The sequence below is a fragment of the Lachnoclostridium sp. An169 genome (assembly GCF_002160525.1).
Classification (GTDB): domain Bacteria; phylum Bacillota; class Clostridia; order Lachnospirales; family Lachnospiraceae; genus Mediterraneibacter; species Mediterraneibacter cottocaccae.
On sequence record NZ_NFKT01000014.1, the window covers coordinates 1 to 57,671 of the forward strand.

A 57,671-nucleotide genomic window follows, 5' to 3' on the forward strand; every position below is an offset into this window, starting at 1 on the left:
AGCGTACTCTCTGGCGATCCGCTATTAAAGAAATCAGGGTTGATAAAGAGAAAAATATCACGGGTATTTCTTTCGGGTAATGTTGTACTAATGTGACATTGCCCGTGGGCTCGTCAGCAAGGAGGATGGCGGGTTTGTTGACCAGAGCCCTGGCAATCGCCACCCTCTGCTGCTGTCCGCCGGAAAGCTCACTGGGGTATTTCTTCCGTTTCTCCCAGATGCCCAGTTCCCGCAGAAGCTCCTCGATATATCTGCGGTTCATATGCTTTCCCCGGTCAAATGTGACCGGAAGCGCCACATTGTCATACACATTGAGCACCGGCATCAGACTGTAGTTCTGAAAGACAAAACCAATATTTCTCCTGCGGAAGATGGTCAGCTCTTTTCTCGAAAGCTTTCCCGTCTCCCTGCCCTTGACGAAAATCCTGCCGCCGGTGGGCGTGTCCAGTCCGCCGATGAGATTCAGAAGGGTGGATTTTCCGGAGCCGGAGGTCCCCACAATGGCGATAAACTCTCCCTCCTTTACTTCCAGACTGACGCCGCGCAGGGCACGCACTTTATTTTCCTTTTCCCCGTATATTTTCTCTACATTCTGCAATTCCAGTATATTCATCCGTTCTGCTCCTTTACTGTTAATAGCGCCGGCATTCCCGGCGGATGCAGACCGGGCTTTCCGGTCAGAACCGTCTTTTTCCTGCCGACGCTATCAGTATAACTGTGCCGTCTTTCATTTTCTTTACAAACGGAATATCTATTTCTTACAGTTTTGTAAGAACACGGAAAAGCAGCTTCCCTTCCCGTACTGCGAGCGGACTGTGATGTAGCCGCTTTCTTTTTCCAGAATCAGACTGGAAAGGTACAGACCGATCCCGGAACCTTCCGTCATTTCTGCGTCCTTTCCCCGGTAAAACCGCCGGAATATCTCCGTAGTCTCCTCCGGACGGATTCCCATGCCGCTGTCAATGACCTGGATTTCCGTATAAATCTCATAGGGATGCACGCGGATCGTGACCGTCCCGCCTTTCTCCGTATATTTCACTGCATTCTCCAGAAGATTTGCGAACACTTCTGCCGTCCATTTCCGGTTGTGCCTCAGACAGATATCTTCAAAGGGCTCCAGAGAAAAGCGGATCTCCTTTTTCTCCATTTTCCCGTACACAGTGTCCACCGCGTCAAGAAGCGTCTGGCGAATGGACAGGGCATCTGTCTCAATCCGGTCGATATTCTGCTCCAGCCGCACCATCCTGGAGAGAGAATCGACAATCCATGTCAGCCGCTCAATCTGCCGGTGCATCTTCTCCTCAAACTCCCTGCGGCGCTCCCGGGAAAGATCGTCCCGGCTCAAAAGCTCCGCGCACACCGACAGGCTGGCAAGGGGAGTTTTCAACTGGTGGGACATGTCGGAGACCAGCTGTTTTACCTGTGCTTTCTCCTCATCCGCCCGTTCCACCTGTGCTCCCAGCACATTCTGAATCTGCATGATCTTGCTGACCAGGGCAGAGAATTCCCCTTCCTGCACATCGGACGAGGTGATCATCTCCTGGTTCAGCACACTGTCCAGAAGCCTGTCAATCCTGCGATATGTCTTTCTTCTCTCATAAATCCCGTACCCCACGGAAAGGCACAGAAGTACAAGCAGAAATCCTGCTGCCGCCGTCATCATCTCACTCATCCTTCCAGATATATCCGATCCCGTGAACCGTGCGTATCCGCCTGGGCGCGGACGGGTCGTCCTCAATCTTCGTCCGCAGTCTGCTGATGTTCACAGATATGGTATTCGGGTCCACAAACCGCCCGTCGCTGTCCCAGACCCGGCTTAAAATCTGCTCTTTTGAGAGCACATGGTTCTTATTCTCCATCAGATACACAAGCAGGCGGTATTCCTGGCGGCTGAACGGAATCTCCTCCTGCCCTTTGAACACTTTACAGGTGTTCTGATCCACGGAAATGTCGCCGGATACCAGACGGAATAACTCCCTTTTCCCGCCGTCCGCACCTGCCTGTCCGCCGTTTTCCCGCTTCGCCCGCTCCCGCAGGATCCGATTCATGCGCGCCTTCAGCACTCCCAGGGAAAAAGGCTTGGAAATGTAGTCGTCCACGCCCAGATCCAGCGCCCGTATCTCATCAAGCTCTGTGTTCCGCGCCGTCAGCATGATGATGGGAACCGCGCTTTCCCGCCGGACTTCCCGGCAGAGCTCAAATCCGGTACCGTCGGGCAGGTTGCAGTCCAGAAGCACAATATCGTAAATTCCTCTGCGGATCTCCCTAAGCCCCTCTTCCTTCGTCGCCGCGCCGGCAGCCCGGTCTCCGTCACCGGAAAAGGAAAAGAGAAGCCCATCCCGCAGGTCGTCGTCGTCCTCGATGATCAGTATGTTGTTGTCCATGGGTCGTCCCTCCCGTAAAACATCATTTTTCTTAATCCTTTAAAAGGAACAGACTTCTGCTTTGAAGCATAGCATAAGCCCATTAAAAAAATCAAGTTTATAGTATTCATGTTATAAACTTTAATTTTTAAAAAGTTTGTAACATGGTGTTGATATTTGTCGAAACGTGTCCCTGTCTTCCTGATTTGCCGCTCTGCTGCCCTCCGGCAGGCGTGTCAGGTCCGCCGATAGAGTTCATCAGGGTAAATTTTCCCGCAGCCGGTATTGCGCCGGCGTACAGTGTTCCGTTTTCTTAAATACCGTCTGAAAATAGCTCTGGGATGAAAACGACAGATATTCTGCGATCTCTCCCAGGGACAGTTCCGAAAACAGCAGTAGTTCTTTGGCGGCATCTGTTTTTTCTTTCCGGACGAATGCCGTAATACTCATACCTGTCTCCTTTTTAAACCGGGAACAAAGATAAGAATACGAGATTCCCACCTTCTCTGCTATCCCGTAAATGTCCAGCTTTTCCATTCTGTGGTCGTGAATATACTTCGCCGCTTTCCTGACACCGGGGCTGTGCGCGTGCAGCTTTTTCAGTTCCCGTACTCTTCTGCAGTAATCCCGCATCATTTCCTTCGAAATCTGATATACTTCTGAAGTATTTCCCGCAAGCTCAAAGCGCTGTGTATACCCTTCTGCAAGACGCAGACAGAGCTGTTCGTCCAGACCGCCTGCCTGTGCCGCTTTCCTCACAATATAAACCGATACGATACAGGAATTCTTCTGATGGCGCAGAAGATTCGGTCCCAGTTTTCCGTAGGGGAATTCATGCTCTCCGGTTATGAATTCATCCAGTTTTTCCGTGAGCCCGTTCCGGATCAGGTATTCCAGTTTTTCCACATACCGTTCATTTTCCTCCGAATAAAACACTTCCGGGCTTTCCACCGGTCTTCCGTCTATCTTCTGTCTGTCCGTCATCCCTTCGCTGTCCGCAAATGTCCGTTCCCAGTCCGGAACGCGCTGATTGACTGCCATGTAAAAGAAATCCGAATAATGGATTACCTCTTCTTCTTTTACCGGATATGCCTTCCGAAGATATCCCGCCAGGAGCTTTCGCTCCGTGTCTGACATGCGGAAATACTCCTGTCGGAGATTCTCTGCTTCCAGTTCCCCTTTTTCGCCCCGTTCTCCCTGTTCTCTTTGTTCTCTCTTTTCTCTCGCTTCTGCCGTCAGGAACGGACCGAGCAGAACAGACAGATCCGTATACAAAACCGGGAAATATACCACAATCACCTGCCGCTTTTCCCAGGGAAAACAAAGTATGCCTTCTTCTTGCCCATCCCGGAACTCCGTGCGCATCCACACCGGAAGCCCGCTGTATTCCAGACTGTACCCGCAGGAATAAACAAGCTCAGTGCCGCAAAATACTGCAAGCGGATACTCTTTGAGCATATGAAATTTGTCGCACAGGCGGATCAACATTTCTCTCTTCAACTTCTTCTCCTCTTCGTATTTCCTTTTTTGTGATAAATTTTAAAATATACCATTAAATATTATAATACTTTTTTCTCTTCGTTTGCTATTTTATATGCAAATTTCTTCACAGGAGGTCTGTTACATGGAAGAGAAAAAATTAAGAGTTGTAGTCATCGGTACAGGAAATGTTGCCGGAATTGCCATCCGCTGCCTGCAGGGCAGAAAGGACATGGAACTTGTAGGTGTCTGGGGGCACAAAGAGACCGCGCCCCAGCATATCGGCATGGATTCCGGTCTGCTTGACCTGGATACCCCGAACGGGATCATCATCACAGGGGACGAGGAAGAAATCTTTGCACTGAAGCCGGACTGTGCTGTCATGGCGATCAATATCAGAGATCCCCGCTTTGCCTCAAAGGTCAACGGAGAATGGTACAAGAAATTCCTGTCAAGAGGGATCAATGTCGTATCTCCGTCCGTACCTGATCTGATCTGGCCCAAAGGCGCATTCGACCAGGCATTTGTGGCTGACATCCAGAAAACCGCTGAAGAAGGGAACGCATCCATCTTCATCAACGGGCAGGAGCCGGGATATGCGGAGAATCAGGCAATGCTCCTTGCGACCTGTTCCAACACGATCAAAAGTCTGACGATCAGCGAAATGTACAACTATTCCACCGCGCCGGTGCGGGATGAGATGGCTCCGTCCTACGGATTTGACGAGGATCCCGACTATCAGTGCGCTCTGGAGAACCCGGAGACGCAGATCTATATCTGGGGGCTTACGATCAAAAACATTGCCAACAATCTGGGTTATGAAATAGAAGATTTTAAGACATCCTTTGAAAAACGTGTAGCGGAAAAGCCCATTCCCGTGGGCTGGGGAACCATCCAGCCCGGCAAAGTGGCAGCGGTCAGAGTCCGTACATGCGGTATCATAGAAGGCCGGGAAGCGATTGTCATCGAGCATGTCAACCGGATGACCCAGGACATTGCGACAGACTGGCCTTATACGGACCGTGTAGGACAGATCAGCGTCCGGATCGAAGGGGACCCGAACCTGCAGGTAGATATGAATGTCAGCCTTCCGGAGCACCCGGAGGAGCTTTCCTATGAAGGGTATGTATTTACAGCCATGAGAATTGTGAACGCTATTCCCCATGTATGTGCAGGAAAGCCGGGGATACTTACCATTCATGATTTCCCGATGTCGCTTCCGTCCAATGCGTTCCGAAGCGACGCCACACATATCGATCACAAGATCTGCCGGGCGAAATAAGCTGTGCACAAGACGCCCGGCGAAGTAAATTTGACATAACAAGCTCAGCAAATCAGCCGCTTGCCAAGATTCCTGCAGGAGTGAGAAGATGCGGGAAATCGACGATCTTTGAGATACTCGCGGAAGAGCTGCAAAGAGGCAGTATCCCTTCCGGCCCTATTATTCAGAAACGGTATCCGGATCGTCTTTCTCCCGGATTTTCGCTCTCCGCAGCATGGCCGCCTTATGCTATGCCACCTGGTGCCGCTTAAACCCTCTGCCCGCAAACGGAATCAGAACCGCAGTCAGCACCGCATACACCAGCGCCCGCATGGAAAATGCATCCAGAACCAGCGGACCGAACTGGTAGGACAGATATTTGCCGAATCCCGGTATGAGAGACTGATAGGGCGTCAGGAATATCAGCAGATTATAGACGCCGGCGGTTCCGTTGGGTGCAAGGAACATGGGGATGAACAGCACCGGAACCATCACAATGAGCACAAGATACGGGCTTTTCATCCTGGCGGACAGCAGAAGGGTCAGACCGATCATGGCGCAGAGCACCAGATAGATCACGCCCACATTGATCAGCGCTCCCTCCAGGAATGTCAGGGGATAGGGAACCGTGGTGCCGTTGATCTGCAGAGGAAGGTTCCATCCGTCTGTCCCGAAGGCCGCCAGGGGCAGTGCAAACGCGACAGCGGCATGAAGGGTAAACGCCAGGATTCCAAACAGAAACGCCGCCAGGATTTTCGCTCTGGTCAGGCGGGTTTTCCCGTATTTTGCGGACAGGATGACCGCATCCGTCCCCGCCTGGTATTCTCCGGAAAAGACCGGTGCGATCACGATACATATCGCCAGAACTGCCAGTATAAGGAGCTCAAAAGCGCTGATAATCACTTCCCATCCCTCAAAATAGCCGTACTGAAACGGTTCTTTTACTTTACTGTCCATATTCTGCCAGTAGGCTTTTTCTTCTTCCGAGATCTCTCTGGAGGGATCGCTGAATATCTTGTCAATCTTCTCCTCCCTCGCCTGATAGAAATCCGTTCCCCCGGAGACGTCCAGCTCTGTCAGGGAACTGTATCCCACGCTCACATTCGGCTCTGCATAGTTTGCCGCAATCATATTGAGCAGATCTTCCCGCGGGGCAATTTCTTCCCAGTATGCATCATCAATGAGAAACTGCTCGTTTCCGTCATACCCTACATTGTCGGGATTCTCGAAAAGCTCCTGCACCTCCCGGATCGTTTCTGTGACATACTCATCGGTCAGGGGAACGGAAATATCCGCATACTGCTCTCTTTCATAGCGTATCCCCCCGAGCCCCTTCAGCACACCGTCCTGATTGTAAATCTGGAACTGTATCACCGGAAGGCCGAAGAATACGGCAGTTATAAGAAGGCTTGCCGCCATGATAATCAGAGTCGACTTTTTCCGCAGGATTTTCAGAAGTTCATATTTTACCAGACATTTCATTCTTTTCAGCTCCTTTCACTCTGTCCGTTCCCGCCGAAATGGTAGAGGAACAGATCTTCCAGACTTGGTTCCACGTTCTGTGCGCCCGGTGCAGGAGCGCTGTCTTCCACAATGCGCAGGCGCACCTGTTTTCCCTCGTGATGCAGGTTGACAACACGCATGGTGCGGCTGTACCTGGCAGCTTCACGCTCATCCGCCAGGAACTCCCATACTTTTCCGCGGATACTGTCTGTCACATCCGTCACTGATCCCTGAAGCAGGATCTTCCCGTCCTTCATCATCAGTATGATGTCTGCGATATAAGAAACATCGGAGACAATGTGCGTGGAAAGAATCACGATTTTATCCCTGGCAAAATCAGAGATAAGATTGCGGAAGCGCACCCTCTCTTTCGGGTCAAGCCCCGCTGTGGGCTCATCCAGAATCAGAATATCCGGGTTGTTTAACTCCGCCTGGGCGATTCCCAGCCGCTGTTTCATGCCTCCGGAATACGAACGGATCTTCCGATCCGCCACATCACTTAAGTTCACCAGTTTCAGCAGTTTTGCCGTCCGGACTTTCGCGGTTTTCTGATCCAGCCCCTTTACCGCCGCCATATAGAGCATGAACTCCCGGGCCGTAAAATCCGGATAAAAGCCGAAATCCTGCGGCATATATCCAAGATGGGTATAGTACCGTTCCCCGGATTCCCGGATGGACTTTCCATCCAGACGGATGCTCCCGGAGGTGGGATTCAGGACACCGCAGATCATCCGCATCAGTGTCGTTTTTCCCGCCCCGTTGGCGCCCAACAGTCCGTACACTCCGGGCTGAAAGTCAATGCTCACCTGATCGACAGCCTTCTTTGTTCCGTATTGCTTACATAAATGCTGTAATTGCAGCTTCATACAATCCCTCCCAGTCAGTTTTCGTTCAGATTCATTAAAAAAAGATGGATGATCTATGGTTTTATCATAGTTCACCCATCTTAGGTCTGACTTTCCCGTATCTTAATTTCACCTTAATCTGCAGGAAGATGTATGACAAATTCCGTGCCTTCTCCCACTCTGCTCTTAACCGTAATATCGCCTCCGTGTAAAACGATGATCTGCTTTGCAATCGCAAGCCCAAGCCCGCTGCCTTCCGGCTTTTCCCGGGTGTTCGTTCCCCGGTAATATCTGGTAAAAAGCTCCGCCTGCTCTTCCTCGCTGATGCCCACACCGTTGTCCCGGACAGAAATGCGGATCCCGTCCCTCTCATGTTTCTCCACAGCCACCGTCACTTTCGTGTCCGCAGGATTATGAACCAGAGCATTGACGACAAGATTCCCCACTGCACGGCGGAACAAATCCCTGTCAATGCAGGCAGTAAACTCTGCGCCCTCACTCTCAAACTCAATATCCCTGTCGCCATAAGCGGGATCATTGGCAATATCGATGACCAGCTCTCTCAGGAAGCGCACCATCCGCACCTCCTCCGGGTGGAAGGGAAACGCCCCGGACTCCAACTGATAAGTCAGCTTCAGGTCATTGATCAGCTTTTCCGCATAATCCACGTTTTTCAGAATAATGGCGCCGTATTCCCGAACCGTCCGCTTCTCCGCCGCGAAGCGTTCTGCCAGATCATCCTTCGGACCGGCTGTCGCGTCGCCCATTTTTCCATCTACTGTACCGCCCGTTCCTCCACCTGCCGCGCCATCCGGCATCCTGTCTGCCTGTCCGTCTGCAAGCAGTTCTGCATAGCCCCGGACAGGGGATAAGGGCGTTTTCAGGTCATGGGTAATATTCGTGATCCACTCCCGCCGGGCACGCTCCGTCTCCTCCTTGAGCCGGTCGCTGCGTCGGATCTCTTCATCCATTTTGTTCAGTGCCCTGTATACTCCGGCGAAGATTCCCTTCTCCGCAAGAGGCATATAATCGCGCTGCGAAATATCTTCAATCCCCCGTGTGATCTTCCCCATCTTCCGTATAATCCAGAAGCCGTAAACGAGAAACAGCGCTGCAGCCCCGGCGAAAGCAGAGACAAGTACCAGGCGGAACACCGGGGAAAGCCGACTCACAGTCTCACCGTTATAGTAGAGCATATATTTCCCCACAGCATAGGGAAAACCGATCAGATAATTCCACGTCTCACCGGAGTCCTCAAAACTGCTCACAAAAACCGTATATCCGTCCTCAAAGGCGCCTGTCGCCAGGGCAGCCAGTTCCGACGCCGGGTAACTCTCCGGATAGCTGTCCGGTTTGCTGTGGGCGAAAACCTCCCGTCCGGATTCATCGAGAACCTGGAGCCACAGACCGTACCTGTCCAGTCTGTCCAGACCGATCTCTTCGATTGCAGGAGTGCCGCCGTCATTTTCCATCCACAGAGAAAAATTATCTGTAAAACGCTGCGGCCATGAAGCCTCGCTTAATCCTTCCGGCTCTGGTATGAAAAAAATATAATAATACAGCCCGATTCCCACCGCAGCCACCAACAGCACCAGGGCGGAAAAAATGATAATTATCCAGAAAAACGGATTCAGTTTCCATCTGCTTTTCATGCTACTTTTCATAGTGATGCACCAGCTTATTCCTTCTCCTATGGGTTCATCAGTTTACTGCTTCTCAAATGGATTCACCAGCTTATAGCCCAGCCCCTTCATGGTAACGATATACCGGGGCTTTGCAGGGTCATCCTCCAGCTTTTCCCGCAGATGCCGGATGTGAACCATGATTGTGTTGTCACACCCGAAGCTGTCCTCGCCCCATACCGTCTCATACAGGCGCTCCCGGCTGATCACCCGTCCGATATTCTGTGCCAGATAATATAAAATCTCAAACTCTCTCGCCGTAAGCTCCAGCTCCCTGCCGTTTTTCAGGACGCGGCAGCCCTCCGGGTCGATCCGAAGCTCTCCCACAGCGACCGCGCGGGTCGGCTCCGGACTGTCCCTGTACTCCGCCCGGCGCAGCTGCGCCTTCACCCGGTAAGCCACTTCTTTCGGGCTGAAAGGCTTTGTCACATAATCATCACCGCCTACCGCCAGACCGAGAATCTTGTCCACTTCGTCATTTTTCGAGGACAGGAACAGAACCGGGCAGTGGGAAAACTGCCGGATCTTCCTGCACACCTCGTATCCGTCCATATCCGGCAGCATCACATCCAGGATCACGACATCCGGAGCCTTCTCCCGGCATGCGTTTACTGCATCATTTCCGTTCCCGATCTTGAGGATGCTGCGGAACCCTTCCATCATCAGGGCTTTTTCAAGCAGATCCCGGATGTCAGGTTCATCGTCAACTATCATTATTATGTGTTCATTCATGGTGTTTCTACCTTATCGTGATATATTTCTGATTTTTACTGTTTGGCTTATCTGGTATCGTCATAGATATCCGCCCTTGTTGAAGAAGCGGATATAAATATTTACGCACAGTCTTTTTATCGCGATATCCAAGATATTCCATAATTTCTTGGATATTCTTTGCTTCAGCGCAAAATCTTAGTATACGTTCCTCTATACCTGGTTGTTTAAGTAGAGGATTTTCGCTTCTATCTGGGGGAATTTTTGTTCCAACTGGGGGAATTTCTGTTCCAACTGGGGGAATTTCTGTTCTATCTGGTACATTTTCATCATCAACTGGCGCATACATCTTTGGCTCTAACCGTTCAAAAGGAATTGTCACCACAATACTATTCTCCCTAAGTTCAATACAGTCTTCACCATAAAGTTCCGTTATTTTAGGTACCCCGCGTCCAGAACGTTCACTTATATGAAGCTGAAGAAAAATATCCGACAGTTTCTGGTTGACCGGAACTGATTCCCCGGCAAAAAAACCTTCAACGGTCTGTTTCGGCGGCAGGTGTCCTCGAGACAATATTTCAATTCTGTCCCGAAATCCCGTAAACATCGGTGCATTACCATCTATCCATAAATTATGCACAAATGCATTGATTACCGCCTCTCTATACGCCTCAGCATGGAACAGCGGCACTTCCTTACGTTCAACAATACGGTTTCTTTCATCTGCCTGTGGAATATTCAGCACTTCCCCATAACGAAGCACATCATCCAAAGAATACAACAGACAAGTATTTCCAAACTCTCTGACAGAATACATTGTTGTTGATTTTGACTCTCCTGAAAACAAGGAAAAACGGACTGGAATATGACTATTGTCAGAAAGCAACTGTGCCATCAGATTATATTTTCCATCTTTCGTTAAGAGCCCGAGATTCTTTTTAAATGTACGCTTATTCAGAGTAATACCTTTCGCCTCATAGTATACAAATAATTTATTAAAGGTCAGATCCTGAAACTCCGATTCAGTATTTTCTATTGTCGGGAAACCATTTTTCAGAATATCAAACAGCCTTGATTCCCTCTCCGGATATTCCATCAAATTCACTTTACTGGAACCAATGCGAAGATACCTAACCCGATCAAATGCAGTCGGCACCGTTTTTGCAGCAGGTATCACAAGTACGACAATTCGTTTGCCTTCGAGCTCCATTTCATGGAATTCAAAGCTTATATCCGGTTTGACCATCCGCGCCAGATAATGTTTGAGCGGCTCATTTTTAACATCCTGATGGATATCAAAGGTTGTTCCCTTTATTATGTGAGTATTATTCTCTACTCCCCATACAAAGTACGCATATTCCTCGCCCACCATTGCCGCCGCATTGGACATACCAGAAATATATTCTCCCAACGCATGAGACTCAAACCAGTTTTCTTTAAATTCAAACCATTCCTCCTCATGCTTATGGGAAATAAGGTTTTTTACAATAGATTTAAGTTCATTCATATAATCCGCTCCACAACAAAATTAATTAATAAAACATCTTCAGTCCATTTTTTCGATTTCTTTTATAGTATCACACCTCTCTTCAGAAAGATACCAAAATCAAAAACCTCCCAGAACAAATGTCCTGAGAGGCCATGTAGCGCCTTGCGGCGTTTGTATCGTATAGAATTGTATCCGATTAACGTTTGGAGAACTGCGGAGCTCTACGTGCAGCCTTGAGGCCGTATTTCTTACGCTCTTTCATTCTCGGGTCACGAGTAAGGAATCCTGCGCTCTTGAGTACCGGTCTGTAATCAGCATCTGCCTCAAGCAGTGCTCTTGCGATACCGTGACGGATCGCTCCTGCCTGTCCTGTGTAACCGCCGCCATGAACGTTTACAAGTACATCGAATTTGTCTGTTGTGCCTGTAGCCACGAGAGGCTGACGGACAACAACTTTCAGAGTCTCAAGTCCGAGATACTCGTCAATGTCTCTTTTATTGATAGTAATCTTGCCTGTTCCAGGTACAAGATAAACTCTTGCTACTGATTTTTTTCTTCTTCCTGTTCCGTAATATTTTGCGTTAGCCACTGTTATATCCTCCTTTCAACCTCTACCTAAAATGTAAGAACTTCCGGCTTCTGAGCCTGATGTGCGTGCTCTGGGCCAGCATAAACATGAAGTTTCTTGATCATGTCTCTTCCCATAGGTCCTTTCGGAAGCATTCCTTTAACAGCCAGCTCGATAACCTTCTCCGGTTTCTTAGCCATCATCTCTGCGAGTGTTGTCTCTCTCATACCTCCAACATAATCGGAGTGGCTGTAGTAAACTTTCTGCTGTAATTTCTTTCCAGTAACTTTTACTTTCTCAGCATTTACAATAATTACATAATCACCTGTATCAATGTGCGGTGTGTACTCTGCTTTGTTCTTTCCTCTGAGCACTTTAGCGACCTCAGAAGCAAGACGGCCAAGTGTGCAGCCTTCAGCGTCAACCACATACCATTTTCTTTCAATCTTATCCGGGTTAGCCATATAAGTTTTCATGGGTGTTCCTCCTACCAAAAATCATCAAATAACGTTTCAATTATATATCTGAAATCAACATGCTCCGGGGCTATGGCGCATACTGTTTCTCCCTTTTGTCACGCTGTAATATTATAGACCTGCGAACCACCCATGTCAAGCTTTTTTTCATGTTTCTGCGATTTTCCGCGATTTCTGCGATTTTTACTTTCTCTTTTTCAGTACAATCACCACAACTACTGCCGCGACAGCCGCCACCAGTACTACAATCCAGATGACAAAATTCGCGTTGTCTCCGGTCTGAGGGCTGATATATTCCCCGGAAGTCCCATAACTTCCTGTCAGTGATACACGCCCCGGCAGACTGGTCTTCTGCAGCTGCAGCTTCTCGGTTTTCTGTGTCGGTTCCAGGTAGGACGGCAGATCCGTCTGCATCCCGGAATTATCTTTCTTTTCCGCAACAATAAATGTTCCCACATGGTCCGATTCAAATACCAGATTTCCTTCCGTCACCTGTGCGCTTACCTCTGCAGGCATTCCTGTTCCATCGGTATAATAAACCGCTGCCCTTCCCGGATCATATCCCTCAGGCAGAGGAACAGAGATCAGCACGGCTGCATCCGGCTCTGCCAGGGACATATCCGGCAGGCTCAGAATCCGGATATCAAATACCGCAAACTGATCCGCAATCAGAGAGAAATACTGATTCAGCAATTCCACGGCTTCCCCGCTGTCCACTTTCGTCACATAGAGCATTCCCATGGCGGGCAGTGCCGCAGAATCTCCCTGAACCGTAATACCGGTCTGTGCGTCTGTGAGTACCACCGGCTGTGTCTGTCCTGCGCTGCCCGGCTCACCGGAACCATTTCCGCTGCTGCCGTTTTCATCACCTGTACCTGTCCCCGGTTCAGTACCGGTTCCGCCCTCCGTTCCACCGCCCGGTTCACCGGAACCGGTTTCATCACCTGTGCCGGTCTGCCCTTCTCCACTCCCGTCATTTTCCGCGCCGTTCCCGACCGAGGCGTCCGTCTCGGATTCCGCTTCGGATTCCGTCTCAGCTTCATCTGTTCCCTGCATTTCCGCCGCCAGCGCTCCCGCCGGCGCCATGGACGCCATCAGCATCCCGGCAAGCAAAATAGCGGACATCCGTTTTATAAGTTTCTTTTTCTTCATGATAGGCTCCTCCTTAACTTCTGTCTCCGCATCTCTTCTTGTTTTTCACTATTCTAATGTAAACGAACGGAAATCAAATTTTCCTTTTCCGACAAATATAAAATACAGAGGCTTTACTCCGTCTCCGATCTTCAGTCTGCTCTCCGCCTTCTTCCACCTCAGAGAAGGCGTCACCGGAATCCGCGCCACTTTCTTCATGTCGTCCGTGACAAAGAGCTTCCCTCTCGCCATTCCCCGGATCTCAACGGTGATCTTCTGCGCATTTTCAAACCGGAAATATTTGAACCCCGCACGGCATCCGTTTCCGAAGCAGGAAATATACTGATCCGGCGAATCCTCCCGGTCCTTCCCGCTCTGTTTAAAACACAGTTCAAAGGGATGGAGCCAGCGGAAGCACAGATAAAAGCAATTCCCGTGGCGTTTCTGCAGATTACAGGCGATCCTTGCCTCATAGGTTCCGCGCCCTTCAAGCGGTCCTCCGTTTAACCCGCAGGAAGTCATCTCCGCCTGGCGGAAATTCCCGGTCTTCTCCAGCACCAGTTCCTCTGCGCATGCCTGTCTGGAATACTGGGAACGGTTCGTCTGCCTGTGGTAGAATACATAATATTTTCCGTTCAGCTCCAGTATGGAACCGTGTGTATTTCCCGTAAAATTCGCTGCCGTCCTGGGGCTTACATGACCGTTGAGCCCGATATCGCCGTTGCTCACCAGAGTTCCGCCGAAATGGAAATCCCCGTCCGGTCTGTCGGAAACTGCATAACAGAGCTCGTGTCCCTGATGAGAGGAATAGATAAAGTAATATTTCCCCTGGATCTTCCGCATGGATGAAGCCTCAAAAAACGGATGCCGGGCAAACTCTGTATGCTTCGCCCTCCGAATCCCGGGAACGATCATTCTCGGAGCTTCCCGGATTGTCACCATATCCGGCTCAAGGACCGTCACAGTGGCGCCGTTCTTATTTACATTGGTTCCCCATGAGAGATTGATCTCATAAGCCGCCGGACACCATCCGGTATAGAGATATACCTTTCCGTCTTCCACGAACACGCCCGGATCGAACTGGAACGTATCCCCTTTCCGGTGCCCCAGAAGCTGTCCGTCCGGATAGTGCACATGTCCGTAAAATTCATATTTTCCCGCCGGTTCATCACACACCGCCACGCCGATCAGGGACTTTCTTCCCAGAAAATAATAGAGATAATATCTTCCGTCCGGGCCCTGGATACAGTCCGGAGCCGGAAGGGCCGCCTTTCCGTCCCGGTTCACCGGATCATCCGTCCTCTTCCAGATCACGCCCTCATACCGCCAGTCGCTCAGGTCATCAGCCGGAGCCGACCAGCACACATAGTCATTGAGGCAGAAATTATGTCCGCCGAAACGGTCATGGGAACCGTATACATATACTCTTTCTCCGAACAGCCTGGGTTCCCCGTCCGGGATGTATTCCCAGCTCGGAAGATATGGATTTACCGCCTGTTTTTTCATTAATTTTCACCTTCCGTCAAGCTATAACTCTAGTATATCAGCCCCCGCCCGGCAATGCAATTAACTGTTCTATTTTTATCCCCATTGTGGTATACTGTTGTTAGTGTCAGTACACGGAAAACCTGTATTTCAGATGGATTTTTCCGGTGCGTCTGCAATTCCCACTGACGGCAACTAAATTGAAGGAAGGTATGAAATATGTGGGCTTACAATGAAACTTTTTATCAGATATATCCTATCGGATTCTGCGGGGCTCCGACACATAATGACGGCGTCACCGCGCACCGCATTCTCAAGGTCGGCGAATGGGCGGAATATCTTGAGAAGCTGGGGATCGGTTCGATCATTCTCAATCCGATTTTCGAGTCTGACAATCACGGCTACGACACCCGTGATTTTCTGAAAATCGACTGCCGCCTCGGCACGAACGAGGATTTTAAGGAAGTCTGTCAGACACTCCACAAGCACAATGTAAAGATCATGCTGGACGGAGTATTTAACCATGTAGGAAGAGGATTCTGGGCGTTTAAGGATGTTCAGGAGAAGAAGTGGGATTCCCCGTACAAAGACTGGTTTATCATTAATTTCGACGGAAACAGCGGCTACAACGACGGCTTCTGGTACGAAGGCTGGGAAGGACATTTTGAGTTGGTCAAACTGAATCTTCAGAATCCCGTTGTCGTGGACTATCTGCTGGACTGTGTAAAGACCTGGATTGAAGAATTCGACATTGACGGACTGCGTCTGGACGTGGCGTATTCCCTGGATCACAACTTCATGAAACGCCTGCGCCGTTTCTGCGAAGAAATCAAGCCGGGATTCGCGCTCATCGGCGAAGTTCTGTTCGGCGACTACAATCTGATCGTCAACGACGAGATGCTGCACAGCTGTACCAATTACGAATGCTACAAGGGAATTTATTCCAGTCTCAACAGCATGAACCTGTTCGAGATCGCACATTCGCTGAACCGCCAGTTCGGACCGGAGCAGTGGTGCATTTACCGCGGCAAGCATCTGATGACCTTCGTGGACAACCATGATGTAACCAGGATTGCAAGCATCCTGACAAACAAGAACCATCTGCCGCTGGCATACGGCATCCTTTTCGGCATGCCGGGAATTCCGTGCATTTATTATGGAAGCGAGTGGGGCGAGGAGGGTGTCAAAGCGCCGGACAATGACTATGCGCTGCGTCCCTGCTTCGACGAGCCGAAACCGAACGAGCTGACACGCTTTATCAGCGAGCTGATCGCAGTGCGCCGGGAAAGCGACGCCCTGTGCAGCGGTTCCTACCGCAATGTGGTCATCACCAATCATCAGCTTATCTTCGAGCGTAAAAGCGAAAACGAGCGTGTGCTTGTAGCGATCAACGCTTCTGATGCCGAGTATACCGCATCCAACGGAGAACTCCAGGGAAAATATGTGGATCTTCTGACAGATGGAAGCACACAGGATCCGGAAACGGAGGAGATTACACTTAACGGGCAGCTTACGATGGCGCCTTACAGTGTCCGGTATCTGAAGGCCGTATAATATCTGAAGACTGTACAAATTGCAAAACAGGGCGCACGGAGATGAAAAACATTTCCGTGCGCCCCTTTTTCTTCGTTTCTTCCGGCTTTTTCTTCTATTATTTCAAAATCACTCTGCGGAAGTTCTTCTTGCCTTTTTTAAGGATTATTCCCTCTCCGGCAAATTTTTCCTTTCCGTAGGAAGCTGCAATATCTCCTACCTTCTCTCCTTCAACGGCAACACCGCCCTGCTGAACGGCACGTCTTGCCTCTGATTTTGAAGGTACAAGCCCGCTGCGGACAAGCATTGTGAGAATATCAATCTTTCCGTCTGTGAAATCTTCTTCCACAAGTTCTGCTGTGGGCATCTCAGCGGCATTTCCTTTGCTGAACAGTGCCCGTGCGCTCTCCTGGGCCTTTACCGCTTCCTCCTCGCCGTGAACGAGTTTTGTCAGCTCATATGCAAGAATCTCTTTTGCCGTGTTGAGCTGAGCGCCCTCCCAGGAATCCATCTTGTCAATCTCCTCAAGGGGCAGGAATGTCAGCATCCGGATACATTTGAGAACATCGGCGTCTGCCACATTTCTCCAGTACTGATAGAAATCAAACGGAGATGTCTTCTCCGGGTCAAGCCACACCGCACCGGACTGGGTCTTGCCCATCTTCTTGCCCTCGGAATTGAGGAGCAGCGTAATCGTCATAGCTCCTGCGTCTTTTCCCAGTTTCCGGCGGATCAGCTCGGTTCCCGCGAGCATGTTGCTCCACTGGTCGTCTCCTCCGAACTGCAGGTTACAGCCGTATTTCTGGAACAGTGCGTAGAAATCGTATGCCTGCATGATCATGTAGTTGAACTCGAGGAAACTTAATCCTCTCTCCATTCTCTGCTTGTAGCACTCCGCAGTAAGCATCCTGTTTACCGAGAAATGCGGTCCCACCTCGCGGAGCAGTTCGATGTAATTCAGATCCAACAGCCAGTCCGCATTGTTTACCATCAGAGCCTTTCCATCTGAGAAGTCGATGAATCTGCTCATCTGCTTCTTGAAGCACTCGCAGTTGTGCTGGATTGTCTCCGGCGTCATCATGCTTCTCATGTCGGTCCTTCCGGACGGGTCTCCGATATAGCCGGTTCCTCCTCCAATCAGAGCGATCGGCTTGTTTCCCGCCTCCTGGAGACGCTTCATCAGACACAGCGCCATAAAATGTCCCACATGAAGGCTGTCCGCCGTGGGATCAAAGCCGATGTAAAAGACTGCCTTTCCGTTATTAACCAGATCTCTGATCTCTTCCTCGTCTGTCACCTGGGCGATCAGACCTCTTGCCTGAAGTTCTTCATAAATTCCCATTTCTTTTCTCCTCTCTCTTTTCCGCACATTCAGTTGCCGTGCGCACCTCTGCTCCGCCTCCGGCTCCATCACGGTCGCGGGCTGTCGCTTTCCGCCGGTCGCCGTGCGCACCGTGATTTCGCCTTTGGCTCCATCACGGTCGCGGGCTGTCGCCCTATACCTGGGGACAAAGAAGGAGCCACCGAAAAGCAAGCTTTCCGGTGGCTCCTTCTTTATCCCCAGGTGCACGGCTTGTAGCTTTCGCGCAAAAAGGACGTTTTACCGTGGTACCACCTTTTTTCGCAGGGTGCTCGCGCAGCCTGCCTCTGGGGGTGAATGTTTGTATGAAACTGACACCCGGTGCGGTAACGGGCACGACCCGTCGCAGCCTACTTGCGCTGCACGATAACGGATGTTATGCGCGCTTTCGGTGCGAAGCTCCGGGATGTATTCGTAAATGACCTTCCTGCGCCTCTCATCTTCCGGCTGCTTTCTGTTTTCCGGTTCAGATACTACTTCTTCCCTTCACTGCCTGTAACAGTTTTAAAGTGATATTAGACTATTCCCATACTTTTGTCAAGCCTTAACTTCCTGTTTTTTCCCGCAGACATAGACTGCTTTCACGTTCAGATCCGCATCCAGAAGCACAAAATCCGCGTCTTTTCCCTCTGTGATGCTGCCGCATCTGTCATAGATACCGATCTCTTTTGCCGGGTTTGCAGATGCGCACGCCACCGCGTCTTCAAGGGGGATTCCCATTTTCTTTACCACGGTTCTCAGGCATCCCATAAGGTCAGTTACAGAACCGGCAATTGTGCCGTCAGCCAGAGTTGCCCGGGATCCCTTTACAAACACGTCCTGCCCGCCCAGGGTATACTGTCCGTCCGAAAGCCCTGCCGCACGCATACTGTCGCTGATCAGAATGATCCGGTCCGCGCCGAACATGGCAAATGTCGCGCGCACTACGGATGGATGGATATGGATTCCGTCGCAGATCATCTCCACATGGCATTTTTCGTCATCCCTGGCAGCCCCGATCACTCCCGGTTCCCGGTGATTCAGCGGAGGCATTGCATTATACAGGTGAGTCACATGGCCGGCCCCTCTTCTCAGTGCCTCCGATGCGGTATCATAGTCCGCTACAGTATGGGCGATGGACACCACAACCTTATCTTTCACCGCATCGATAAATTCCATGGCGCCCTCATTTTCCGGAGCGATATCCACCAGGCGGATCAGGCCGCCCGACTCTTCCTGAAGTTTTTCAAAAAGCTGCACATCACACTTCCTGATATGTTCTGCCGCCTGCGCTCCCTTTTTCTTCTCGCTGATGAACGGACCTTCCATGTTGATTCCAACAAGCTTTGCCCCTTCTGTTCCCCGGTATGCCCCGGCAGTCTTCATAATATTGTGGAGTTCCTCCTCCGCCAGCGTCATCGTAGCCGGACAGATGGAAGTCACTCCGACGGACGCCTCATATTTTGCCATATTGGCGACCGCTTCCAGACTGGCGTCGCAGAAATCATCCCCCACGCACCCGTGAAAATGTATATCCACAAGTCCCGGGATCATAAGGCATCCTTCGCCGTCCACCATATCCCCGCCGGCTTCCGAAACAGGAACGAATCTGCCGCCCTCCACTCCGATTTCCCCTTCTGCAAATTTTTTATCCTCGCCGAATATTTTCACATTTTTTATGATCATGCCGCTGATTCCTCTTTTCCATGTATCCTTGCTTTTTCTGTCCATGCCGGATCAGTGGAGTTCTTTTACTTTTGCGAGAGCCGCGCTGTCCGCCACGATCACCACATCCGTATGAAGCTGAAGAATCGATGCGGGAACCTCCGGTGTAATAGGTCCGTAAAATGCTTTTTCCACGATCTCAGCCTTGTCCTCACCGCTCACAACGAGGAGGATTTTCTTTGCCTGCATAATCGTACCGATTCCCATGGTGTACGCCTGTCTCGGCACATCGTCCGCAGATGCGAAAAACCTCTTGTTCGCCTCAATCGTGCTCTCGGTCAGGTTCACACAGTGGGTTGTCTTTGCAAAAGCGGTATCCGGCTCATTGAAACCGATATGCCCGTTATGTCCGAGCCCCAGAAGCTGAATATCCACGCCGCCGAAGGAGCGGATCAGCTCTTCATATCTTGCGCACTCCATATCGGCATCCGGCTCCATTCCGTTCGGAACATGGGTATTCTCCGGTTTGATGTTCACCCGGTCGAAAAGATGCTTGTGCATGAAATAGTAATAGCTCTGGTCATTGTCTCTCGTCAGCCCGCGGTACTCGTCAAGATTCACTGTATGCACCTCTGAAAAATCAAGATCGTGCTTGTTATACCACTCCACTAGCTGGTCATATGTACCGATGGGTGAAGACCCGGTCGCCAGACCCAGCACACAGTCCGGCTTCAGGATGATCTGTGCCGACAGAATATTTGCCGCCTTCCGGCTCATTTCCTGATAATTTTTTGTTTCAAAGATTTTCATGGTTTCCTACCTCCTCATAGTTCGTTTTCGCACGGAATCCGCTCTGTGTCCATCCTCCGGCGCGCTGTAATGCCGTGTAAAAAAGACCAGATTTCCAAAGTATAAAGCAGCACTTTATTTCTTGAAAATCTGGTCGTATCCTTCATAGAGTAACCCCCAGTGCAATAACTATGTTAATACTAGCAACGAACCGCGCAGTTGTCAAGTCCTCACAGAGGCTTTTCCCCTGCCTTTATCGCAGGCAGCTTCATTTTCTCACGGGTACTCGATCCCCACAAGCACAAGCCCCTGAGGAGGCGCTGTAGGACCTGCCGTCTCCCGGTCTTTCGCCTCAATAATCTCCTTCACACGTTCCGCCGGCATAAAACCTCTCCCCACCTGGACCAGGGTGCCGGCGATAATGCGGACCATGTTGTAGAGGAATCCGTTTCCCCGGACCCTCACCGTGAACATGTCCCCCTGCTTTTCCACATCCAGACTGTAGACGGTACGAACCGTATCTTCCACATGGGTATGAATGTTACAGAAACTCTTGAAATCATGCCTTCCCCGGATATACTCCGCTGCCTTCCGCATGGCGTCCAGATCCAGCGGGTATGAGACAAACCAGGAGGTATGTCTTACAAGCGGGTCCGGCATCGTACTGTTATAGATGGAGTATTCATAGGTCTTGACCGAATCACAGTGTCTCGGATGCCAGTCCGGCGCCACCTCCTCCGAGCGTACCACAACCACATCCTCCGGCATGCCGCTGTTCACCGCATAGGCGATGCGCTCCGGCGGGATCGGTGTATCCGTGTCAAACACCGCCACATTTCCGCGGGCATGGACGCCCGCATCCGTCCGGCTTGCACCGATCACTTTGATCTGCTCTCCTGTTATCTTCGAAAGCTGCCGGTTCAGTACTCCCTCCACCGTAATTCCGTTATTCTGCAGCTGCCATCCGCAGTAAGCCGTCCCGTCATACGCGACGGTCAATTTGATTCTTTTCATGAAAACACCTCAGAATATCCACAGTTTAAAGGGGACGAACCTTCCCACTGCAACAATTACAACAAAATAAACCAATGTCAGCAGGTATGCGACTCTGTCCCGGCTCTTATACTTCAGGGGTTTCATCTTCGTCCTTCCCTCGCCGCCGTGATAGCAGCGCGCCTCCATAGCCATGGCAAGATCGCTTGCACGGCGGAAAGCGGAGACGAAAAGCGGCACAAGAATCGGCACCATGGCCTTTGCCCTCTGAATAATATTTCCGCTCTCAAAATCAGCGCCGCGGGCCTGCTGCGCCTTCATAATCTTGTCCGTCTCCTCCAGAAGAATCGGGATGAAACGCAGGGCGATGGACATAATCATCGCCACCTCATGCACCGGCACGTTGATCCTGTTGAGAGGATGAAGCAGCTTTTCGATTCCGTCTGTCAGTCCGTTGGGCGATGTCGTAAAGGTCATAATCGACGAGCCGGTCACCAGATAGATCAGCCGGACCGCCATAAACACGGATGTTCTCAGGCCGTTTTCCGTGATGGTAAAGATCCAGAAATGGACCAGGGTATTCCCGCCCCGAGTAAGGAACAGGTTCATCACAACGGTAAACATCAGAAGGATCACGATCGGCTTGAGCCCCCGCAGAATATATTTCAGCGGCACTTTGGAAAGACGGATGACCGCCCCCAGAAAAAGGGTGGCAACCACGTAGCCGAGGATATTATTCTGTACAAACAGGGACACAAGGAAAACCAGGGTGCAGACAATCTTCACTCTGGGATCCAGTCTGTGTATTCTGCTTTCTGCCGGGTAATACTGTCCTATCGTAATATCTCTAATCATGGAAACTCCTCATTATCTCATCCGCCGCCTCTTCAATGGTCGTCACATCCGGCGACACCGGGAAACCGCGTTCCTTTAATTCATGCATCACATAGGTCACCTGGGGTGCTGCAAGCCCTACCTTTTCCAACTCTTTATAATGGGAAAACACTTCCCTGGGGACGCCGTCGTACATCTTCTCCCCCCGGTTCATCACAATGATGCGGTCCACATATTCTGCAATATCTTCCATACTGTGCGAGACGAGAATCACCGTCATCCCCGTCTGCCTGTGAAGATAATCTATCTGGTCAAGGATCTCATCCCTTCCCTTCGGATCCAGCCCCGCCGTAGGCTCGTCCAGCACGAGTACCTTCGGACGCATGGCCAGAATCCCGGCGATGGCCACACGCCGTTTCTGCCCGCCGGACAGTTCAAAAGGCGACTGTCTGTAATATTTTTCCGGGAATCCCACCAACTCCAGAGCTTCTCTCGCCCTCTTCTCACACTCTTCCGGCGAAAGTCCCTGATTCTTCGGTCCGAAGCAGACGTCAGTGATCACGTCCACCTCGAAGAGCTGATATTCCGGATACTGGAACACGAGCCCCACCTGGCTGCGCAGTTTCCGCATATCGTAGCCTTCCTCATAGATATTCTGTCCCTCATAGAGAATCTTTCCGGAGGTCGCCCTGATCAGCCCGTTCAGATGCTGGATCAGCGTGGACTTTCCGGAGCCTGTGTGCCCGATAATCCCCACGAACTGCCCCTGGGGAATCTCCAGGCTCACGTCCTTCAATGCCTGTTTCTCATAGGCAGTACCGGGACTGTATACATAATTCACATGTTCTAACGCAATCGACATAAGGCTTCCACCAACTCTTCCCTTCTCAAGATCCCCCGCGGCAGGTCCAGGCCGCGTTTCCTAAGTTCCTCTGCAAGCATCGTCACCTGGGGCACATCCATACGGTAGGATTTCAGCGTATCCACCTGGCTGAATATCTCCCGCGGAGTCCCGTGCATGACAATGTGTCCGTCATCCATGACGAAGACCTGGTCCGCGTCAACGACTTCTTCCATATAGTGTGTGATCAGAATCGCGGTCACATGCTTTTCTTTCCTCAGCTTCTGCACCGCACGGATCACTTCTTTTCTTCCATTCGGATCCAGCATGGCAGTGGGTTCGTCCAGTACAATGCACTTTGGTTCCATGGCAATAACTCCTGCAATAGCAACCCGCTGCTTCTGCCCGCCGGACAGTTTGTTTGGCGACGCCTTGCGGTACTCCAGCATACCCACGGAGCGCAGACTGTCCTCCACACGTTTCCAGATCTCATCAGTGGGCACGCCCAGGTTCTCCGGCCCGAATCCGACGTCCTCCTCGACCACCGTACCGATGATCTGGTTGTCCGGATTCTGGAACACCATCCCCGCGCTCTGCCGGATGTTCCACAGTTCATCCGGATCCCGGGTATCCTTTCCGTCCACCCACATGGTTCCGCCAGTAGGAACAAGAATGGCGTTCATATGTTTTGCCAGTGTAGATTTTCCGGAACCATTGTGTCCGAGGATCGCCACAAATGACCCCTGGGGCACATCGATATCGATCCCGTCTATGGCGCGCTCCGATCCGATAATATTTCCTTCTTCATCCCTTTTATCATATTCATATACAAGCTGTTCGGCGTGTATCATTTCCTTTGGCACTGCTTTTGCCTCCATCTTAAAATCCTGCATGCTTCCGTCTGTCGCACCTGCCGCGGGCTCGCAGATCCCATCTGCCCGCGCCGCCGTGCGGCTTACTGCTTCCGTCTGTTTCTGCCGCCGTGCGACTCATGCCCTATATTTTACGACATCACAAACTATTTTGCAAGACTGTCCTGTCCCGCTGTCCTGCCGCCCGTCTTCATCCCGCAGTTTCCTCCTTCACCTTCATACAAAAGTCCGGCAGGTCCGATGTCAGTGTACTCCTGATATCAGATCCTGCCGGATGCTTCTTTCCTCTTTTTCCGGTTCTTACCGGATATCCGCTCTTGCCGCCGCGTCCTTATAATATTTGAAATCTGTAAAAATCTCGTTCCTGTACGGATTTCTCTTCTTCTTCACCGATGCATAGATAATATATGCCAGAGCTGCAATATTTACGATCAGCGCCAGAGCGCTAACAATTGTCATCATGGTCGGGTCGGCGTTGGCGTTTCCGCCCTCCACGATTCCATTCAGCGTTCCGTCCGCATACAGCTTCGGCAGCGTTGCCCATGGGAAGATCCGGGTTCCGTCCGAGAGCGTCTCCTGAAAGAGCGGGAATACCTGGGCAAACATGCACCAGATACAGAGCGTGTTGGCACGGTTCATGATCCAGCCGCCTTTGTTCCAAAGGAGAGCCGCAATGGTCGGTGCCAGAAGGAGGGCGATGCCGCAGAACCATGCATGTGTAGGCAGACAGTTGTATGTGTAAGCAAAATTCCAGATATCATAAACGATAATATATACCCAGATCATATCCGGCCATATCATATCCTTTTTATCTTTTGAGGAATAGACTGCCCACCATCCGGTCATGCAGAAAATATTGATAATTCCCGCCAACCCGTTGAACACATTATGCCATCCGCCGTAAAGCCACACATCTTCGGAGGACAGCCACCAGGAATACCACCCGTTGATGGCAGATTCAAAATCACTGGCCACTGCTATCAGAATATTGATAGCTACGATGACGAATGGATATGCCTTGAACCAGTGGGTTTTCCCGATTCCCCATCCGTATTTGATCATCATAAATCCGATACAGCCCGCAAGGGATGCATAGAGCTTCGCATAGTGGAACCACCCGTTCATATAGACATAGGTCTGATTTTCCAGAGCCCACTGTGCTCCCATCCCCGCGCCCACGGCGATGGCGATGAAATATACGGTCAGCGCGGCGGGAATTACAAAGAACATGATAATTCCTCCGGCCTTTGTTCTCCTGGCAAATTCATTGAGCAGGATCAGAGCCGCAAGCACTCCGAGCATGGCGATCCACTGCGGTACCGCATCCGCTCCGTAAACATGAAATAACATATGAAATTACCCCCTTTTCTCTCATTGAGCCTCGATTTCCCTGATATTACATTCATTTCCGCAGACAAGATATGTCTCCGGACTTTTGCACCAGGGGCACTGCCTGCCGTATTCCACCGTGGGATAGGTCTTTCCGCATGCCTCACAGTATGTGACGGCGGGCAGCGTCTCGATCTTCATCTCCGCATTTTCAATCAGCGGAAACTTCTTCCTGTAATACTGCCAGCAGTCGGTCAGGTAGTCATGCACGACGCCGCTGACCTCCCCGATCTCCAGGGTGACAGACGCGATCTCACTTAAGTTGTTCTCCTCTGCGACGCTCCGGAGCGTCTTTGTGATATGTACGATGATTCCAAGTTCATGCATTTTCCCGCACCTCCTGCTGTCTGTCCTTTCCACACAGCGCTTTTCTTCCTGACACGCTGATTCACGGTCTGATTGTACCGGGCTGTCTGTGCCGGCGTGCAGCCCGGATTTGCCGTCTACGGTTTCTTCTTTAATTTAATTTTAACCGCCCGCTTCAGCGCATAGGGAAGGATTCCTTTTAATTTATCCTCTGCCGTGCGCATCCTGCTCGCCTCCGGAAGATCACGGCTTAAGTGGATGGCGTCGAACTCGCAGCGGGTCGTACACAGACCGCATCCCACGCACTTGTTCTCATCCACGATCGTGGCGCCGCATCCGAGGCACCGGGCCGCCTCTGCCTTCACCTGTTCCTCGGTAAACGTGGAGCGCAGGTCACGGAAGGTATCCGCCGCGGTTCCCGCTTTCTTTCCCGGAATCTGCCGTTTTGCATTGTCAAATTCTTCGATCACCACATCTGATTTGTCCAGTTCGATGAAGTGGCGCAGATCCCGCCCCAGAGTGAGGGAGTGTCCCTCGTGGACAAAACGGTGAATCGATTCGCAGCCCTGTTTTCCCGCAGCAATGGCGTCGATGGCAAACTTCGGACCTGTGCATACGTCGCCGCCCACAAAGATATCCGGCTCTCCGGTCTGATAGGTGATCCCATCCGCCTCAGCAGTCTGGTTCGGTCTGAGTTTCACATCTGTCCCTTTGAGCAGATCTCCCCACACCACGGACTGACCGATGGAGAGAATGACATTTTCACATGGCACTGTGATACATTCTTCCTCGCTGTAAACAGGGGCGAACTTTCCTGCAGCGTCAAAGACAGAGACACATTTCTTCAGCACGATCCCGCATACCTTTCCGTCTTCCGTGAGGATCTCTTTCGGTCCCCAGCCGTTTCCGATGGCGATGCCTTCCTCTTTTGCCTCCTCAACCTCGTCGGCAGCCGCCGGCATCTCTTTCTCCGACTCCAGGCAGTACATGGATACAGAGCCGTCTCCGGCGCGAAGGGCAGTTCTTGCCACATCCACCGCCACGTTTCCGCCGCCGATCACCACGGTATCTCCATGCAGCTTCACCTCTGTTTTTTCCTGCGCCATGCCTTTTTCCGCCAGGTTCACGGTCCGAAGGAAATCCACTCCGGTGAGAACTCCCCCGGCATCTTCCCCGGGCACTCCTGCTTTTCTTCCGCCCTGGGCTCCAATGGCGATATAGAACGCCCGGTATCCCTGGTCTCTCAGCTCCTGGATGGTCACATCTTTTCCCACTTCCACACCGCAGCAGAACTCCACGTTCATCTGCCGCAGCACATCAATTTCCGCCTCGATCACAGACTTTTCCAGGCGGAAGGATGGGATGCCGTTGAGCAGCATGCCCCCGGGACGCGCCTCTTTTTCAAACACCGTCACCGGATAACCTTTCGTCCGCAAATAGTAAGCTGCAGACATCCCGGCCGGTCCCGCGCCGATCACGGCAATCTTCTGCTCAAACTGTTTTCCCTCATGATTTTCGCATTTTGGGATATAGCGGTGTTCCGCATGGAGCTCTTTCTCCGCAATGAACTTTTTGATTTCATCGATGGCAACCGCCTGATCCACCGTTCCTCTTGTGCAGGCATCCTCGCATCGGCGGTTGCAGACGGCTCCGCACACTGCCGGGAAAGGATTGTCGTGCTTGATCAGCTTCAGGGCGTCCATATACCTTCCCTCTGCCGCCATCTTTATGTAGCCCTGCACCGGAAGATGAGCCGGACAGGCAGTCTTGCAGGGAGACGTTCCCGTCTCATAGCAGTTGATTTTTGCGTGGTTCCTGTAGTCGGGATCCCATTTGTCCCTGCCCCATTTTTCCGTGTCCGGAAGAAGCGCTTTCGGATACCGGATCTCCCCATGCTTTGTGCAGAGCTTCTGTCCCAGTTTTGCCGCCCCCACCGGACAGACTTCCACGCACTGTCCGCAGGCCACGCATTTTGACGCTTCCACATGTGCGCGGTAAGCCGAACGCGACATATTCGGAGTATTGAAAAGCTGGGAGGTCCTCAGACCGTTGCACACGCCCGGGGCGCAGTTGCAGATGGCAAAGATCTTCTCCTCCCCGTCAATGTTGGTAATCTGATGGACAAATCCATTTTCCTCCGCCCGTTCCAGGATCTCTATCACCTCATCATAATCGATATAGCGCCCTTTTCCCGTCTCAACCAGATAGTCCGCCATATCTCCCACACCGATGCACAGGTCCCCCTCGATCTCTCCGCATCCCTCTCCGCGCATCCTCTGCTGTCTCCTGCAGGAGCAGGCTCCCACAGCGTACTTATCCTGATATTTCTTCAGCCAGTGGGAAATGTGTTCCACGCTGGCGGACTGCTGCTGCGCGGGAATCGCCTTCTCCACAGGAATGACATGCATGCCGATCCCCGATCCTCCCGGCGGCACCATGGGCGTCACCTTTTCAAGCGGGAGCCGGGACATATTTTCAAAAAAATCCGCGAGAATCGGATGCTCCCGGGTCTGCTTCTCATTCATCATCATAAACTCCGCGCAGCCCGGCACGAACATGGGAAGGACATACTGCTTATGCCGGTCTTCGTTCTCCCAGTTGTACTCAATCATCCCGATGACCGCCATCTCGTCCAGGAGCTGCTGCACACGTTCCTTATCTTTCCCCGACTTCCGGGCAATCTCCTCCAGAGTCATGGGCTTTCTTACTTTCATGGAGAGACAGACCTCAGCCATCTCATCTGTCAGCACTTCTGCCAGCCCCCAGTATTCCGGATCATCCACCGTCACTTTGTGACCGATCCGGTCCGTGATCATCTGTCCTAATTTCAGGATCAGTGTTCTCTCTTCCTTCATTCACCTTCCTCCTCTTCTTCTATTTTTCTTTCCATTCCCTTACCTGTTCCCGGAGCCAGGACACCCACTCGTCGATCCCTTCCCCGGTCCGCGCTGAAATCGGGATGATCTTCATATCCGGATTGAGTTTCAGCGCCCTTGATCTGCACGCCTCCAGATCAAAGTCGAAATACGGGAGCACATCGATCTTATTGATCAGAAGGCACTGGCACACCTGGAACATGAGCGGATATTTCAGCGGCTTGTCGTCGCCCTCAGGCACACTGAGAATCATTGCATTCTTCACCGCCCCTGTATCAAACTCCGCCGGGCAGACCAGGTTGCCCACATTTTCCAGAACAGCAAGGTCTATGCCGCCGGTTCCCAGCTGCTCCAGTCCCTGATGGGTCATATCCGCATCCAGATGACACATGCCGCCTGTGTGGAGCTGAATCACTTTTACTCCGGTTCTGCTGATGGCATCCGCATCCACCGCACTGTCGATGTCCGCTTCCATCACTCCGATGCGCATCTCATCTTTCAGCATTTCAATGGTCCGGGTCAGCATGGTCGTCTTTCCCGCGCCCGGGGAGGACATAAGGTTCAGAAGGAAGGTTCCTCCTGTTTTCAGCTCCTCCCTCACCCTGTCTGCCTCCCTGTCGTTATCCGCAAATACTCTCTGCTTGATCTCATATACTTTGTACATAGCTTTCTCCTCACTTTTCCTGTTCCTGCGCTTCCGACGGTCCGCCCGCACTCCGGGTCTTAAGTCCGCCTACAAGAAGATCCCGGGTAATCCGTACCTGAAGTCCCAGTCCAACCCGGGCGTCAAGACTTAACATACTGCCGTTCCATGCCAGTTTTTTCATCAGACTGAACATGGTATGTGCCAGGGAATAACAGACCTCCTCCGGCGACCACAGGAAGGAAAGAGTTCCGTCGTCCAGCCCCTTCTGCAGTGCGTCCGTAACTCTGGGTTTCAGACTCATAATACAGTCCTCATATTCTTTGAGCCGTTCCACCTCAATCCCGTTCCTGCGGACAAACACATCGAACTCCTGGAGAAATTTCAGCGAGGGAATCTCTTCCTCAAAAATCTTCACCAGAACATCCATGATGCATTCGATCTGTCCCAACCCTGTCATCTCCGCGTATTTCCTTCCGGACAGGGCTTTCAGGTACCGTGTCTCGATTTTCTTCCAGCATGCCACCCCGGTGCGGACTGCAAGTTCCGCTTTCGTCTCAAAATAACGGTAGATCGTGGCGCTGCCGACGCCTGCATCTGCCGCCACATCATCGATGGACGTATCCTCGATTCCCTTCTCGCAGAACAGTTCCAGAGCTGCATTCACAATCTTCTCCGAACGCAGTCTCGCTTTCCTGATTACTGCTGCTGATTCCTTCATCCGACGCTCACCTCTCCTGCTTCCGCCTCCCTCGTTTTTCCGCCGCCTCTTCACACTGGCTTTGCTTGATAGTTATACTATCATATTTATGCACTTCTCACAACTAATTTCTGTTATATTTTTAACTATTAGGCATTTTATCATAAGATTATTGAAGTTTTTTGTGCATTATGATATTGTAAATTCATAATCAAATGCACGGAGGTAGCACTATGACAAAATATATTATGGCATTGGATTCCGGCACCACGAGCAACCGCTGCATCCTTTTTGATAGAGAAGGAAATGTATGCAGCATGGCGCAGCGGGAATTCACACAGTATTTTCCCCGGCCGGGATGGGTGGAACACGATGCAGATGAGATCTGGGCAGCACAGCTCGGCGTCGCGGTGGAGGCAATGAACAAGATCGGCGCAGCCGCACAGGATATCGCGGCAATCGGCATTACCAACCAGCGGGAGACCGTAGTCGTCTGGGACAAGACAACGGGTGAGCCCGTATACCGGGCAATCGTCTGGCAGTGCCGCCGTACTTCCGAATACTGTGATTCCCTGAAAGAGAAGGGACTGACGGAATCCTTCCGCCGGAAAACCGGACTCGTCATCGACGCATATTTTTCCGCCACCAAAATAAAATGGATTCTGGATCATGTTCCCGGCGCCCGGGAAAGGGCGGTCCGCGGGGAGCTCCTCTTCGGCACGATAGAAACCTGGCTGATCTGGAAGCTCACAAAGGGGAAGGTTCATGTTACAGATTATTCCAATGCTTCCCGCACTATGCTTTTCAACATCCGCACCCTTTCCTGGGACGAAGAGATCTTAAGAGAACTGGATATCCCTGCCTGCATGCTTCCGGCACCGGTTCCTTCCAGCCAGGTCTACGGATACGCAGATCCTTCGTTTCTGGGCGGTTCTATTCCCATCGCCGGGGCGGCAGGGGATCAGCAGTCTGCGCTGTTCGGGCAGGCCTGCTTCCATCCCGGAGAGGCGAAGAATACATACGGCACCGGCTGTTTCCTGCTTATGAATACAGGCAAGACGCCAGTATTTTCCGAAAACGGACTTGTGACGACCATCGCCTGGGGGCTGGAGGGGAAAGTGACCTATGCCCTGGAAGGCTCTATCTTTGTAGGCGGAGCGGCTGTCCAGTGGCTCCGGGACGAGATGCGCCTGATCGACTCTGCCGCTGATTCGGAGTACATGGCTTCCAAAGTACCGGATACAAACGGCTGCTATGTGGTGCCCGCATTTACCGGGCTGGGCGCCCCCTACTGGGATCAGTATGCCCGGGGTACCATCGTGGGTATTACCCGGGGCGTGAACAAATACCATATTATCCGCGCCACTCTGGAATCCATCGCCTACCAGGTCAATGCGGTGCTCCGCGCCATGGAAGCCGATGCCGGAATCCGGCTCTCCGCCCTGAAGGTGGACGGCGGCGCAAGCGCCAATAACTTTCTCATGCAGACACAGGCTGATTTAAGCGGTGCTCCGGTAAACCGTCCGGTCTGCGTGGAGACCACCGCCATGGGAGCCGCCTTTCTGGCAGGCCTGGCAGTGGGGTACTGGAAAGATACGGACGCCATCGCCGTAAACCGCACCACAGACCGGATCTTCACCCCCGCCATCAGCGGTGAGAAACGCGCGGAAATGATCCGCGGCTGGGACCGGGCTGTCCGCTGCTCCTACGGGTGGGCGAAGGAGGACTGAATCTATGTATGACATTGTAATTATCGGGGCAGGCGTATCCGGCGCGGCCACAGCCCGGGAACTTTCCCGCTTCCGCGCGCGGATCTGCGTGATCGAGCGGGGAGAGGACGTCTGCTGCGGCACATCAAAGGCGAACAGCGGCATCGTCCATGCCGGTTTCGATGCCCCGGAAGGCTCTCTCATGGCAAGGCTGAATGTACGCGGGAACCAGATGATGGAGGTTCTGTCCCGGGAACTGGATTTTCCTTTCCGGAGGAACGGCGCACTTGTGGTCTGCCGGGATGAGCAGATGCTCCCCGCCCTGGAGACACTCCGCCAGAGGGGCGTGCAAAACGGCGTCACCGGTCTTTGCATTCTGAACCGGGAGGAAGTCCACAGCATGGAGCCCGCGCTGGCCGACGACGTCTGCGGCGCCCTCTTCGCCCCTGCAAGCGGAATCGTATGCCCTTTTGAGCTGAATATCGCCATGGCGGAGAATGCCGCCGTAAACGGCGTGGAATTTCATATGAACACGGAAGCGGAGGACATCCGCCGGACAGAGGACGGATACGAGGTTCTCACCAACAGGGGACCCCTGCGGACGAAGTGCGTTGTGAATGCGGCCGGAGTCTATGCCGACCGCTTCCACAACATGGTCAGCGAAACACCCCTGCACATCACGCCCAGACGCGGGGAGTACTGTCTGCTCGACAAAACAACAGGCTCTCTTGTGTCGCACACGATTTTTCCTCTTCCGGACAGAGATGGAAAGGGGATCCTCGTAACACCCACCGTACACGGCAATCTTCTCACCGGTCCTACCGCGGAAGATATCCCTGACAAAGAGGGAGTCTGCACCACTGCCGAAGGGCTCTCCCGGGTTATGGAGCGCGCCGCTCTCCATGTGAAAGGAATTCCCTTCCGGGAAGTCATCACCTCTTTTGCAGGACTGCGCGCCTGTGAAGACGGACATGATTTCGTCATCGGAGAGCCTGCGGATGCGCCGGGATTCGTGGACTGTGCCGGGATTGCCTCCCCCGGGCTGTCCGCCTCTCCCGCCATCGGGGAAATGATCTCAGAACTTCTCAGGAAACGGCTGAATCTGGAACCGAATCCGGAATTTATTCCTTACAGGAAGGGGAGCCCCCGTCTGTCCTCCCTCCCATTTGAAGAGCGGAACCGGCTGATCCGCGGCAATCCGGCATACGGAAACATCATCTGCCGGTGCGAGGAGGTCTCCGAGGGAGAGATCATCGACGCCATCCGCCGTCCTCTGGGCGCCCGTTCCCTGGACGGCGTCAAGCGGCGCGTGCGCGCCGGGATGGGACGCTGCCAGGGGGGATTCTGTTCCCCGAAAGTAATGGAGATCCTTGCCCGGGAGCTGAGAACCGGTATGGATGAAATCACAAAAGCAGGTCCCGGCTCCGCGGTTCTGAAAGGAAGAAACATGGAGTGGCTTTAAAAACCCCGGCTTATCGCCCTGAGAAAGGAGATTCACTTATGCAGACATATGACATCGTTATTATCGGAGGCGGCCCGGCCGGTCTTGCCGCCGCCATCGCTGCAAAAGAATCCGGTATTGACAGGATTCTGATCCTGGAGCGCTCGGAAAGAGCCGGCGGGATACTCAACCAGTGTATCCACAACGGATTCGGGCTGCATACGTTTCACGAGGAGCTCACCGGTCCGGAATATGCCGACCGCTTTATCCGACAGGCGGAATCTCTCGGGATTGAGTGCCGGCTTCGGACGATGGCAGTGGATATCGCAGCAGGTGAGGCAGCGCCTGTCCACACGGTAACCGCTGTCAGTTCCACGGACGGGCTTGTACAGATCTGTGCCCGCTCAGTCATTCTGGCAATGGGCTGCCGGGAGCGTCCCCGCGGCGCCTTAAATATCCCCGGCTTCCGTCCTGCCGGAATCTTCTCCGCAGGGACGGCGCAGAGACTGGTCAACATGGACGGTTATATGCCCGGGCGGGAGGTGGTGATCCTGGGATCAGGAGATATCGGTCTGATCATGGCAAGGCGCATGACGCTGGAAGGTGCGAAAGTCCACGCTGTGGCGGAGATCATGCCCTACAGCGGCGGGCTGAAGCGAAACATCGTCCAGTGCCTGGACGACTACGGGATTCCGCTCCTGCTCAGCCACACTGTCACATGGATTCACGGGAAGGACAGGGTGGAGGGCGTCACCCTATCTCAGGTAGATGAAAACCGCCGTCCCATCCCGGGTACCGAACAGTTCTATCCCTGCGACACCCTGCTCCTCTCTGTGGGGCTGATCCCTGAAAATGAGCTTTCCCGCGGCATGGGCGTAACGCTCAGCCCTGCCACTTCCGGTCCCCTGGTAAACGAGAGCCTTGAGACAGACATCCCCGGAGTCTTTGCCTGCGGCAACGTGCTCCATGTCCATGATCTTGTGGATTATGTCTCCGAGGAAGCCTCTGCTGCCGGAAGGCACGCCGCAGACTATGTAAAACACCTGGGAGATAAATCCGCAGGGACTCCTTTCCCCATGATTTCCCCTGCATCAAAGCGCAGGATTCCCTCCTCATCGGAGCGCGGGATTCCTCTTACAGCAGAGCACGGAATCCGCTACACGGTTCCCGCCTTTATACGCCCTGAGAGAATGCCTTCGAAGCTGACGATCCGTTTCCGGGTCACAGATGTGTACAGAAACTGCCGGGTCTGCGTCTGTTTCGATGATATTCCGGTGAAGAAAAAAGCGCGCAGAATCGTGGCTCCCGGTGAAATGGAAGAGATCCGTCTCGAGAGGGAACTCTTTGAACGGCATCCCGTCCCCAAGACGATCCGCTTCTCTCTGGAAACTCAGAACGATGAAGATACTCAGGATTTCAAAGAAGGAAGATGACAGATATGTTTCAGAATGATCAGAAAAATATTCCCTCAGCCGGCAAGACAGACACTATTCACCTGACCTGCATCCGCTGCCCGCTGGGATGTGCGATCTCCGTCAGACTGGAGAATCTCCGGGCTCCGGAGAACTGCGGGATTCCAAAGGAGCGCCGGCTCCCCGGAGATTGCGGGATCCTGGAAGTCTCCGGGAACGGCTGCCCCCGCGGGGAAGAATACGCCAGAAAAGAAATTACCGATCCGGTCCGGACTGTGACCACCACCATCCCGGTAACAAATGGCGATGTAAAGCGGATTCCCGTAAAAACCCGGGAGGAAATTCCCAAAGGCAGAATCTTTGCCTGCGTTAAGGCTCTGAAAGGGCTCACCGTAGAGGCACCGGTACAGATCGGCGATGTTATTCTGCCCGATGTGGCAGGGACAGGTATTCCGGTTGTCGCAGCCGGGAACGCCGCCGTGAAACAGCTAGCCGGGAATGCGGTCCGGGAACAGCATTCCTGAAAAGAAGAGACAGAATCCCCGTGCTCCACAGAGCACTAAGGTTTCTGCCCCTTCTTTTTCTTTTCTCCGAACCCCTCGCCGAACACTTCGCTGGTCTCCGTGAACATCAGAAATGCCGTCTCATCCACCTCATGGACAATATTTTTCAGGCGGTAAGCCTCCGACTTCGTGCAGGCACAGAGCAGCACATCCCGATCCAGCTCCGTGTAGCCTCCTGTGGCTTTCAGGAGGGTCACGCCGCGCTGAGCCGAGGCTCCGATCCGGGCCGCCATCTTCCTCCCCTGCCCCGTGATAATAATGGCAAGGCTTCCCGCACCGATTCCATAGAGGATTTTATCGATTACAATGGTGGAAACCGCCGTGGATGCCACCCCGTAGAGCACGGCGTCCACATCGCCGAAAGCCGGCCATCCCAGGGCAATAATCCCGATATCGATCACCATGGTGATCCCGCCGAGAGAAAAGTATGGCCGTTTCTTTTTCACTACCATGGCGATAAAGTCGATCCCGCCGGAAGAAGAGCCGCGCATATAGAAAAGCGCCATGCCCGCTCCCAGGAACACCCCGGAGTACAGCGCCGCCATGATGCGCTGTCCCTGATATGCCGGGAACATGGGAAATATCACGTCAAGAAATATCGTTGACACCGCCATGCTCCGGGCAGTCCGGATCAGGAACTCCCTGCCCACGATCCGGTAACTGATCACAGCCAGAGGCACGTTGAGTGCCAGATTGGTTATTCCCACCGGGAGGCCGAACAGATGGTTCAGGATTAAAGCCAGGCCGGAGAGACCTCCCGGCGCAAACTGCGCGTCCCTGGCAAATGTGTAGATGCCGGCGGCATACAGAATACTGCCGGCAATGTCATAGATCAGATCCGCCATAATCTGTCCTGCTTTTTTCCTGACACTTCTGCTGTACACGTCCGTTCCTCCATCCTCCGTTTTTCACAGCATGTGCAAAAAAGGCAGGAATTATACATTTCTCATAAAGAGCGCCTCTTTTACAGTTCCCGGATCACACACTTTCCCTTTCCGGAGAGTTTGATCTCGTAGAGCACTTCGTCCGCTCTCTTATATAATTCTGAAAATGACCGGTACTTTTCCCCGAAAATTCCTCCCACTGAAACTGACGTATGACTCAGCGGACATCTTTTCTCCGCCTCATCCATATAGTCTCTGCTGATCTGTTCCACTTTTACCCGGATGATATCCGAACTGCTGCACGGATAGGCGAATACGGCAAATTCATCTCCGCCAAGCCGGAGTACGATGTCGCTCAGACGGAACGCCGTCTGCAGCCTGCCTGCAATATACTGAAGCATCCGGTCTCCTTCCCCGTGTCCGTACAGATCATTTACTTTCTTGAAATTATCCAGATCTATCATCAGGAATACATAGGGACCGCCTCTTTCCAGACACCGGCGGATCAGTTTTTCCCCACCTTCCCGGTTGTATACTCCTGTCAGATAATCTCTCTCCCGGTACCGGTAGATCTCGGATATATGCATGGAAGAGATCAGGAGTCCGTCTCCTTCCGCTGTCATTCCCGCACTGAACCGCAGGATCTCCATGAACTGTTCTCCATCCCTCGTCTCCCCTGTGCTCTCAATCAGCCCGAAACATTCCATATATCCCGGTCCGATCTCTTTGGTGCTGTAATTGCTGATTTTATAGTATAATGTCCTGCCCTTCTGCTCCATCTCCTGCTGCAGCCGGTTTCCGAGCTGTTCTTTATTTACCGCAGATTCCCAGTCTCCCCGGAGAAGCCCGTAGATATCATCTTTCATCAGGTCCAGCGCCCCCGGAATATCTTTTTTCAAAAGGCATGCATCCAGGAACACTATGAGCGTTCTGTATGCCAATGCGCTCTGCGAACCCGTCACTATCTCCATTTCCTTTTCGCTGTACTGTCTGTTCTGCATCTCCATTCTTCCTTTGCCAAACCAATTCCTGCTGTATCCTGCCGGCCCTTCCTGTATCAAATCGATCCTTCCTGTACATCCCGGTCTTTCCTGTGTCAAAGCAGGTCTTTTGTGTACTTAATACTATCACAAAGAGCCCCGCTCAGCTCATCCGGACAGCAGAATTGACCGGAGACTGATTTTTCCGGCTCCTTTTTCCCCTCTCATCCGCAGATCAGTGGTATAATAATCAATATGAAAATATTTTTCAGGGAGGACTCTATGTATAAGATTCTCTTTATTGATGATGATCTGGATTTTCTGGAATCAAACCGGATTTATTTTACCCGGAAAGGATTTGAAGTGCTTTGCTGTGAAGACGCCGGACAGGCAGTGGGAAAGATCCTTCCCTCCACAAGACTGGATTGTGTGATTCTGGATATCGATATGCCCGGCATGGACGGATTTGAGATCTGCAAACGTTTCCGGGAGCTCAGCAGCACCCCCGTCATCTTCCTCTCAGGGCTGACGGATCTGGACAACCGCCTGCAGAGTTTCCGTTCCGGAGGAGACGATTTTCTCGCCAAGCCCTATGACATCACAGAACTGGAATACCGTATCCGGGCAAGAATACGGAAAAATGAAAATGTGTTTTTCAGCGGGACGCTGACATATGGCGCCCTGGCGATTGACACCGACCGGAGGATAATTTCATATGAAGGAAGGGCGGGAGATTTTTCCGCCCTCCAGTTTGACATTCTCGCATTTATGGCGCGAAATCCGAACAAAGTTTTTTCCTACGAACAGCTTTATGACCAGGTGTGGAAGACTCCCATCATCCGAAGCCGCCACAATATCCAGGTCGCTGTGGCCACGATCCGCCAGAAGCTTTCCCGGCTCTGCAACGGAAAGCAGTATATCCGGACCGTGTCCAGGAAAGGGTATTGTTTCTCCCCTGACGGGGAATGATTATTTTCGGAAGAAACGCACGGCAGCAGCCACTGCGCCTGCCAGCACGACAGCGACCACGAGGAGACCGGCAGCGATCTGTGCCGCCCCGTTTCCCTGCAGATGTTCTGACGAACCAGATGGAACATCAGACAGCTTATCTGATGAAACATCGGAGGAATCGTCTGGCGGAACATAGAACGAATCGCCTGACGGTGCATAGGACGAATCGTCTGTCAGTGCATAGGACGGATCGTCTGACGCCCGGGTATCGGCTTCGGTGCCCTGCCCGGAAAGGGTATTGCTCTGAAGCTGTTCCTCGCTGTCTCCGGCACTGCCGGCTGTTCCGGTTCCGTTCGCATCTCCAGCACCGTCATTCGTTCCGGTTTCGTTCGCATCTCCGGTTTCACCGGCGCCGGGGAAAAGATTTTCCCCTTCCACGGGACTTGTCTCGCCGCCCCGCCCGCCGTCGATATCTGCTGCTGCAAACACGGAGTTTTCCGTAAACTCCAGAATATCCGAATACAGAATTTCTCCTCCCTGGTCCCGTGAGACTGCATAATAATGGAAAGGCTGCTCCCCGTCAAGATAAGAGATCAGCCAGGAAACTTCCCCTGTTTCCAGCTGTTCCCCGCTTTTCTCAATCCTGGTCCAGTCTTCTCCGTTATCAGAACCACAGAGCCAGTACTCTCCCTCTCCGGGAAGCACGGCGTAAAAGACGAGGGTTGTGGAACCGCCGTACTCACTGGCATAGCAATGAAGGAAATAGGGTCTGCTTTCAGAGGCAGTGACAACCAGACATAGAGGATTTCCGGACCGGTAAGCTTCATAGGTTTCCCCGAAGCGTCCCGTAACCTCCCCTCTGCTTCCGCGCTCCGGAAGTTCCGCTGTGTTCCAGGTGACAGGAAGTTCCGTCAGGACCTCCTCCCCGTTTTCCCATACATAGGCAGTAACATATTCCGGCAGCATCCGGGGCGTACAGGCAGTCCCCTCCGGGACAGTCACCACCGGGATCTTCTCATAGCTGTAGGCAGATACCGCGGAAACCGTGATTTTTTCCGCGGACACAATCTTACCGACGCAGGAAAACTCCGGAAGCCCCAGAGCGGTATCCTCCCCATATTTCAGGACAGCCCCGTTTTCCTGTAAAACCGCAGTATTTTCTTCCGATCCCGTATCGATCGAAATAGAAGTCAGAAGGAGCGTTCCCCCGGATCGCACACAGAAAACGCCTTCCTCTCCTCCCGCCCCATGGACGGAGAGATAGGGCCACAGTTCCAGGGTTCCCTCCACATAAATTGTATAGCCCTCCGGACGGATAATGATCTCTTTCCTGTAAATGGCATTGAGATAGGTATAACTTTCATCCTCAGGGACCGTAATATTATCCGTAAGGGTAACAATCCCTCCTGTAGTGATATGTTCATCTATCCACTGGCACAGTTCCTCAAAAGAAGAGACACGCCCGGTTTCTTCTCCCCGGACGGCTGTAGGAAATAATCCTCCCAGAGCCAGCACAAACAGGATGGATCCGGCGATTATGTACCTGAATATTTTGGAATGGCAACGGGAAAGCATACTTGTCTCCTTTCGCAGAAATAAGATATACTTAAAAAACGAGGTAAACGTATGGACACAAAAAGATTCTTCAGACTTTTTCTATTAATTGCAGCCGCTGTTCTCGCATCTGCAGGACTGTTTTTCTTTCTGTACCGCTTCGACAACAAGTATACCACTTCCAGATTCTCTCCTCAAGAACATCTCAGTTTTGATGAAGAGATTTCCGATTTTTCTTCCGTGGTATGGCTTACAGGTGGATGGGAATTTTACCCGGGTATGACTGCCCAACCGGAAGAACTTTCCGACTGCACTCCCGAATCCGTCTATATCGGACAGTATTTCAGTTTTGCCGATTTCAACGAGGATGCTTCGCCCTACGGCACAAGCACTTACCGGCTGACACTGGATGCAGATGCGGGCACTTATGCCCTCTATCTTCCGGAGATCTTCTCCGCATGCAGAGTATATGTCAACGGAGAACTTGTCGGAACCGCCGGTTCCTTTGCCCCCCATCAGCCCGGCATTAAAGATCTCATCCTCCCAGTGGATACTGACGGCAGAATCGAACTTGTCATACAGGTCATGAACTACAGCCATTATTACAGCGGAATCACCTATCCGCCCGCCCTCGGAACCGTGGAAGGCATCAGCCATCTGATCACAGCGCGCATGCTCTTTTACGGATTTCTGTGCTTTACCTCTCTTGCTCTGGCAGTTTTTTCCTCCGCCGTCTGGTTTGGCTTAAAAAAAGAACGCCAGATGCCCCAGGACCTCTGGCTGGGTATTCTTGCGCTGTCATTTTCCGTGCGTATATGCTATCCTTTTTTCCATATATTCGGAATTTCCTGGTCCAGACTACAGTACACTCTGGAGGACGTCATGTCTGCCCTGGGTATTCTCTGCATTGTCCGCATCACCTGTATTCTGTGCTGTAGAAAGGACAGCACCTTTGCCCGCGTCCTTACAGGGCTGGCATCTGGATTTGTTCTCCTTGGTCTGATGAACAACCTGTTGTTCCTGACGTATATTCCGCGTTTTGTCCCGGTCTACGGTGTGCTTCTCTTCTGGTACAAACTGGGGGGTTCCCTTCTTCTTCTGGGAATGATCGTCCGCAGTATTGTTCTCAGCCCGGAAAAGATCCTCCGAACCGGTTCCTCCGCCTTCTCCGGAGACTCTTTTCCGAGTGGTTCCTCCTTTCTTCCGGGCGGTCTCGCCGCCTACACAGTCTCCCTTGCCGCCCACGCCATCTGCCTGGGACGGTTTGAGCCTGCGCGGTTCGGATGGTTCGATGAATGGGGTACTTATATTCTGATTCTCTGTTTTTCCATGCAGATGGTCATACGAAGCACAGCAACCGTGCGGGAAAACCACTATCTGAACCGACATCTCCAGGAGGAAGTAAACCGCAAGACCGCCTCTCTGGAAAAACTGCTCAGCCAGCGCCGTCAGCTCCTTTCGGCATTTGCCCATGACATTAAGACTCCTATGACTTCCATCACCACTTTTACCCGGCTGGTGGAACTGGATAATGCCGATCTGGATGCTGAGTCCAGACAGTATCTTGATACAATCCGCGAGAAGACCGGTGAGATGCAGGATCGTCTGGAAGCTCTGCAGGATTATTTCCGTCAGGACACTGGCGCCTCCTGTTTCACCACGGTAGATCTCTGCCGGCTGATCGACGATTTCTGCCGCGCAAATGCACCGGATATGGATGTCATGGGAATACATCTGGAATCGGAACTCCCCATACTCCGTCCGGTTCTTGTACAGGGGAACAGGGACAGACTGATGAGCGTGCTGCAGAATCTTGTATATAATGCCGCAAGTTTTATCGAAAAAGAAGGGAATATCCGGCTCACACTTACCCGTGACAACAGGAACGGAGCTGCCATACTACACGTGAAAGATAATGGCCGGGGTATCGCCGCAGAGCATCTCTCCCACATCTTTGACCGCTTCTTCACCCGCCGCGACGATAACAGCGGAAGCGGTCTGGGACTTTTTATCGTCCGCGCTGCCGTGGAAGAACATGGAGGAGAAATCTCTGTGAAATCAGAGATCGGGAAAGGGACATGCTTTGAAATCCGGCTGCCGCTCATGAAAATGCCCTGATGCAGGAATAAACCCCAGAAACCGAAGTTTCTGGGGTTATATTTGAGTTCAATATTCTATTAACAGATTATGATTACTCGATGATCTTAGCTACTGTACCAGATCCAACTGTACGTCCACCCTCACGGATAGCGAATCTCAGACCTTCCTCCATAGCTACCGGATGAATCAGTTCAACTGTCATCTCTACGTTATCTCCAGGCATGCACATCTCAACGCCTTCCGGCAGTTCGCAAACACCTGTAACGTCTGTTGTTCTGAAGTAGAACTGCGGTCTGTAGTTGTTGAAGAACGGAGTATGACGTCCACCTTCATCTTTTGTCAGAACGTAAACCTGGCATGTAAACTTTGTATGGCATTTTACTGTGCCCGGTTTGATAAGAACCTGTCCTCTTTCGATCTCTGTTCTCTGAACACCACGAAGCAGAGCACCGATGTTATCTCCTGCGCGAGCCTCGTCGAGCAGCTTACGGAACATCTCGATACCTGTTACAACAGTCTTCTTAACATCCTCATGGATACCGATGATCTCAACTTCATCAGATACGTGAAGTGTACCACGCTCTACTCTACCAGTAGCAACTGTACCACGTCCTGTGATAGAGAATACGTCCTCTACAGGCATCAGGAACGGCTTATCTGTGTCACGCTCCGGAGTCGGAATCCACTCGTCAACAGCGTCCATAAGCTCCATGATCTTGTCGCCCCATTCTCCGTCCGGATCCTCAAGAGCTTTCAGAGCGGAACCCTGGATAATCGGAGTGTCATCTCCCGGGAAGTCGTACTCGTTAAGTACTTCACGGATCTCCATCTCTACGAGCTCAAGCAGCTCTTCGTCGTCTACCATATCGCATTTGTTCATGAATACTACGATATACGGAACGTTAACCTGGCGGGACAGAAGGATATGCTCCTTTGTCTGAGCCATAACACCGTCAGTAGCAGCAACAACCAGGATAGCGCCGTCCATCTGAGCAGCTCCTGTGATCATGTTCTTTACATAGTCAGCATGTCCCGGGCAGTCAACGTGTGCGTAGTGACGTTTCTCTGTCTCGTACTCAACGTGTGCTGTAGAAATCGTGATTCCACGCTCTCTCTCTTCCGGAGCCTTATCGATGTTATCGAAAGCAACCTCTGCGTTACCTGCTACTCTGTGGGAAAGCACCTTTGTGATAGCTGCTGTCAGAGTTGTTTTACCATGGTCTACGTGGCCGATTGTACCAATGTTACAATGCGGTTTTGTTCTTTCAAATTTAGCTTTTGCCATTTTGAATGTCCTCCTTAAAATTTCACCTGTTATCAGGCATTTCTAAATGAAATTCGATTTTACCCGGCTAAGTTTGATTATATTTCAAACTTAGCCGTTTTTCAAGCCTTTTTCTAACATTTAGGCATTTTTATTGGATAATACCTTTTCCTGTACAGACTTCGGAACCTGCTCGTATTTCTCAAAGAACATGGAGTAGTTACCACGACCCTGTGTTCTGGAACGGAGGTCTGTGGAATATCCGAACATCTCGGACAGCGGAACGAATGCGCGGACGATCTTTCCACCGCCAAGGTCATCCATTCCCTCGATCCGTCCACGACGGGAGTTCAGGTCACCGATGATATCGCCCATATACTCTTCCGGCATTGTAACCTCAACCTTCATGATAGGCTCAAGAAGTACCGGAGCGCCCTGTTTCATAGCATCCTTGAATGCCAGAGAACCTGCGATATGGAATGCCATCTCGGAAGAATCGACCTCATGGTAAGATCCGTCATACACGTTTGCATAGATACCAACTACCGGGAATCCGCCCAGAATACCGGACTTCATCGCATCCTCGATACCCTCGCCTACAGCCGGGATGTACTCCTTCGGAATCGCACCGCCGACAACAGTAGACTCGAACTTGTATGTCTCTTCGCCGTTTGCATCCATTGGCTCAAATTTAACTTTACAGTGTCCGTACTGTCCACGTCCACCGGACTGTTTTGCATACTTGCTGTCAACGTCAACCGGCTTCGTGATTGTCTCTTTGTAGGCAACCTGCGGAGCTCCGACGTTGGCCTCAACCTTGAATTCACGGAGAAGTCTGTCAACGATGATCTCAAGATGGAGCTCGCCCATACCTGCGATAATTGTCTGTCCTGTCTCCGGATCTGTATGCGCGCGGAATGTCGGGTCTTCCTCTGCAAGTTTTGCAAGGGACTCACCCAGTTTGCCCTGGGAAGCCTTTGTCTTCGGCTCGATAGCAAGCTCGATAACCGGCTCCGGGAATTCCATGGACTCAAGGATAACCGGATGCTGTTCGTCACAGATCGTATCTCCTGTTGTGGAGAACTTGAATCCGATCGCTGCAGCGATATCTCCGGAATATACCTTATCCAGCTCTGCACGGTGGTTTGCATGCATCTGCAGGATACGTCCGACACGCTCTTTCTTATTCTTTGTTGCATTCAGGACATAGGAACCGGAGTTCATTGTTCCTGAATAAACCCTGAAGTAAGCAAGCTTACCTACGAACGGGTCTGTCATGATCTTGAACACGAGAGCGGAGAACGGCTCTTCATCAGAAGAATGTCTCACTACCTCGTTGCCGTCCTCGTCAACACCCTTGATAGCCGGGATGTCTGTCGGGGCAGGCATATACTCAATAATTGCATCCAGAAGTTTCTGAACACCTTTGTTTCTGTATGCGGAACCGCAGCATACCGGAACAGCTGTACACTCACATGTAGCCTTCCTTAAAACTGCTTTCATCGCATCAACGGACGGCTCTTCGCCCTCCAGATATTCCATCATCAGATCGTCGTCAAGCTCGCAGATCTTCTCTACAAGCTCTGTGTGATAAAGCTCAGCCTCATCCTGCATCTCTTCCGGAATATCCGTAACAGAGATATCATCACCCTTCTCATCATTATAGATGTAAGCCTGCATTTCAAACAGGTCGATGATTCCCTTGAACTCGTCTTCCTTTCCGATCGGAAGCTGAAGACAGATAGCATTTTTACCAAGTCTTGTACGGATCTGGTCTACTGCATTGTAGAAATCCGCTCCGAGGATGTCCATCTTGTTGATGAAGGCCATTCTCGGTACATTGTATGTGTCTGCCTGGCGCCATACGTTCTCTGACTGAGGCTCAACACCGCCCTTTGCACAGAAAACACCTACGGCTCCGTCCAGCACACGGAGTGAACGCTCAACCTCTACGGTAAAGTCAACGTGTCCCGGAGTATCGATGATGTTGATACGATGCTCCAGAGCCCCCGGCTTCGTTTTCGTCTTCTCTTCCAGAGTCCAGTGGCACGTCGTAGCGGCTGAAGTAATTGTGATACCTCTCTCCTGCTCCTGCTCCATCCAGTCCATGGTAGCAGTACCCTCGTGAGTATCACCAATCTTGTAGTTAACACCGGTATAGTAGAGAATACGCTCTGTCAGCGTCGTCTTACCTGCATCAATATGCGCCATAATACCGATGTTTCTGGTTCTCTCTAATGGATATTCTCTTCCAGCCAAGGTTATTCCTCCTAATTAGAAACGATAGTGGGCAAATGCCTTGTTTGCCTCTGCCATCTTGTGCATATCCTCTTTTCTCTTCACAGCTCCGCCTGTATTGTTCGCTGCGTCAAGAATCTCGTTTGCCAGCCTTTCCTCCATCGTCTTCTCGCCTCTCTGACGGGAATACGTTGTCAGCCAGCGAAGAGCGAGCGCCTGTCTTCTGTCAGCTCTGACCTCGATCGGCACCTGGTATGTTGCACCACCGATACGTCTTGCCTTAACTTCCAGCACCGGCATCATGTTGTTCATAGCTTCCTCAAACACTTCAATCGCCGGCTTCTCAGCCTTCGCTTCTACTCTTGCAAATGCGCCGTATACAATCTTCTGTGCTACACCTTTCTTACCATCAAGCATGATGTTGTTGATAAGTTTGGTAACAACTTTATTGTTGTATATCGGATCCGCTAATACATCTCTTTTCTGAGTATGTCCTTTACGTGGCACGGTCCTTCCCTCCTTAATCATATTTTCCGGTCTTCCCGGGATTAATTCATCGGTACTCACATGTGTCTCTCTATGGAAATCGCATTTCATGTGCTCGTGGCCGCGAGACCTCTATAAAATAAATCCGCAACCTTTGCTTACCGGACTTCTGCTTTTCTGTCCGATAAGACTACGATAATCATAGTTCTGTTTGTGATACGATTTAACTATCAGTTACTTATTTTTTTGCGTCTTTCGGTCTCTTAGCGCCGTATTTGGAACGCGCCTGACGTCTCTTTGCAACACCTGCTGTATCAAGTGTACCACGGATGATGTGGTATCTTGTACCAGGCAGGTCCTTAACTCTTCCTCCACGGATCATAACAACGCTATGCTCCTGCAGGTTGTGTCCTTCGCCCGGGATATAGCTTGTCACTTCGATTCCGTTGGAAAGACGAACTCTGGCGATCTTTCTCAGAGCTGAGTTAGGCTTCTTCGGTGTAGCTGTCTTAACAGCTGTGCAGACACCTCTCTTCTGCGGAGAAGATACATCTGTTGCACGCTTTTTCAGGGAGTTGTATCCTTTCTGAAGAGCCGGTGCAGTAGATTTCTTCTCAGAAGTCTGACGACCTTTTCTAACTAACTGGTTAAATGTTGGCATTCTTTTCACCTCCTATGAATTATTCGTTACCCTGCCGCTTATGCCGCAGGGGGCTGCGGATAACACTGTTTCATTATCCATTTTTGCGCACAAAAAAATAAAGTGTTTTTATGCACGCTCAATTAGTTTATTACGTTTATCCGCGGATGTCAAGGGATTTTATAGCGATTTGAATAAAAAATTAGTATGCTCTTCCCCAGTAAACCATATGCTTCGCCGGCTTTCCGCAGCAGACGCACACGTCGGAGAGGTGTTCTTCCTCCACCGGAATACATCTTGAAGTCACACCGCCGGTCTGTGCCTTGATCTCATCCTCACATGCCTCTTCTCCGCACCACATTGCCTTGACGAAACCTTTTTTATTCTGAACAGCAGCCTTCATCTCATCCATGGTTACTGCCGTGCTGATATGGTCATCCAGGAATGCCTTTGCCTTTGCATACAGATCTTTCTGGATGGTCTCGAGGATCTCACCCAGCTTTGTGGTGATCTCATCCATCGGAACGACGATCTTCTCTCGCGTGTCACGGCGCACAACCACGACCTGACCGTTCTCGATATCCTTCGGCCCGATCTCGATACGCGCCGGAATTCCAAGCATCTCCTGCTCGGAGAACTTCCATCCCGGACTCTTCTCGGAGTCATCGATCTTCGCACGGTATCCTGCTGCCTTCAGTGCATCGAGCAGTTCATTTGCCTTGTCAAGCACTCCTTCTTTGTGCTGTGCAACCGGGATCACTCTCACCTGAACCGGAGCGATTCTCGGCGGAAGCACAAGACCGCTGTCATCGCCGTGAACCATGATGATGGCTCCGATGATTCTCGTGGAGAGTCCCCAAGATGTCTCGTAAACGCTGTGAAGCTCGTTGTTCTTGTCCGCATACTTGATATTGAACGCATCCGGGAACGCATTGCCGAAGAAATGGCTCGTCGCAGACTGCAGCGCCTGCCCGTCATGCATCAGCGCTTCGATCGTGTACGTGTCCTGGGCGCCTGCAAACTTCTCGCTCTCTGTCTTTCTTCCCGCCACAACCGGGATCGCCAGATCCTGCTCAACAAAATCTTTATATACGTTCCACATCATCTTTGTCCGCTCTTCCGCTTCCTCATATGTGGCGTGAATCGTATGTCCCTCCTGCCAGAGAAATTCTCTGGAGCGCAGGAATGGTCTTGTCGTCTTCTCCCACCGGAGCACAGAGCACCACTGGTTCCACACCTTCGGGAGATCCCTGTAAGACTGCACGGTCTTGCTCCACACATCACAGAACAGCGTCTCGGATGTAGGACGGATGCAGAATCTCTCCTGTAACTGCTCCATACCGCCGTGTGTCACCCAGGCAACTTCCGGGGCAAAGCCCTCGATATGGTCCTTCTCCTTCTGGAGCAGGCTCTCCGGGATCAGTACCGGAAGATATACATTCTCCACACCTGTCTCCTTGAAACGCTTATCCAGATCCGCCTGGATATTCTCCCAGATCGCATAGCCGTTCGGCAGATAGTTCAGGCATCCCTTTACACCTGAATAGTCGCACAGTTTTGCCTCGCGGACCACGTCCGTGTACCACTGCGCAAAGTCTTCGTCTCTGGAAGTGATCGACTGTACCAGTTTCTTTTCCTTTGCCATTTTCTCTTCTCCTTTTTCTTTTTGAAAATAAAAACACCGGGACATTCCGTCCCCGAAAACAAGGGACCGGAATTCCCGGCGGTACCACCCTAATTAACACCATGCGTTACGCACTGTGTTCACTCTTTTTCCTCTAACGCAGGAATTACGCCGCACTTTTCACGCGGGAGCTCCCGGACCGGTTCTATGAGTTCCTGCAAAGGCTCGCACCATCCGCCTTCTCTCTGAAGCATTCTCTTCATATACTAATTCCGTTCATTGCTCATCTGCACAAGTGATTTTAGACGAAAAGGACCGGATTGTCAACAGCCCCACGGCATTTTCACTGGTTTTTCCGCGTCAGGCCAAGTGTATACATAACCGCATCTACAATTCCCGGGCTTTCTTTCCGAATGTACGCCCGTACCGTCTCCTCCATATCCGGCGGACACATATTTCTGACAACTGTCCAGATTCCCTCCTCCGTCACCCGGCTGTCATATGCCCTCGGCACCGTATCGCAGGTTCTCTGATACCAGTCCAGCATCCATTCCCGCAGACGCATCACATGGCAGGAAAACGTTTTCCTGCCAAACAGGTTCGTCTTCTCCCCCGGATCCAGCTCAAGATCATACAGCTCATCGTTCCCGGACATGCGGTGTACATATTTGTATTTTCCATCAAAAATCATCGTTCCTTTCTCATGTGCCTGTGCATCCAGTTGAGCCGTCTTTTTCGGCCAGTACGGGTCTTCTTTTGAGGGACCTTTCCCTTTATTAGACGCATGCCACTCATCGCACTGATTTTCACCGGGCAGCCGGCCTCCTTCGCAGCACACATAGTCCCTTACAGATGCGCTGCGGTCGAGAAGGATGGGACGAAGGCTCCTGCCAAAATGGTCGTGTGCCGGTTCCACCCCCGACAGATCCATCACTGTTGCATAAAAATCCACCAGTTCTGCCAGCCCCATGGAAATTCCCGCATCTACCGGCACTTCCTTATGCGGCTTTATAAGAAGCGGCACCCGGGTCAGGCAGTCTTCAAAAGTATTCTGGGCTTTTTCCGGCAAACCGTAATCCCCGCAGAAATCACCATGATCGGAAAGTATGAATATCGCACTGTCATCATACATTCCCACCTCTTTTAAGGTTTCGCAGACCATTCGGATCATAGCGTCCACTTTGCTGCACTGCGCCAGATACACTGCGCGCATTTCTCGCCACTGTTCTTCCGAATATTTATCCATTCCTGCCAGTTCATGCAACCGGTGTATCATCCGTGATTTTCCTTCTGTCTCCTCATACTTTATTCTCGGCGGAATCATATTCCTGTCGATTGCACTGAAGTAGGGTTCCTCCACCTGATATGGCGGATGGGGATTCAGCCACCCTAGGAAGAGACAGATCGGTTTTTCCGCTTCCGAACATTTTCTGATAAAATTGCACGCCGCTTTTGTATCTCTCCAGTCCTTATCCTCCTTCTCCTCCGTCAGCCCTTCAAAATGAGAATACGGATATGGATTTTCTTCCTTTTCTCTCTTTTTCCTCTGATTTCCCCCGTTCTGCGATTCCGTCCTGTCATAGTAAAAAATCTCATCGGCATGCCGCTTTTCCAGGCCGGGTATCTGTCCTGCAAGCAGGTCATTCCTTGCATTCATCCAGACATAGTACCCCGCATCTTTCAACTCGCTAAACAGCGTCGGTTCATCCTCATGCAGCAGATACTGCATCGTACGGTGCCCCCGCGTGTGCGGATAAAGCCCGGTAAAAAAGCTGCATCGGCTCGGTACGCAGACTGGATTCTGGCAATATGCCCGTCCAAAGGATACCGCCTCCTCCCGCGCCAGATAATCCAGATACGGAGTCTGTGCTGCAGGATTTCCCGAATGCCCCATCGAATCCCAGCGCATTTCATCCGGATTCAGAATAATAATATGTGGTTTTTTCATCATCTTCTCCTCTCCTCTGTCTCCTGATTCCTTTTCTCTTACTCCAAAGTAAACTCTCTCCAACAGATCACCCCATCGCTTTCCAGACGGAAAAACAATGGGAAGACTCCTTCCGGCGCAGAAAATACTCCCTCTGCTTTTATCCACTCTCCGTGTTCTGATCCGTCAAAGGAAATCCCTGCAGCCTTTTTCGTACATTCCTCATCCAGATATACCCCCATCAGGCCTGCTTTCTCTGCCTGTACCGTAATGCGGATCTTCTTCGCCTCTCCCAACCGGAAATACTTGAACCCTGCTCTGGTTCCCTTCTGCATATTCGCTATATAATGGATCCTGCTGCCATCCGCTGTTTTCTCTTCAAAAATGTGCGGCTGCTGATCCCGCACGCATCTGCGTACGGACAGACGTCCGACTCCGTCGAAAGTCAGATTGCAGGCATAGGCGGCACTATACGTTCCCATTCCCCTCAGCGGACCTCCGTTCAGTCCACAGCTTGTCATCTCCGCCTGGTTGAAACTGCCGTCCGGATTCAGCGTAATCGGCTCGGCACACCCCTGACGGCAGCATTCAATCCCGTGCGTCTGCCTGTGGTAGAAGATGTACCACTGGCTGCCGATCTTCACAAGGCCGCCATGCGTATTTCCATAAGGTGTCTTTAGCTCCATATTCCCATGATATCCGATATCTGCATTGGACACAAGTACCCCGCCATAGCGAAATCCTTCCATCGGTTGATCCGATATGGCATAGCATAGATCATGGCTTTGTTCCGAAGAATAAATCATGTAGTATTTCCCATTGATCTTCCTCGGGGATGAAGCCTCATAAAATCCATGGTTTTCAAACTCCGTTCCCTTCGCTGCCAGACACCCCGGCAGGAGTTCTACAGGTCCTTTCCGTATTGTGCGCATATCCGGTTCCAACTCAAATGCAAGACTGTATTTTCCCGCCACATTAATCCACGGCGACCCCGGTGTAGGTACAAATCCGGTATACAGATAAATTCTTCCGTCATCATCGATCAGAACTCCCGGATCAAACAATTTTTCCGCCGGTTCCATCCCATCCGGGAAAGCCACATTGCCCAGATATTCAAAGGGGCCCTGTGGTCTGTCGCTGACCGCCACTTCACAGGCATTCTTCGCGCCCCGGTTGTAGTAAAGGTAAAAGCGCCCGTCTCTTCCCTGCACACAATCCGGTGCAGCAAGGTTTCCCGCTTCTTCCAGAGTCTCACCTGTCTGCTCATAAGCATAGGAAATACCCTCATATCTCCAGTTCCCCAGATCGGAAAGCGGAGCGCTCCACACCACATAGTCGTTGACACAGTACCCTTCTCCACCGGCCTCGTCATGGCTGCCGTAGATCCAGAGTCTGTCTCCGAAAATGCGGGGCTCACCGTCCGGCACATACTCGTCCAGCGGCAAATACGGATTCATAGCCTGTTTTTTTTCATTACAGGAAACATTTTCTCTCGTTTTTTCCATTTTATCTCTCTCCATTCACTGTCTTTGCAGATTCATCAGCCGCAAAAAGGCTGCCGCACACATGAAGTACGGCAGCCTCTGCTTTTCCGGTCCGTCAGGTTTTTCTCCCTACAGCCGGGTATCCCAGCCTCCGCACCAGACATTATCGTTATATTTTCCCTTAAATTCACTTTCTCCGATGATCTTCTCCACTGCCGCCCGGATACATGCCCGGGTAGGTGCATAAGCGTTGATAAAGGTCTTCATCATCGGCAGATCATACAGATGGTTCGTATAGTTCAGCGATACACATACTGTAGGCACTTCATGGATCCACCAGGGCAGTTCATTGGAATGTGCCGCGGAATATTTCACTCTCACGTTATTTTCCTGCGCATACCCCTTCATGTTGACAAACACAAACACAATGTCATATTTCTTTTTAAATTCTTCTGCACCGGGCATATCCATCACTTTATATCTGTTGAAAGGAGACATTTCTTTCATCTCCAGTTCATAATAGGACTCGTTGACGTCCACTTCAAACCCCGCCCGTTCCAGTTCCTCAATGACAATCTGCTTTGCCGGATCTCCTCCGTCCACATAGGAAACCGGCGCGCTTTCCAGAAAATACAGCCTTGCCCGCTTCTTTTCTGCTGTGGAGACCGGCAGAAGATTCTGCGTATCTTTCACAAGTGTCACAGCCTGATCTGCAATCTTTTCTGCAATTTCCCGGTGTTCTGCGCACCCGAGGAAATGCTTCTCATCCAGCGTATCCATCATCCGTTTTTTGTGCAGCCCGAGCTTCGCCTTCATTCCAAGGATTCTCATCAGAGCCTCGTTCAGACGCTCTTCTGTGATGATCCCGTTTTTATATCCATCCATCATATATCGGAAATCCTCTTCCGGATCATGGAAGAAAAGGAACATATCACATCCTGCCGCAATTGCTCCGGGCACCTGCATTGAACGCGGGCCGGCGCTTAACATTCCTCCCATATGGGAAGCATCTGTAACAACAATTCCGTTAAATCCCATCTTGTCCCGCAAAAGTCCCTGGATCAGTTCCGGTGCCAGAGTCGCCGGGCGGATATCCGCATCCGTATACTCCGGATGGAACTTCCTGCTGTAAGCAGGCAGCGCGATATGGCCTGCCATGATGGACTCCACTCCATCATCGATCAGCCCCTGATACACCTTTCCAAAAGATGCATCCCATTCCTCACAGGAAAGATCATTGATCCCCAGAACCAGATGCTGGTCCCGCTCTTCCACGCCGTCTCCGGGGAAATGTTTGACACAGGAGAGCACATTACTCTGCCTGCTGCCTCTCAGATATGCGCGGCACATTTCCAGCACCTTATCCGGATCTTTCCCAAAGGATCTTGTATTCACAATTGTATTGCGCCAGTTAAAGACAATGTCAGCCATCGGAGCAAAATTCCAGTTGCACCCGAGTGCCTCCGCCTCGCGCCCGCTTACCAGTCCCATGCCGAATGCGGCCTGCACATCATCCGCCGCCTCACACTCTGCTTCTGTGGCGACAAAGGTTCCCGCCTTGCAGATGCCGTTTCCACCGGTTTCGCCATTCACAGCCACAAACATCGGAATCTTGCTGAATTTCTGATAGCACTGGTTCTGCCGGAAGATTTTTTCAGGATCACTCTCCGTATAGCGCGCTCCTCCAATGTGATACTTTTCTGTCAGAGTACGGATATACCCCTCATCCGTACTCCGTCCCAGATTGATAAAGAGCTGCCCGATTTTCTCCTCCGGAGTCATCTCCCTGATTGTCTCCTTCACCCAGGCAACCGCCTCATCATCCAGGTTAAACGGTTTCTGCTTCAAATCTACTGTCATACTTTTTTCAGTTCTCCTTTTCGTTTTCTTGCCTCAAACCATGCTGTAATAATACTTCCGTAAGGCGTGGTGATAATATTAAACACGAATACAAACACACCGGTTATCACCATGGAAACCGCGCTTCCAAGTTCTGCTGACAGTACTGCCTGCAGTCCGTAGGACATCAGGTTCAGGGTTACAGCGCCCATAACGGTTCCGATTGCCTCGCCGCAGTACTTGCTGAGAGCCAGACCTATAAATACGGGCAGAATATTCGTAAACAGATCACTTACTGTCGACAGAGAGGTAAATGATGCCGACTTAATCGTTGAGGAAGCCCATACCATGGTGGCGCATCCGAAAAGCAGCCCGCTGAACACATAAGAGAGAATCACATTCTTTTTCTCATTAATACCGATATCCACTGCCGCTCCCTGATTATTTTTCAGCAGTTCAGACTGCTTGCCCGTCAGGGTAAAACGCTTGTAAAACTCATAAATTACAATCGCCAGGATAAACGGAATCAGTACTCCCGGAAACAGGGCAAGTTTCTTGATCTCCATATCCGCGATCAGATTCACGCCCGCCCCGTTATAAAGGAGGGGCGTGACCGCTTCGTAGATCAAAGCCATTGTGATTGTACTGATCGCCACCGGCAGGCGGCCGTATGCATAGAGTACCGCAACCCCCACGCTGAGCAGGGTGCAGAGCACAATGCACAGAACAGCAAACAGCACCACATTGCTGTTCATATTTTTAGCGATGTTTCCGCCGATGATGGCTGCCAGCAGCATAACCGCTCCACCAGAAAAGTCGAAGCGTCCGTTGTTAAACTGCAGACCGATACCCATTGCACAGGTAGTGGAAATCGTGATATTGACAATCAGAGTCTTCCACATATCAACCGTCCCGTAATAGGTCTTTCCATTAGCCCAGCATACGGCCATCATAATAAGAAACATCAGAACCGGCAGTATAAGCGTGCCGAGTATTCTTTTCCCAATTCCCATTTTCTTTTTCATCAGGTTTCGCTGACCTCCTTTCGAATTCTGCTTTACCTGCATTTTTCCTTTTTACTCATATGCTTTTTCAGAAAATGCATCTGAAAGCATGAATTCTCTGAATTCCGCATATGTCGCATCCGGATTATATCTGGTCAGATACTTCTGGGCAACTTCATCTGTAATAATGGATTTTGACATATCCCCATTCAGAAGCGGGCTGTTGTTCTCAATATTACTCATAATCTCATCGCTTGAAATATGAACATATACTCCGTCAAGCACTTCCGACTGAGTATAGTCGCTGTACTGTTTTCCCTGAATTGCATTGTCCAACATAGCCATACAGAAGAAAATTTCTTCATAGTTAGGCACATAGAGCTGCTGAACAATCCCGGTTCCCACATCAGCTACCAGATCGCTGGAGCCTTCCATACCAAAGGTAATCAGTTTTGTATCCGGGTTTGCTGTTCCACTTGCAATCGCACTGGAAAGCGGAGGATAGATGAACTGCTGTCCGGCACACAGACCGATAATAGCATCCAGATCCTGGTGGGCAGGCTCATTAAAGAATGTAGCATCCAACGGTTTGAACATCAGCACAGTAGCCTCATCGTCCACAACCTCAATCGGAGTCTCAGCGGTCTCATTGTACGCTGCAATTTCTTCGCGAATTGTCTGATCCGCTACCGCATACTGAGGATATGCAAATGCCGGTGACATACAAACAGCAACTTTTTCATACCCGGCGTCAATAATAGTCTGAGCCAGCATTTTTCCAGTGTCTTCTCCATTCGCATAGCCTCCTGCAACCGTACCGAAGAAATGATCATTATCTGCCACTGCCGCATTGGCTCCATCATCGCTATATACGGAAAGCATATCATTCCCCAGTCCAACCACATACAATTCCGGATATTCTGTCATGATGTCTACCAGGCCGCCATCCTGCATAACGATCAGACCGACCACATCGCTTGTCATGGCATTTTTAACCGCATTCAGGTTCCCTGCCGGATCATTGGCACTGTCACCATATACAACTTCATAAGTATATCCAAGTTCTTCCGTCCATTTGTCCATAAATGCAATGTTGTAATCATACATCGGACCGCTGCTCACATTTGACATAAGCAGAATTTTACCTCCCACGGTATTCGTATCCTCTCCCGAACCGCCGCCTGATGATCCGCCATCTGCGGTGCTGCACCCTGTCAGTACGGATAATGCCAGAACTCCTGCAAATACAGCTGCTGTTGCTTTCTTTGTAACATTTCTGAATTTTTTCATGTTTTTTTCCTCCACTTTTTTCATTTATCTTAACTTGCTTCTATTTCGGCAATGTGCCTTCTTTTTTTCTGCTGGTCATCAGCACTACAATCAGGAAAATTACCGCTTTGACAATAAATGTCATTCTCGTCGGCAGTCCGATCATCGGCAGTCCCACATCCAGGATCGAAAAGGTAAATGCGCCAACCACTGCCGCAGAGACCCTTGATCTCATACCTCCTGAAATCGGCATACCACCCAGGATCAGGGCAACCATGATATTCATTTCAAATCCTGTTCCCGTGGAATCCGACGCAGAACCGGTATAGCCCATCTGGAAAACCGCTGCAACGACAAAACAGATTCCCGCTATGATGTAGCACAGGACACGGAACTTGAGCAGACTGACTCCGCTCTGTCCCGCAGCCACCTTGTTCGCCCCCAGCATCCTGGCGTATTTTCCCACCCGGGTATAGTTAAACAGAAATGCCGTCACCGCCACTTCAATTGCCAGAACTACGAACATGAGCACCGGAGATTTAAACACGCTGTAATCGATTGTCCGCAGCGTAATGCTTCTGGTTCCCAACGTGGAGAACACAACCGTAATGATTCCGGAAAGCACCTGCATCACTACTACCGAAGGAATGATGGGGATAATGTTCAGGAGCGGTCCGGATGCGCCGTTTACCACCGCAATCACCACGGACAGGACCAGACAGATCAGAATTCCCGGGATCAGACTTCCGGTCAGGTTTCCTACGAATACCATAATTGTGGCATACAGACCGATCTGTTTTCCGATACTGATGTCCAGATTTCCCAGTGAATAGATAAACACTGCTCCAACAGACATTAGCGCTGTAACAATCACATCCGACATCAGAGTGGCAAGCTTCGCGGGCGACCAGATACTTTCACCCCGCAGCGGCGTGACAATGGAAAACAGAATAATACAGAATATCAGTCCACCGTAGGAAGCGGCAGCAGCTCCGTTTTTCCGCCACCACTCTTTCAATGGGACAGATTTTTTCTTTGTCTCTTCCATACTTTTTATCCTCCCTTAAATCATGTACTCTATGATATCTGTCTGTTTCAGGTCCGGGGAGCGCATGAATTCTTTCTTCACTTCAAAATCCTTCATGATCAGGATCCGGTCTGCCATTCCTATCAGCTCGGACAACTCCTCCGAAATCATCAGCACTGCCTTCCCCTGGCGCTTCATCTCTTCGATCAGCGCATACATGGACTGTTTAACGCCAATGTCCACGCCTCGGGTCGGACAGTCCATAATGATCACATCCGAACCTTTTGCGGACCATTTTGCAAAGGATACTTTCTGCTTGTTTCCTCCCGACAACGTATTCACCAGCTGTTTCCCGCTGTGGCACTTGATGCGCAAAGCTTTTATCTCCTGATCCGCCAGGGCATGTTCGTCCTTCGGAAATATCATCAGGCCCTTCTGCAGGGACGGAAGCGACGGAAGTACAATGTTCTCCTCGATAGACGCCTCAAGAATGAGCGCCTCCTGATCACGATTTTTTGAAATATAGCCGATTCCGCTCTGAATCGCCTGCAGAGGATTCTTTATCTTCCGTCCGCCACAGATCACTTCTCCTTCATCCAGTTTCTCCAGACCGTAAGCTGCGCGGCCGATCTCATGCATTCCGCATCCTGACAGACCGCCGAATCCGACAATCTCGCCCTTATGTACCGTCAGGCTGAAGTCCCGGATACTGCCGAATGTAAGATGCTTCAGTTCCAGGGCAACCTCCTCCTGATGAGATGTATCGTAATCTTCCCGGTAATATTTGTCACCAATCTCTCTTCCTACCATCAGATACCGAATCCGCTGTACTGCATCAGGCGCATCCATTTCTTCCCTGCTTAACTCACCCACAATACTGCCGTCCCTGAGAACGGTCAGCACGGAGCAGTGTTCCAGGATTTCGTCCATGTCATGGGATACAAAGACAATGGTTTTATTCTCCTTCTCTGCCATCCTGTGGATCAGTTTATAAAGAATCTGGCGCCCCTCCAGAGACAGTGCAGTGGTTGTCTCATCCACCACGAGAATCTGTGTCTCATCTGTCACACAGCGAACGATTTCTACCAGCTTCCGGTCTTCAAAATTATACAAATTAATCGGATCGCCGGCATGGATATGTTCAATGCCGAATTTTTTCAGCAGAACATCCGCTGCTTCGCACATCTTTTTCATGTTTACAATCCCGAAGCGGGAAAACTCAGACTCTCTTCCGGCGAAAATATTCTGGGCCACTGTTACTCCCGGGATCGTATTCGCCTCCTGGAGAATCATGGAAATCCCGGCTTTCTGCGCCTCGATCATCGTCTCCGGATTCCACGGTGTTCCCCGGTAAATCATCTCGCCGCTGTCCGCCTTCTGTTTTCCGCTGGCAATAGACATTATGGTGGACTTTCCGGAGCCGTTCTCACCGATCAGCCCGCGAATCTCACCCTTTTTCAGGGTAATGCTCACATCCCCCAGCGCAACCGTGGGACCGAATG

48 protein-coding genes and 1 other annotated feature (1 of these 49 running past the window's edge) are annotated in these 57,671 nt (G+C 51.3%); of the genes, 8 read left to right on the forward strand and 40 right to left on the reverse strand.

The window, feature by feature from the left end; genetic code table 11:
• The 4 genes from B5F07_RS10995 to B5F07_RS11010 all read right to left on the reverse strand — a co-directional run.
• A partial coding sequence (locus B5F07_RS10995) for an ABC transporter ATP-binding protein (RefSeq protein WP_140398004.1) occupies positions 1–613 on the reverse strand: 613 nt, incomplete at its 3' end.
• Positions 614–751: 138 nt separating this feature from the next.
• Positions 752–1,672, reverse strand: coding sequence for a sensor histidine kinase (locus B5F07_RS11000; protein WP_242972509.1), 921 nt, complete (start codon positions 1,670–1,672; stop codon positions 752–754).
• On the reverse strand, positions 1,665–2,384 hold the full coding sequence (locus B5F07_RS11005; protein WP_087161335.1) for a response regulator transcription factor: 720 nt from the start codon (positions 2,382–2,384) through the stop codon (positions 1,665–1,667). Before B5F07_RS11005 ends, B5F07_RS11000 begins: the two co-directional genes overlap by 8 nt.
• A 237-nt stretch (positions 2,385–2,621) precedes the next feature.
• Positions 2,622–3,863, reverse strand: a complete 1,242-nt coding sequence (locus B5F07_RS11010) for a helix-turn-helix domain-containing protein (RefSeq protein WP_140398005.1) — start codon at positions 3,861–3,863, stop codon at positions 2,622–2,624.
• A gap of 124 nt (positions 3,864–3,987) precedes the next feature.
• Here B5F07_RS11010 and B5F07_RS11015 point away from each other — a divergent pair, with 124 nt between their 5' ends.
• On the forward strand, positions 3,988–5,124 hold the full coding sequence (locus B5F07_RS11015; RefSeq protein ID WP_087161337.1) for an NAD(P)H-dependent amine dehydrogenase family protein: 1,137 nt from the start codon (positions 3,988–3,990) through the stop codon (positions 5,122–5,124).
• 228 nt (positions 5,125–5,352) lie between these two features.
• On the opposite strand, the gene B5F07_RS11020 is transcribed toward B5F07_RS11015, so the two are convergent.
• From B5F07_RS11020 to B5F07_RS11060, 9 genes are all read right to left on the reverse strand, one after another.
• The gene (locus tag B5F07_RS11020) at positions 5,353–6,585 is read right to left on the reverse strand and encodes an ABC transporter permease (RefSeq protein ID WP_087161338.1); all 1,233 of its coding nucleotides are present in this window, start codon (positions 6,583–6,585) and stop codon (positions 5,353–5,355) included.
• A 5-nt stretch (positions 6,586–6,590) separates the two neighbouring features.
• Positions 6,591–7,472: an ABC transporter ATP-binding protein gene (locus B5F07_RS11025; protein ID WP_087161339.1), complete on the reverse strand. Its 882-nt coding sequence runs from the start codon at positions 7,470–7,472 to the stop codon at positions 6,591–6,593.
• Positions 7,473–7,585: 113 nt separating this feature from the next.
• Positions 7,586–9,103 carry a sensor histidine kinase gene (locus B5F07_RS11030; RefSeq protein WP_162613112.1) on the reverse strand — a complete coding sequence of 506 codons (1,518 nt, stop codon included), beginning with the start codon at positions 9,101–9,103 and terminating at the stop codon, positions 7,586–7,588.
• Positions 9,104–9,157: 54 nt separating this feature from the next.
• Complete coding sequence (locus B5F07_RS11035) at positions 9,158–9,865, reverse strand: response regulator transcription factor (protein ID WP_087161341.1); 708 nt, start codon at positions 9,863–9,865, stop codon at positions 9,158–9,160.
• Between the two features lie 7 nt (positions 9,866–9,872).
• Positions 9,873–11,351 carry an RNA-binding domain-containing protein gene (locus B5F07_RS11040; protein ID WP_087161342.1) on the reverse strand — a complete coding sequence of 493 codons (1,479 nt, stop codon included), beginning with the start codon at positions 11,349–11,351 and terminating at the stop codon, positions 9,873–9,875.
• A gap of 178 nt (positions 11,352–11,529) precedes the next feature.
• The gene (rpsI, locus tag B5F07_RS11045; protein ID WP_087161343.1) at positions 11,530–11,922 is read right to left on the reverse strand and encodes a 30S ribosomal protein S9; all 393 of its coding nucleotides are present in this window, start codon (positions 11,920–11,922) and stop codon (positions 11,530–11,532) included.
• Between the two features lie 26 nt (positions 11,923–11,948).
• Positions 11,949–12,377 (reverse strand): 50S ribosomal protein L13, encoded by a 429-nt coding sequence (gene rplM, locus B5F07_RS11050; protein WP_087161344.1) that lies wholly within the window; start codon positions 12,375–12,377, stop codon positions 11,949–11,951.
• Between the two features lie 183 nt (positions 12,378–12,560).
• Positions 12,561–13,529 (reverse strand): hypothetical protein, encoded by a 969-nt coding sequence (locus B5F07_RS11055; RefSeq protein WP_087161345.1) that lies wholly within the window; start codon positions 13,527–13,529, stop codon positions 12,561–12,563.
• A 48-nt stretch (positions 13,530–13,577) separates the two neighbouring features.
• On the reverse strand, positions 13,578–15,014 hold the full coding sequence (locus B5F07_RS11060; RefSeq protein ID WP_087161346.1) for a family 43 glycosylhydrolase: 1,437 nt from the start codon (positions 15,012–15,014) through the stop codon (positions 13,578–13,580).
• Positions 15,015–15,212: 198 nt separating this feature from the next.
• On the opposite strand from B5F07_RS11060, the gene B5F07_RS11065 reads away from it, so the two are divergent.
• The gene (locus B5F07_RS11065; RefSeq protein ID WP_087161347.1) at positions 15,213–16,547 is read left to right on the forward strand and encodes an alpha-amylase family glycosyl hydrolase; all 1,335 of its coding nucleotides are present in this window, start codon (positions 15,213–15,215) and stop codon (positions 16,545–16,547) included.
• Between the two features lie 97 nt (positions 16,548–16,644).
• On the opposite strand, the gene tyrS is transcribed toward B5F07_RS11065, so the two are convergent.
• From tyrS to B5F07_RS11125, 12 genes are all read right to left on the reverse strand, one after another.
• The gene (gene tyrS / locus B5F07_RS11070; protein ID WP_087161424.1) at positions 16,645–17,868 is read right to left on the reverse strand and encodes a tyrosine--tRNA ligase; all 1,224 of its coding nucleotides are present in this window, start codon (positions 17,866–17,868) and stop codon (positions 16,645–16,647) included.
• A 555-nt stretch (positions 17,869–18,423) separates the two neighbouring features.
• Complete coding sequence (nagA, locus tag B5F07_RS11075) at positions 18,424–19,551, reverse strand: N-acetylglucosamine-6-phosphate deacetylase (RefSeq protein ID WP_087161425.1); 1,128 nt, start codon at positions 19,549–19,551, stop codon at positions 18,424–18,426.
• Between the two features lie 51 nt (positions 19,552–19,602).
• The gene (gene nagB / locus B5F07_RS11080; protein WP_087161348.1) at positions 19,603–20,340 is read right to left on the reverse strand and encodes a glucosamine-6-phosphate deaminase; all 738 of its coding nucleotides are present in this window, start codon (positions 20,338–20,340) and stop codon (positions 19,603–19,605) included.
• Between the two features lie 255 nt (positions 20,341–20,595).
• Positions 20,596–21,333, reverse strand: a complete 738-nt coding sequence (gene truA / locus B5F07_RS11085; protein WP_087161349.1) for a tRNA pseudouridine(38-40) synthase TruA — start codon at positions 21,331–21,333, stop codon at positions 20,596–20,598.
• 9 nt (positions 21,334–21,342) lie between these two features.
• Positions 21,343–22,167, reverse strand: coding sequence for an energy-coupling factor transporter transmembrane component T family protein (locus tag B5F07_RS11090; protein WP_087161350.1), 825 nt, complete (start codon positions 22,165–22,167; stop codon positions 21,343–21,345).
• Positions 22,160–23,008 (reverse strand): energy-coupling factor transporter ATPase, encoded by an 849-nt coding sequence (locus tag B5F07_RS11095; protein WP_087161351.1) that lies wholly within the window; start codon positions 23,006–23,008, stop codon positions 22,160–22,162. The genes B5F07_RS11090 and B5F07_RS11095 overlap by 8 nt, the downstream gene beginning before the upstream one ends.
• The gene (locus tag B5F07_RS11100) at positions 22,993–23,865 is read right to left on the reverse strand and encodes an energy-coupling factor transporter ATPase (protein ID WP_242972510.1); all 873 of its coding nucleotides are present in this window, start codon (positions 23,863–23,865) and stop codon (positions 22,993–22,995) included. Before B5F07_RS11100 ends, B5F07_RS11095 begins: the two co-directional genes overlap by 16 nt.
• A gap of 294 nt (positions 23,866–24,159) precedes the next feature.
• Positions 24,160–25,209: a DUF5692 family protein gene (locus tag B5F07_RS11105; RefSeq protein WP_087161352.1), complete on the reverse strand. Its 1,050-nt coding sequence runs from the start codon at positions 25,207–25,209 to the stop codon at positions 24,160–24,162.
• Positions 25,210–25,230: 21 nt separating this feature from the next.
• Entirely contained in the window at positions 25,231–25,575 is a 345-nt protein-coding gene (locus B5F07_RS11110; RefSeq protein WP_087161353.1) for a hydrogenase maturation nickel metallochaperone HypA, read from the reverse strand.
• A 116-nt stretch (positions 25,576–25,691) separates the two neighbouring features.
• Positions 25,692–28,409: an FAD-dependent oxidoreductase gene (locus B5F07_RS11115; protein WP_087161354.1), complete on the reverse strand. Its 2,718-nt coding sequence runs from the start codon at positions 28,407–28,409 to the stop codon at positions 25,692–25,694.
• A gap of 19 nt (positions 28,410–28,428) precedes the next feature.
• Positions 28,429–29,094, reverse strand: a complete 666-nt coding sequence (hypB, locus tag B5F07_RS11120) for a hydrogenase nickel incorporation protein HypB (protein ID WP_087161355.1) — start codon at positions 29,092–29,094, stop codon at positions 28,429–28,431.
• Positions 29,095–29,104: 10 nt separating this feature from the next.
• Positions 29,105–29,794, reverse strand: coding sequence for a TetR/AcrR family transcriptional regulator (locus tag B5F07_RS11125; protein WP_087161356.1), 690 nt, complete (start codon positions 29,792–29,794; stop codon positions 29,105–29,107).
• A gap of 212 nt (positions 29,795–30,006) precedes the next feature.
• Between B5F07_RS11125 and glpK the strand changes: the two genes are divergently transcribed.
• Genes glpK through B5F07_RS11145 form a run of 4 tightly spaced genes read left to right on the forward strand, consistent with a single transcriptional unit; the run spans position 30,007 to position 34,859 of the window.
• Positions 30,007–31,503 carry a glycerol kinase GlpK gene (gene glpK / locus B5F07_RS11130; RefSeq protein WP_087161357.1) on the forward strand — a complete coding sequence of 499 codons (1,497 nt, stop codon included), beginning with the start codon at positions 30,007–30,009 and terminating at the stop codon, positions 31,501–31,503.
• A 4-nt stretch (positions 31,504–31,507) separates the two neighbouring features.
• Positions 31,508–32,944: an NAD(P)/FAD-dependent oxidoreductase gene (locus tag B5F07_RS11135; RefSeq protein ID WP_087161358.1), complete on the forward strand. Its 1,437-nt coding sequence runs from the start codon at positions 31,508–31,510 to the stop codon at positions 32,942–32,944.
• 38 nt (positions 32,945–32,982) lie between these two features.
• On the forward strand, positions 32,983–34,356 hold the full coding sequence (locus tag B5F07_RS11140; RefSeq protein ID WP_087161359.1) for an NAD(P)/FAD-dependent oxidoreductase: 1,374 nt from the start codon (positions 32,983–32,985) through the stop codon (positions 34,354–34,356).
• 5 nt (positions 34,357–34,361) lie between these two features.
• Positions 34,362–34,859 (forward strand): DUF1667 domain-containing protein, encoded by a 498-nt coding sequence (locus B5F07_RS11145; RefSeq protein WP_087161360.1) that lies wholly within the window; start codon positions 34,362–34,364, stop codon positions 34,857–34,859.
• 35 nt (positions 34,860–34,894) lie between these two features.
• Here B5F07_RS11145 and B5F07_RS11150 read toward each other — a convergent pair whose 3' ends face one another.
• Positions 34,895–35,782 (reverse strand): YitT family protein, encoded by an 888-nt coding sequence (locus tag B5F07_RS11150; RefSeq protein WP_330397798.1) that lies wholly within the window; start codon positions 35,780–35,782, stop codon positions 34,895–34,897.
• A gap of 80 nt (positions 35,783–35,862) precedes the next feature.
• Positions 35,863–36,783, reverse strand: a complete 921-nt coding sequence (locus B5F07_RS11155) for a GGDEF domain-containing protein (RefSeq protein WP_162613113.1) — start codon at positions 36,781–36,783, stop codon at positions 35,863–35,865.
• A 261-nt stretch (positions 36,784–37,044) separates the two neighbouring features.
• Here B5F07_RS11155 and B5F07_RS11160 point away from each other — a divergent pair, with 261 nt between their 5' ends.
• Positions 37,045–37,731: a response regulator transcription factor gene (locus B5F07_RS11160; protein ID WP_162613114.1), complete on the forward strand. Its 687-nt coding sequence runs from the start codon at positions 37,045–37,047 to the stop codon at positions 37,729–37,731.
• On the opposite strand, the gene B5F07_RS11165 is transcribed toward B5F07_RS11160, so the two are convergent.
• Positions 37,732–39,288, reverse strand: a complete 1,557-nt coding sequence (locus B5F07_RS11165; RefSeq protein WP_087161363.1) for a hypothetical protein — start codon at positions 39,286–39,288, stop codon at positions 37,732–37,734.
• A gap of 51 nt (positions 39,289–39,339) precedes the next feature.
• Here B5F07_RS11165 and B5F07_RS11170 point away from each other — a divergent pair, with 51 nt between their 5' ends.
• Positions 39,340–41,385, forward strand: coding sequence for a sensor histidine kinase (locus tag B5F07_RS11170; protein ID WP_087161364.1), 2,046 nt, complete (start codon positions 39,340–39,342; stop codon positions 41,383–41,385).
• A 73-nt stretch (positions 41,386–41,458) separates the two neighbouring features.
• Here B5F07_RS11170 and tuf read toward each other — a convergent pair whose 3' ends face one another.
• The 12 genes from tuf to B5F07_RS11230 all read right to left on the reverse strand — a co-directional run.
• Positions 41,459–42,652 carry an elongation factor Tu gene (gene tuf, locus B5F07_RS11175; protein ID WP_087161365.1) on the reverse strand — a complete coding sequence of 398 codons (1,194 nt, stop codon included), beginning with the start codon at positions 42,650–42,652 and terminating at the stop codon, positions 41,459–41,461.
• 120 nt (positions 42,653–42,772) lie between these two features.
• Positions 42,773–44,890 carry an elongation factor G gene (gene fusA, locus B5F07_RS11180; protein ID WP_087161366.1) on the reverse strand — a complete coding sequence of 706 codons (2,118 nt, stop codon included), beginning with the start codon at positions 44,888–44,890 and terminating at the stop codon, positions 42,773–42,775.
• A 15-nt stretch (positions 44,891–44,905) separates the two neighbouring features.
• The gene (rpsG, locus tag B5F07_RS11185) at positions 44,906–45,376 is read right to left on the reverse strand and encodes a 30S ribosomal protein S7 (RefSeq protein ID WP_207652378.1); all 471 of its coding nucleotides are present in this window, start codon (positions 45,374–45,376) and stop codon (positions 44,906–44,908) included.
• Between the two features lie 217 nt (positions 45,377–45,593).
• Entirely contained in the window at positions 45,594–46,016 is a 423-nt protein-coding gene (rpsL, locus tag B5F07_RS11190; RefSeq protein ID WP_087161367.1) for a 30S ribosomal protein S12, read from the reverse strand.
• 181 nt (positions 46,017–46,197) lie between these two features.
• Positions 46,198–47,640 (reverse strand): proline--tRNA ligase, encoded by a 1,443-nt coding sequence (proS, locus tag B5F07_RS11195; protein ID WP_087161368.1) that lies wholly within the window; start codon positions 47,638–47,640, stop codon positions 46,198–46,200.
• Between the two features lie 58 nt (positions 47,641–47,698).
• Positions 47,699–47,908, reverse strand: a binding site (T-box leader).
• A gap of 54 nt (positions 47,909–47,962) precedes the next feature.
• Entirely contained in the window at positions 47,963–49,570 is a 1,608-nt protein-coding gene (locus B5F07_RS11200) for a sulfatase-like hydrolase/transferase (protein WP_087161369.1), read from the reverse strand.
• A gap of 35 nt (positions 49,571–49,605) precedes the next feature.
• Positions 49,606–51,051 (reverse strand): family 43 glycosylhydrolase, encoded by a 1,446-nt coding sequence (locus tag B5F07_RS11205; protein ID WP_162613115.1) that lies wholly within the window; start codon positions 51,049–51,051, stop codon positions 49,606–49,608.
• A 108-nt stretch (positions 51,052–51,159) separates the two neighbouring features.
• Positions 51,160–52,890 (reverse strand): glycoside hydrolase family 3 protein, encoded by a 1,731-nt coding sequence (locus B5F07_RS11210; RefSeq protein WP_087161371.1) that lies wholly within the window; start codon positions 52,888–52,890, stop codon positions 51,160–51,162.
• On the reverse strand, positions 52,887–53,894 hold the full coding sequence (locus tag B5F07_RS11215; protein ID WP_162613116.1) for an ABC transporter permease subunit: 1,008 nt from the start codon (positions 53,892–53,894) through the stop codon (positions 52,887–52,889). Before B5F07_RS11215 ends, B5F07_RS11210 begins: the two co-directional genes overlap by 4 nt.
• Positions 53,895–53,945: 51 nt before the next feature.
• Complete coding sequence (locus B5F07_RS11220) at positions 53,946–55,163, reverse strand: hypothetical protein (RefSeq protein ID WP_140398006.1); 1,218 nt, start codon at positions 55,161–55,163, stop codon at positions 53,946–53,948.
• A 40-nt stretch (positions 55,164–55,203) separates the two neighbouring features.
• Entirely contained in the window at positions 55,204–56,190 is a 987-nt protein-coding gene (locus B5F07_RS11225; protein WP_087161374.1) for an ABC transporter permease, read from the reverse strand.
• A gap of 15 nt (positions 56,191–56,205) precedes the next feature.
• Positions 56,206–57,671 carry the 3' portion of a sugar ABC transporter ATP-binding protein gene (locus tag B5F07_RS11230; RefSeq protein WP_087161375.1) on the reverse strand. Its footprint extends 40 nt past the window's final position, so 1,466 of the gene's 1,506 nt are visible here — the last part of the coding sequence; its start codon lies beyond the right edge, outside the window; it ends in the stop codon at positions 56,206–56,208.

Bases quoted from the DNA above. Each gene is read 5' to 3' on its own strand.
- B5F07_RS11000 (WP_242972509.1), bottom strand. From the start codon at position 1,672: ATGAGTGAGATGATGACGGCGGCAGCAGGATTTCTGCTTGTACTTCTG.
- B5F07_RS11005 (WP_087161335.1), bottom strand. From the start codon at position 2,384: ATGGACAACAACATACTGATCATCGAGGACGACGACGACCTGCGGGAT.
- B5F07_RS11015 (WP_087161337.1), top strand. From the start codon at position 3,988: ATGGAAGAGAAAAAATTAAGAGTTGTAGTCATCGGTACAGGAAATGTT.
- B5F07_RS11020 (WP_087161338.1), bottom strand. From the start codon at position 6,585: ATGAAATGTCTGGTAAAATATGAACTTCTGAAAATCCTGCGGAAAAAG.
- B5F07_RS11025 (WP_087161339.1), bottom strand. From the start codon at position 7,472: ATGAAGCTGCAATTACAGCATTTATGTAAGCAATACGGAACAAAGAAG.
- B5F07_RS11030 (WP_162613112.1), bottom strand. From the start codon at position 9,103: ATGAAAAGCAGATGGAAACTGAATCCGTTTTTCTGGATAATTATCATT.
- B5F07_RS11035 (WP_087161341.1), bottom strand. From the start codon at position 9,865: ATGAATGAACACATAATAATGATAGTTGACGATGAACCTGACATCCGG.
- B5F07_RS11040 (WP_087161342.1), bottom strand. From the start codon at position 11,351: ATGAATGAACTTAAATCTATTGTAAAAAACCTTATTTCCCATAAGCAT.
- rplM (WP_087161344.1), bottom strand. From the start codon at position 12,377: ATGAAAACTTATATGGCTAACCCGGATAAGATTGAAAGAAAATGGTAT.
- B5F07_RS11055 (WP_087161345.1), bottom strand. From the start codon at position 13,529: ATGAAGAAAAAGAAACTTATAAAACGGATGTCCGCTATTTTGCTTGCC.
- B5F07_RS11060 (WP_087161346.1), bottom strand. From the start codon at position 15,014: ATGAAAAAACAGGCGGTAAATCCATATCTTCCGAGCTGGGAATACATC.
- B5F07_RS11065 (WP_087161347.1), top strand. From the start codon at position 15,213: ATGTGGGCTTACAATGAAACTTTTTATCAGATATATCCTATCGGATTC.
- tyrS (WP_087161424.1), bottom strand. From the start codon at position 17,868: ATGGGAATTTATGAAGAACTTCAGGCAAGAGGTCTGATCGCCCAGGTG.
- nagA (WP_087161425.1), bottom strand. From the start codon at position 19,551: ATGATCATAAAAAATGTGAAAATATTCGGCGAGGATAAAAAATTTGCA.
- nagB (WP_087161348.1), bottom strand. From the start codon at position 20,340: ATGAAAATCTTTGAAACAAAAAATTATCAGGAAATGAGCCGGAAGGCG.
- truA (WP_087161349.1), bottom strand. From the start codon at position 21,333: ATGAAAAGAATCAAATTGACCGTCGCGTATGACGGGACGGCTTACTGC.
- B5F07_RS11090 (WP_087161350.1), bottom strand. From the start codon at position 22,167: ATGATTAGAGATATTACGATAGGACAGTATTACCCGGCAGAAAGCAGA.
- B5F07_RS11095 (WP_087161351.1), bottom strand. From the start codon at position 23,008: ATGTCGATTGCGTTAGAACATGTGAATTATGTATACAGTCCCGGTACT.
- B5F07_RS11100 (WP_242972510.1), bottom strand. From the start codon at position 23,865: ATGGAGGCAAAAGCAGTGCCAAAGGAAATGATACACGCCGAACAGCTT.
- B5F07_RS11105 (WP_087161352.1), bottom strand. From the start codon at position 25,209: ATGTTATTTCATGTTTACGGAGCGGATGCGGTACCGCAGTGGATCGCC.
- B5F07_RS11110 (WP_087161353.1), bottom strand. From the start codon at position 25,575: ATGCATGAACTTGGAATCATCGTACATATCACAAAGACGCTCCGGAGC.
- B5F07_RS11115 (WP_087161354.1), bottom strand. From the start codon at position 28,409: ATGAAGGAAGAGAGAACACTGATCCTGAAATTAGGACAGATGATCACG.
- hypB (WP_087161355.1), bottom strand. From the start codon at position 29,094: ATGTACAAAGTATATGAGATCAAGCAGAGAGTATTTGCGGATAACGAC.
- B5F07_RS11125 (WP_087161356.1), bottom strand. From the start codon at position 29,794: ATGAAGGAATCAGCAGCAGTAATCAGGAAAGCGAGACTGCGTTCGGAG.
- glpK (WP_087161357.1), top strand. From the start codon at position 30,007: ATGACAAAATATATTATGGCATTGGATTCCGGCACCACGAGCAACCGC.
- B5F07_RS11135 (WP_087161358.1), top strand. From the start codon at position 31,508: ATGTATGACATTGTAATTATCGGGGCAGGCGTATCCGGCGCGGCCACA.
- B5F07_RS11140 (WP_087161359.1), top strand. From the start codon at position 32,983: ATGCAGACATATGACATCGTTATTATCGGAGGCGGCCCGGCCGGTCTT.
- B5F07_RS11145 (WP_087161360.1), top strand. From the start codon at position 34,362: ATGTTTCAGAATGATCAGAAAAATATTCCCTCAGCCGGCAAGACAGAC.
- B5F07_RS11155 (WP_162613113.1), bottom strand. From the start codon at position 36,783: ATGCAGAACAGACAGTACAGCGAAAAGGAAATGGAGATAGTGACGGGT.
- B5F07_RS11160 (WP_162613114.1), top strand. From the start codon at position 37,045: ATGTATAAGATTCTCTTTATTGATGATGATCTGGATTTTCTGGAATCA.
- B5F07_RS11165 (WP_087161363.1), bottom strand. From the start codon at position 39,288: ATGCTTTCCCGTTGCCATTCCAAAATATTCAGGTACATAATCGCCGGA.
- B5F07_RS11170 (WP_087161364.1), top strand. From the start codon at position 39,340: ATGGACACAAAAAGATTCTTCAGACTTTTTCTATTAATTGCAGCCGCT.
- tuf (WP_087161365.1), bottom strand. From the start codon at position 42,652: ATGGCAAAAGCTAAATTTGAAAGAACAAAACCGCATTGTAACATTGGT.
- rpsL (WP_087161367.1), bottom strand. From the start codon at position 46,016: ATGCCAACATTTAACCAGTTAGTTAGAAAAGGTCGTCAGACTTCTGAG.
- proS (WP_087161368.1), bottom strand. From the start codon at position 47,640: ATGGCAAAGGAAAAGAAACTGGTACAGTCGATCACTTCCAGAGACGAA.
- B5F07_RS11200 (WP_087161369.1), bottom strand. From the start codon at position 49,570: ATGATGAAAAAACCACATATTATTATTCTGAATCCGGATGAAATGCGC.
- B5F07_RS11205 (WP_162613115.1), bottom strand. From the start codon at position 51,051: ATGGAAAAAACGAGAGAAAATGTTTCCTGTAATGAAAAAAAACAGGCT.
- B5F07_RS11210 (WP_087161371.1), bottom strand. From the start codon at position 52,890: ATGACAGTAGATTTGAAGCAGAAACCGTTTAACCTGGATGATGAGGCG.
- B5F07_RS11215 (WP_162613116.1), bottom strand. From the start codon at position 53,894: ATGAAAAAGAAAATGGGAATTGGGAAAAGAATACTCGGCACGCTTATA.
- B5F07_RS11220 (WP_140398006.1), bottom strand. From the start codon at position 55,163: ATGAAAAAATTCAGAAATGTTACAAAGAAAGCAACAGCAGCTGTATTT.
- B5F07_RS11225 (WP_087161374.1), bottom strand. From the start codon at position 56,190: ATGGAAGAGACAAAGAAAAAATCTGTCCCATTGAAAGAGTGGTGGCGG.